We start from the raw sequence: 52,011 nt of genomic DNA on the forward strand, positions 1-52,011 counted from the left end.
GTAACACCCCGGCACCACCACACGCCACACGACAACGCCGCTGCACCCACCCGAACACCGGGCAGGGAGCAGCGGCGTCGCGGCATATCCGGGACAGCCGGTCCTAGGAAACCCGGGCGTCCGGGAGACGGTCGCTCTTCACCAGGCAGTCGCGGAACTCGTACCAGGGCGCGGTGCCCGTCCACCGCAGGAAGCCGGTGGCGCCCGTGCCGCCGGACGCGTTGGCGAACCGGCAGCCGTCGTACAGCAGCTTGCCCGCCGTCGTGGCGGTGGCCGCCGTCACCTGGTGCGCGCCGAGCAGGGCGCAGTCCTGGTAGCGGATCATCGGCCCGCGCGAGGGGTTGACGGCGTCGAAGCGGTACACGTGCGGGACGGCGGTGTCGCCGGAGGCCCAGGACTGGTACGCGTTGGCCGTGTCGTCGCAGGACACGAAGGTGACGGTCCCCTTGTACCAGGCGGAGTCGATCACCTTGTGGCCCGCGCCGCGCACCTCGAAGCGGATGCCCTGTGCGTACAGGCGCATCAGCGAGTCGTTGCGCTGCGGGTTGGCGCCCAGCTTGAAGAAGGTGCCGGTCGACTCGGGGTCGGTGAGGATGTACGACCCGCCGATGAAGTTCATCGAGCCGCCGCGCTCGTTGCGCACGAAGATCCCCGACTGGAACTCCACCTTGCACTCGCGGAACCAGTAGTTGAGGAACTGGTCCTGCTGCTTCTCGGCGGGCTTGCCGCCCATCACCAGGAACGCGTCGGCGTAGGAGCCACTGATCTGGCAGTGGTCCCAGCCCATCTCGCTGTTCAGGTTGGAGGTGGCCGTCGGGCCGTCGAGGACGATGCCGGCCTTCCAGGTGCCGCGCCAGTCGACGTCGGTGTACCAGGTGTCCTGCACGCCGAACGCCCTGGAGGAGTAGGAGTAGTTGAACGTGGCGGTGGCGTCCCGGCTCTCGAAGGTCAGGCCGCTGATCCGGATGTTCTTGTAGCGGTCCATGTTCCGCCAGAACACGGTGTCGCGAACCGTCGGGGCGTACACGATCCGCGAGACCCGCTTGCCGAACCCGCTGATCGAGATGCCGTCGATGACGCTCTGCGTGTGGGTGTCGGTGTTCTGGGTGCCCGGCAGCAGGCTGTCGGGCTGGGTGAGCAGGTAGGTGCCCGGCGGGATCACCAGCACCTTCTTCGGGGTGACCCCGGTCTCGGGGGCGCCCCCGAGCACCTCGGCCACGGCGTCCCGGAACGCGGTGTCGCTCGGCGTCACCCCGGTCGGGTCGGCGCCCTTGGCGACGACGTCGACCACGTACCCGCCGGCGGCCGCAGCCGCCACCGGCGCGGCGACGGCGCTGCGGCCGCCCAGCGCGAGGCCGCCGGCCAGGGCGCCCGCTCCGGTCAGCCCGGCGAGCAGGGTCCGCCGGCCCGGTCGGCGCGTCCCGTCGCCGTCGCCGCCGGGACCGCCCGTCTGCGCGGACGGCGTGGGCCGCGCACCCTGTGTGGAATCCGTGGACATGGCCAACCCCCGTTGTGGAGCACCGCATCTGAGCCGTGGTCGATGACGTGATCACGGCCGAACGGCATGATCATCTGTCATGTCGCCTGCCGGCACAAGAGACCCGGACCCCCGCTCCCCGGACCGGCACGCACCCGCGCCGGGCCGGGGTCGGACCGGGACCGCTAGGGGACCGGCTGCGGCTGGGTGACGCAGTGGATCCCGCCGCCGCCGAGGCCGATGTAGTCGATGTTCAACTGCTCGACGACGCGGCCGGGGAAGAGCGACTGGAGCTTCGCCTTCGCCGCGGCGTCCGCCCGGGAGTCCCCGAACTGGGCGACGATCACCGCGCCGTTGCAGACGTAGTAGTTGGCGTAGGAGCCGACGAACGCGGGGTCGCTCTGCCGGATCCGGTAGTAGTCCGGGCCGCCGAGCTTGGTGGCCTGGATCCGGACGCCGCGGGCGTCGGTCGCCGCGGACAGCACGTTGTACTGGTTGATCTCGTCCTTGGTCCAGACGTCCGACGGGTCGTCCGTGGCGTTCGGCTGCTGGACCAGTCCCTTGCCGGGGGCCAGGAAGCGCGAGGTCGCGTCCACGTGGTCGCCGGTGATGTCCTGGCCCGCGACGCCGGCGAACCAGATGACCCTGGTGGCGCCGTACGCGGCCTTCATCGCGTTCTCGGCCTGCGTCTGCGTCATGCCCGGGTTGCGGTCGGAGACGAGGATGCTGCTCCGGGTGGCCATCAGGGTGCCCGCGCCGTCGGTCTCGATGGCGCCGCCCTCGCCGACCAGGCCGGCCGCCGTGAACGGCACGCCCGCGAGGGCGGCGACCCGGCCGGCCACCTTGCCGTCGTTGGTGAAGACCTGGTTTCCGCCCCAGCCGTTGAAGTTGAGGCCGATCGCGTCCAGCCCGCCCAGCCCGTTGGTGCGGAAGACCGGGCCGGAGTCGCGCATCCAGCAGTCGTTGACGGGTATCGAGGTGACCACCGTGACGTTGGCGCCCGGGCAGGCCTGTCTGGCGGCCGCGGCGGCGGCCGGGTTGGCGCACAGGTATACGGGCTCGTACTTGGCGATGGTGTTGGCGACCAGCGCGATGTTGGCCTGGATCTGCGCCACCGAGGGCGTCGTCCCGCCTCGGCGTCCGCCGCGGCGACCGGTCCAGATGGCGGGGTCGTCCGGCCAGGCCATCCAGGTCCGGGTGTGGGCCACCGTGTCGATCGGGACGGCGAAGGTGCCGGCGGCCGCGGCCCCGGCCGGGACGGCGCCGCGTCCGGCCGCGGACGCCGCGGCGGTGGCGCCGCTCGCCGCCCAGGCGGTGCCCGCCGTGACCAGCCCGGCCGCGACCAGGAAGTTCCTCCGGCCCAGCGCGCCCGGCGTTCTGCCGGACGAGACGTGCGGTTCGTTGTGGCCGTTCATCTCTCGGTCTCCCGTTCTGTCCATCCGTGGTCCTTCCACGTGATGGCCATGACGGTAAAACTGACCAAGCGCTCGGTCAATACATTGCGCAGAACCGCAGAACCCGTTCGATCCGGCCGTGATCGCTGCCGCGCCGTCACCGCCGCCTCGGCACCGGCGCGGGCTCGCTAGAGTTTCCGGATGGCTACGCGCGCTGAGGACCCTCGCCCCATCGACCCGGCGGCCCAGGGGCCCTCAGCCGACACCGGAACCGGCGGCGGATCCGGCAGCGGAGCCGCTGCGGGCGCCAGGCGCCCGCGCGCCTCGGCGAAGGGCGAGCAGACGCGGGCGCGGCTGCTGGCCGCCGCGCGCGAACTGCTCGCCGGGGACGGCTCGGTGCCCTTCACCACCCGCAACGTGGCGGCCCTGGGCGGGGTGACCCACGGGATGTGCCACTACCACTTCCAGAACCGCACCGACCTGATCGTCGCGGTGGTGGAGAACATCCGGCCGGAGTGGATCACCCCCCTGGAGGAGGCGGTCGCCGGGCCTGGGACCTTCGCCGAACGGGCCGAACGGGTCGTCGCGATGCTGGCGCAGCCGGAGGCCGGCGACCTGTCGCGGCTGCACTCCGCCCTGCACTGGTTCGCCGTCGGCGACGAGCGGGTGCGGGAGAGCCTGGAGGCGGAGTACCGGCGGTGGCGGGAGTGCTTCGTCGCGCTGTTCCAGGTCCTGGCGGACGAGCACGGTGGCGGGTTCGACCCCCGACCGCTGGGCGAGGCCGCGGCGGCCGGGACGGACGGGCTCGCCGCGATCCAGTCGCTCGGCGCGCAGGTCGACTCCGCACCGGTGATGCGGGCGCTCGTCCTCGGGCTCGCGGCCGGAGCGGCCGGGGCGGCCCGGGCCTGACCACCTACGTGGCCCCGCCGGCGTGGCCCCGCTCACGGGGTGGACGGGGCGGCGGAGGCACCGGCGACCTCGGGCTGCTGCTGGGTGGAGCAGTGGATGCCGCCGCCGCCCGCGGCGATGGCGTTGATGTCCACGGGTACGACCTCGCGCCCCGGGTGGAGTTCGGCCAGGATGCCCGCCGCCCGGTCGTCGGAGGCCTTGTCCCCGAAGCGGGGCATGATGACGGCCCCGTTGACCACGTAGTAGTTGAGGTAGGTGGCCAGGAAGTCCTTACCCGGATCCGGGACGGCGCTGAGGTCGGGCTCGACGAGGTCCACGACCCGCAGCGGGCGGCCCGCGGCGTCGGTGGCCCCGCGGAGCACCTCCAGCGCCTGGTCGGAGGCGCGGGACCAGATGTCCGGCGGGGTGTCCGGTCCGGGCCGGTGGATGAGGACCACCCCGGGCTCGGCGAACCTGGCCAGCGCGTCGATGTGACAGTCGGTGATGTCCTGCCCGGCCACGCCAGTGAACCAGAGGACCTTCCGGACGCCGAACAGCTCCTTGAAGGCGGCCTCGATCTGGTCGCGGCTCATGCCCGGGTTGCGGTTCTCGTTGACCCAGGAGCTCTCGGTGGCCATCAGGGTGCCCTCGCCGTCGACCTCGATCCCGCCGCCCTCCCCGGTGATCGGCGCCTGGATGCGCCGGATGCCGTACCGGTCGAGGAGTCTGCGGGCGACCTGGCCGTCCTCGGTGTGGGTCTGCTTGTTCCCCCAGCCGTTGAAGTTGAGGTCGACCCCGGCGAGTCCGCCCGGGCCGGTCACGAAGGTCGGGCCGGTGTCGCGGGCCCACAGGTCGTCCACCGGGAGGTCGATGACCTCCACGTCCGCGCCGCACAGCTGCCGGGCCTCGGCGGCCTGCTCCGGGCGGGCCATCAGCACCACCGGCTCGAACCCGGCGACGGCCTGCGCCACGTGCGCGATGTCCGCGCGTACGGCGGGCAGTTGGTCGCCCCACACCGATTCGAGGGCCGGCCAGGCCATGAACGTCCTGGTGTGGGGGCGCCATTCGGCCGGCATCGCGTACGCGGCCGGGGCCGCCGTGGCGGTCCCGGCCGCCGGGCTCGCGGCTGCGCCTGTGCCCGTGCCCGTGCTCGCCGGGGTCGGTTCGGTCCCGTCGGCGGGGGCGGCGTCGGAGCCGCAGCCCTCCAGCAGCGCGAGCGCGGCGGCGGCCGCCCCCGAGCGCAGCACCGCCCGGCGGGACGGGAAGAGGTCTTTCACGACAGTCCCCTCGTTCATGCGGATTCACCCCTGAACGGGCGATATCCGACAGTAGAGGCCGCCGAGGGACGGGTCGGTGACACCGGGCGCCGCCGATCGGGGGAATCGAAGCGGGTCCGGACCGCCGCCGTGGGGGCGTCGACGGTCCGGACCCGGGTACGGGGGCGCCTCGACCGGAAAGGGCCTACAGCGCGCGCCGCGCGGCCGCGATGGACCGCGGGTCCCAGCCCGGCCTGGGCACGGAGTCGAGCAGCAGCCGGGTGTAGGGGTGGCGCGGGCGGGCGAGGACCTCGGCGGTCGGGCCGGACTCCACGATCCGCCCGTGCCGCATCACGATGACGTCGTCGGTGACGGACCGGACCACGCCGAGGTCGTGGGTGATGAACAGGTAGCCGATGCCGGTCTCCTCGCGGATGTCGGCGAGCAGGTTGAGGATCTGCGCCTGGACCGAGACGTCGAGGGCCGCCACCGCCTCGTCGAGGACCAGGACCGACGGTTCGACCGCCAGCGCCCGGGCGATCGCGACGCGTTGGCGCTGGCCGCCGGACAGCTGCCGGGGCAGGGCGCCGGCCTCCCGCTCGCCGAGCCCGACCTGCTCCAGGAGTTCGGCGATCCGCCGGGGGTGGTCAGCCTCGGGGAAGTGCAGTCGGAGGGTCTCGCGCAGCACCGCACCGACGGTGGTGCGCGGGTCCAGGGACAGGTACGGGTCCTGGAAGACCATCTGGACCTCGCGGGCCCGCGCGAGCCGGTGGGCCCGGCCGCGACGGTGCTCGGTGCGGCCCCGCCGGTGCACCAGGACCCGGCCGGAGTCCGCGCGTTCCAGTCCGACGACGATCCGGGCGGTGGTGGTCTTGCCCGAGCCGGACTCGCCGACGATGCCCAGCGAGCGGCCCTCGGCCAGGGTGAAGGAGACGTTGTCGACGGCCTGCACGCCTCCGTAGGCGCGGTGCAGACCGACCGCCTCCAGCACGGTCCTGCGCATCGGCGGCACTCCCTTCGTACGGGCCGTGGCCCCCAGGTCCGGGCTACGCATCGGCGCTCCCCTCCCCCGTGGCACTGCCTTGGTCGCCGAGGCCGGCGTCGTCGCCGTGGTGGCAGGCGGCGCGCCGGGCGGGCTCGCCCTGGACCGGCAGCAGCGCGGGCACCTGTTGGGTGCACAGGAAGGTCGCGAGCGGACAGCGCGGCGCGAACGGGCAGCCCGTCAGCTCGTCGCGCAGGCTCGGCGGCCGGCCCTCGATGGCGGCGAGCCTGCCCCGGGGGGCGTCCAGACGCGGCGTCGAGGCGAGCAGCGCGGCCGTGTACGGGTGGCGCGGCCGTTCGAACAGGGCCTCGGCGGGACCGGTCTCGACGATCCGGCCGGCGTACATCACGTAGACGCGGTCGCTGATGGCGGCGGCGAGGCCCAGGTCGTGGGTGACGAAGAGCAGGCCGGTGCCGAAGCGTTCCTGGAGGTCGCCCAGCAGCGCGACCACCTCGGCCTGCGAGGTGACGTCCAGGGCGGTGGTGGGCTCGTCGGCGAGGATCAGCGCGGGATCGCCCATCAGGGCGGCCGCGATCATGACCCGTTGGAGCATGCCGCCGGACACCTGCCCCGGGTAGCGGTCCAGGACGGACGGGGGCAGCCCGACCGCGTCCAGCATCTCCGCGGCCCGGTCGGCCGCGGCCCCGGCGGGGAGGCCGCCGTTGAACCGCACCCCCTCGGTGAGGAAGTCCCCGATGCGGCGCAGCGGGTTGATGGCGGCCCGGGGGTCCTGGAAGATCATCGCGGCGGTGCCGGTGCGCAGGCGGCGCAGCTGCTCGGGCGACATGGTGAGGACGTCGTCGCCGTTGACCCGCACGGTGCCCTCGGTGGCGGCTCCGGTGGGGAGCAGGCCGAGGACGCTGCGGGAGGTGAGGCTCTTCCCGGAGCCGGACTCCCCGACGAGGGCGACCGTCTCGCGGGCGTCGACGGTGAGGTCGACGCCGGCGAGGACGGGCCGGGCGGTGTTCGGCAGGCGCAGGCGGTAGGCCTGGATGTCGAGGGTGGTCATCGGTCCCTCCTGGCGACCTGGTCGGCCCGGCGTTCGCCGACGACGTTGAAGGCGACGACGGTCAGCACGATCGCGGCGCAGGGCAGGACCGCCGACAGCGGGTAGCCGTGCTGGACGGCGGCCTGGCCGTCGAAGACCATCCGGCCCCAGTCGGGGGTGAGCGCGGGGACGCCGAGCCCGAGGAAGGAGAGGCCGGCCAGGTCGATCAGGGCGTAGCCGAAGTTGATGGTGGACTGCGCCAGGACCACCGGCGCGATGCCGGGGATGACGTGGCGCAGGCAGATCTGCAGGCCGGAGTGGCCCTGGACCTGGTAGGCCTCGACGTAGGGGCGGGCGCGTTCGGCGAGGACGAGCGAGCGGGTGAGGCGGCTGACGTAGGGCAGGTAGGCGATCGCGAGGGCGATCACCGGGGCGAGCAGTCCCTCGCCGTAGACGGAGACGATCAGGATCGCCAGCAGCATGCCGGGGAAGGCGAAGACCAGTTCGGTGCTGCGGGAGAGGACGGAGTCCAGCCAGCCGCCCCGCCAGGCGGCGGTGACGCCGACCGCGACGCCGGCCAGGGTGGAGAACGCGACCACGCCGAGCGGCCCGAGCAGCGACGTCCGGGCGCCGGTGACCAGCCGGGAGAGGGTGTCGCGCCCGGAGGCGTCGACGCCGAGCAGGTGGTCGGCGCAGGGCCCGGCGAGCGCGTTGCCCAGGTCGACGGCGTTCGGGTCCGCGGGCACGATCCACGGGGCGAGGACGGCGGCCAGGACGACCAGGGCGACGAAGCCGAGGCAGAGCGGGTGGAGCGGTGCGCGGACGGTGCGGAGCCGGCCGAGGCCGGGGCGGCGCAGCAGGGTGGCGGTCATCCGGCGGCTTTCCTCGCTCCGAGGGTGACCCTGGGGTCGACCAGTGGGTGGAGCAGGTCGACGACCAGGTTCACCGCCATGAACAGCCCGACCATGATCAGGGAGATCGCCTGCACGGTAGGGAAGTCCTTGGTGGTGGTGGACAGTTCGAGGAGCTGTCCGATGCCGCCGACGCTGAACGCGGTCTCCACCAGGACGGTGCAGACCAGCAGGGTGGAGATGACGAGCCCGCCGGTGGTCAGGACGGTGCCCAGGGCGTTGCGGAAGACGTGCCGGCGGATCACCTGGTGCTCGGTGACGCCCCGGCTGCGGGCGACGGTGACGTGCTCGTGGCCGAGGACGTCGAGCATCGCGGCGCGGGTGACCCGGGCGAGCATGCCGATCAGGTAGAGGGCCAGGGCGACGGCGGGGAGGGTGAGGTGCCAGAGCATCTGGCCGAGGCCGTCGCCGGTGCCGCCGGTGGGGAACCAGCCCAGGTTCACCGCGAACAGGCCCTGCAGCAGGACGGCGGCGACGAAGGAGGGGGTGCCCACGGCGACGGCGGTGGTGACGAGGATGCCGGAGTCGGTGCGTCCTCCGCGGACGGCGCCGATCCAGCCGAGCAGCAGGCCGAGCGCGAGGACGAGGACGAGCGCCATCACGACCAGCAGCAGGGTGGCGGGCAGCCGGTCGGCGAGGAGCCGGGAGACGTCGGTGCGGTAGGTGATCGAGCGGCCGAAGTCGCCGTGCGCGATCTGGCCGGCCCAGCGCAGGTACTGCAGGAGGAACGGGTCGTCCAGGTGGTACTGGGCGTTGACCGCCTTGAGTGCCTCCGGGGAGGCCGAGCGGCCGGCGAGCAGGAAGCCCGCCGGGCTGCCGGGGGCGAGGTACATCGCACCGAAGATCACGAACGAGGCGCCGACCAGGGTGGCGGCCATCTCGGCCAGCCGTCGGGCGGCGAATCTCAGGAAACTCACCGGGCCGCCCCCACATCGGCCGCCCACGGGTAGTAGAGGTAGGAGATGGTGGTCGGGGCGCCGGTGATCCGCTTGTTGAGGAAGACCGCGGTGGGCCACTCGGCGACGGGGATCCAGAGCAGCTGCTCGGAGGCGGTCTTCTGGAGCTGGGCCTCGAGGGTGAACCGCTCGGCGGGGTCGGTGGCGGCGGCGGCCTTCTTGACCAGGTCGTCGTAGGCCGGGTCGCTGTACGAGGCGAAGTTCTGGTAGGCGCCGGTCCGGAAGTTGGCCAGCAGGTCCAGCGGGTCGGTGATGGAGTCGTAGTACGTCTCGGGGAACAGGTCGATGCCCTCGCGTGCCTTCGGGTCGGTGAACAGCGAGGTGAAGGCGTTGGGGGCGATGGTCTTCAGCTGGACGTCGAGGCCGATCTTCGCGCCCGCGGCCTGGACGGCGGTCGCCAGCAGGGAGACGTCCTGGCCGATCGGGCTGGTGGCGACGGTGATGCTCTTCCCGGTGGCGCCGGCCTCCTTGATCAGGGCCTTGGCCCGGTCGAGGTCGGGGCTGGTGGGGGTGAGCCCCTCGAACGCCTCGGTGCGGATGTGCTCGGGGGCGGCGGCCCAGGCGGCGCGGGTGGTCAGCGAGCCGGTGACGGTGCCGGCGCCGCCGAGGCCGGTCCGGACGAAGCCGGAGCGGTCGAGGGCGAGGGAGAGCGCCTTTCGGACCCGGACGTCGCCGAGCACGCCCTCCATGTTGGTGACGTTGACGTTGACGGTGCTGAGGCCCTCGCCGAAGTAGAGGGTGCCCGCGCCGCCGGTCCTCAGCCGCTCGTAGCTCTCGGTGGGGATCAGGTAGCCGCCGTCGGCCTCGCCGCTGAGCAGGGCGTTGACGCGGGCCGAGGGGTCGGTGAGGAAGCGGAAGACGGCCTTGGCCGACTTGGCCTTGGCGCCCCAGTAGTCGTCGAAGCGCTGGAGTTCGATCGACTGGCCCTTGGTCCAGGTGCCGAGTCTGAACGGTCCGGTGCAGTCGAGGCTGCCGCCGGTGCCGTAGTCCTTGCCCGCCGCCTCCACCCCGGCCTTCGAGGCGACCACGCCGGCCGCGGTGGCGAGGTACTGGTTGAACTGCGAGTCGGGCTGGGTGAGTTTGACGGTGACCTGGAGCGGGCCGGTCTTGGTGATGCCGGCGACGTTCTGGAACTGCTGGGCCCAGGCGGCCGCGTTGTCGGGGTTCATCTGCCGGCCGAGGCTGTACACCACGTCGTCGGCGGTCATGACGCCGCCGTCGTGGAAGTGCACGTTCGGGCGCAGGTCGTAGACCCAGGTGGTCGGGTCGGGGTTGGAGGCCTTCTCCGCGAGCCCGGGCGCGAGCGTGAGCTGCGGGGTCCACCGCATCAGGCTCTCGCAGACGTTGGAGAGGATGGTGTTCTGCGGGTAGTCGAACGCCGAGATGTAGTCCAGGGTGGGCGGTTCGGCGTAGACGGCCCAGGTGAAGGACTCCAGGCCGCCCTTGGCGGGCGGGGTGTCGGCGGAGAGCCGGTAGGCCGTCCCGCCACCGCCGCCGTCCTTCGGCGGTCCGGAGCAGGCGGTCGCGAGCGTGAAGGTGGCGAAGGTGGCGGCGGCCAAGGCCGCGGCCTGGAGAGCGGGTCGCCGGTGCGGGGATCTGCGGGCTCTCGACCTGTTCCGCGGGTCTGTCATGAGGGTGGGCTCTCTTCCGTGCGTGACGGGGGTGGCGAGTGGGACCGGACCGGCGGGCCCGTGCGTGGGGTGGGCCCGCCGGTGCGGCCAGGAGGTGCTCGACCTGCGGGTCAGGCGGTGGGGCGGGCCGCCGGCACCTGCTGGGTGATGCAGTGGACTCCGCCGCCGCCGTAGGCGATCACCCGGGAGCGCACGCCCACGACCTTGCGTCCGGGCAGCGCGGCCGCGATCACCGCGAGCGCCCCCTCGTCCTCGGGGATGCCGGCCGTCGGGACGACGACGCCGCCGTTGGCGATGTAGAAGTTGAGGTAGCCGACCTCGGTCTCCTTGCCGTCGACCTGGACGAAGGCGCTCTGCGGCAGGTCAATGATCTCCAGCTTCCGGCCCCGGGCGTCGACCGCGGACTCCAGCACGGCGCGGTTGGCGCGCATCCGGTCGTAGTCCGGGTGGTTCGGGTCGCTCGGGAGCTGGACCACCACCTTTCCGGGGGCCACGAACGCGCAGACGCCGTCGACGTGGCCGTCGGTCTCGGTGTCCAGCAGGCCGCCGTAGGGCAGCCAGACGACCGTGCTGACGCCGAGTCGGGCCACCAGCTCGGCCTCGATCTCCTCCTTGCTCATCCCCGGGTTGCGGTTGGGGTGGAGCAGGCACTGCTCGGTGGTGATCAGCGTGCCCTCGCCGTCGACGGTGATCGCGCCGCCCTCCAGGATCATCCGGGAGTCGATGCGCTCGACGTCCAGCCGCTCCAGCAGCAGCGCGGCGATCCTGTCGTCGGTGTCGTACGGGTGGTGCTTGCGCCCCCAGGCGTTGAAGCGGAAGTCCACTCCGGCGCGCTCGCCCTCCGGGCCGAGCACGAAGATCGGGCCGGAGTCGCGGAACCACGAGTCGTCGATGGGCAGTTCCACCACCTCGACGCCGTCCCCGCACAGCACGCGGGCCTCCTCGCCCTGCCCGGGACAGGCGACCATCGTCACCGGCTCGAACTCGGAGATCGCCCGGGCGACCTGGGCGTACTCCTGCCGCGCCCCGTCGAGCTCCTCGCCCCACAGCTCGGCCCTGGTCGGCCAGGCCATCAGGCAGCCCTCGTGCTCGGTCCACTCGGCCGGCATACGGAAAGTCATGATGCCACTTCTCCTGTTCGAAAATTCGGTCAGTACAGTCGGTACGCGTCAGCACAACGCGGGACGGGCCCGCCGGACCGTCCCGCCGGGAGGCCGGGAGCGGGCTCAGCCCGCGGGGGGTACGGCCGGCTGGGACTGCGTGGCGCAGTGGATGCCGCCGCCACCGCTCGCGACGGCGTCGATGTCGAGCTGGACGATCCTGCGGTCCGGGTACTCGGCCTGGAGGATCGCGTAGGCGACGCCGTCCGCGTAGCGGTCGCCGAACTGCGGTGCGATGACGGCGCCGTTGACGGTGTAGTAGTTGGTGTAGCTGGACAGGAAGTCCTTGCTCCAGCGAACCGCCCTCGCCGACGAAGGAGGCCTGGATCCGGTCGACGCCTTAGCGGTCCAGCAGCTTGGCGGCGGCGGTGGCGTCGTTGCCGAACGGCTGCTGGTAGGACGTGCCCGCCTTACCCCAGCCGTTGAAGTTGGTGTCGACGCCGGCCACCGCACCCGGGGCGACGACGAAGGTGGGCCCGAAGTCGCGGATCCACAGGTCGTCGTTGGCGACCTCCTCGACCTCGATCGGGTGGTAGGCGCCAAACCCGCAGGTGTAGCGGGCGTCGGCGGCCTGCTCGGGGCGGGCCAGCAGGACCACCGGCTCGTACCGCGAGATCTCGTGGGCGAGGTTGGCGATGTCCCGGCGCACCGCCGGGAGCTGGTCCTGCCAGACCGACCGGAGGGCCGGCCAGGCCATGAAGGTCCGCGCGTGCCGGTCGGTCTCCGCCGGCAGGGTCAGGGTGGCGCCGGACGACGCCGTGGCGGCGTGCGCACCCGTGGGGAGGGTGATCGCCGGAAGGGCCGCGCCGAGGGCGGCCAACGGAAGGGCCGAGGCCCCGAACTTGAGCAGGCTGCGCCGGGTGGGAACGGGCGTGTTCATGGGACTCCCTGGAGGGATCGGGAGATGTGGGGTGACCCACATCCTGCTCTGAACTGAAAATTCAGTCAAGATGTGGGGCGACCCAATCCTCACCGGCCCGACCCTGGGCTTCCGCAGCCCTGATATGGCCCGGCAGGACGACCCTGGGATGCCCAAAACCCCGATGAGCAGGGATGTCCTGAATCAGCCCCGCGCGAGGAGGTCCTGAAAATATGATCAGGAAACCACTCCTCGACGCCTCATGTGCGAGTAGAGTGAACACCCGTGTCAGACCGTCGAACAGAGATACTCAGAGCCGCCACACGCGTCATCACCCGGCGCGGCGTGCGGGGGCTGCGCGTGGCCGAACTGGCGGCCGAGGCCGGCGTGTCGACCTCGCTGATCTACTACCACTTCGCCGACCGGGCCGGGATCCTGCGCGAGACCCTCGGGTTCATCAGCGAGCGGGCCGACCGCTACACCGCGCAGTGGAGCCCCGACACCGCGGACGACGCCCGGGCCGAGCTGGCACAGGTCCTGCTGCTGGAGCTGCAGGACACCGCGGAGGTCCGGGAGAACAGCACCGCCTGGGGCGAGTTGAGAGCCAGTGCGGTCTTCGACGCGAACCTGCGCACGGACCTGGCCAAGGCCACCCACACCTGGGTCCACGAGATCGCCGAACTGCTCGGCCGCGCCCACCCCGCCGGGACCGCCCCGGCCCACGCCGCGTCCGCCGAGCGCCTCACGACACTGCTGGAGGGGCTGTCCATCCGCTGGCTCAGCGGATCGCTCCCGCTGGAGCACGCCCGTCGGCTGCTCGCGGAGGCGATGGACGCGGAGCTCGACGGCCTCCGACCGGAGCCCTGCCCTGCGACCGTCGACGGCATTGACTGATATTTCAGCCAATGCGAGACTGCCCATGCTCGGCCGAGCCCCTCCCCCACTGTGAAAGGCCGCCCCGCCCGGCTTTCCGCTGTCCGGTGACGGCGGCTCCGCGCCACCGTCCGGCCGCGGGAATGCCTCCGGGCCCTGGAGGGCTCGGAGGCGGTCGTCGGCGTGCGGTTCGCCGTCCCGTGGGGCCGGCGTCAGCCCGCGTCCGGCTTTCCGGGCTGGTCGTGGGTGGAGCAGTGGATCCCGCCGCCGCCGGAGGCGATGTTGTCGATCTTCACCGGCACGATGTCCCGGCCGGGGAAGTGGTCGCGCAGGATCTGCTGGGCCCGGTCGTCGGCCTTGGCGTCCCCGAAACGCGGCAGGAACAGCGCCTTGTTGGCGACGTAGAAGTTGATGTACGAGGAGACGAACGCGTCGCCGCGCCCGGTGATCCGGTCCGGGTCGGGCTGCGGCAGATCGATCACCTGCAGCGGCTTGCCGTGCGCGTCGGTGGCGCTCCTGAGCACCTCGCGCGCCTGGGCGGCGGAGCGGGACCAGACGTCGGCGGGCGCACCCGGGAACGGCTGGTCCAGCAGGACGACCCCGGGGGCCGCGAACCGCACCAGGCAGTCCACGTGCGCGTCGGTGATGTCCTGGTCGCGCACGCCGGCGAACCAGATCACCTTGGTCACGCCGAGGGCCTTCCTGAGCTCGGCCTCGATCTCGTCCCGGCTCCTTCCCGGGTTGCGGCGCTCGTTGACCACCGAGCTCTCGGTGACCAGCAGCGTCCCCTGGCCGTCGGTCTCGAAGGAGCCTCCCTCCGCGACCACGGGCGTGCGGATCCGCTCGATCCCGTACTTGCCGAGGGCCGCGGCGGCCAGCGCGGTGTCGTTGGCGTGCTCCTTCTGCTTGTTGCCCCAGCCGCTGAAGTTGAAGTCGACGCCCTTGAGCGTGCTGCCGTCCTCCACGAAGACCGGGACGGTGTCCCGGGCCCACAGGTCGTCGACGGGCAGCGGGACGACCTCGACGTCCTTGCCGCACGCGTTCTGCGCCGCGTCCACCTGGGCGGGGCGGGCGAACATCACCACCGGCTCGTAGCCCCCGACGGCCCGCGCCAGCCGGGCGATGTCCGCGCGGACGTCGGGCAGCTGGTCCGCCCAGATCCCGGTGGAGGCCGGCCAGGACATGAAGGTCCGGGTGTGGCTCTCCCACTCGGCGCCGAACCTGCGCCCGGGCGTCGCCCCCGGGGCGGGCGCCCCGCCGGGCGCACCCGTCGCCCCCGGCTCCGGCGGCCGGGAGGAGGTGTCGGGCGGGGCCGCGCCCTCCTCCTCGCCGGGCCCGGCGCAGGCGCCGGCCCCCAGGGCCAGCAGACCGGCGCCGGCCGCGGCGCGCAGCATCGTCCGGCGGGACGGGGAGGGACGGGTGGGGGTGCGGTCTGACACGGGCACTCCGGTGGGAGGGAGGGAGGTGGGTGGATTGGTGCGGGGCGCGGCCCCGGTTCGGCCTGCGCTACGGGCTGCGGCCCGGGGACTGCGCGGACCTCGGGCGCCTACGGCAGCGGTTCCTGCATCGTGGAGCAGTGGATGCCGCCGCCACCGGCCATCAGCCGGTCGACGTCGAGCTGGACCACCTCCCGGCCGGGGAAGGCCGCCGCGAGGGTGCGCCGGGCGGCCTCGTCCTTCGCCCGGTCGCCGAACCGGGTCGCGATCACGGCGCCGTTGACCACGTGGAAGTTGAGGTAGGAGTCGACGAACTTCGGGTCCGTCGACCGGACGGTGTCGGGGCCGTCCACCCGGATCACCTGGAGCCGGCGCCCCCGGGCGTCGGTGGCCCGGGACAGGATGTCGAACTGCTGGCGGGCGTCACGGGCCCAGACGTCGTCGCGGTCCTCGGGCGGCAGCTGCACCATCACCACGCCCGGCCGGACGAACCGGGAGGTGACGTCGATGTGGTCGTCCGTGATGTCCTTGCCCTTGATGCCGGGGACCCAGATCATCCGGTCCGCGCCGTAGACGTGCAGCACCTCCGCCTCGATCTCGTCGCGGCTCATGCCCCGGTTGCGGTTCTTGTTGACCAGGCTGCTCTCGGTGGCCATCACGGTGCCGTCGCCGTCCGTCTCGACCGAGCCGCCCTCCCCGACGAAGTCCGCCCGGCTGAACCGCAGCCCGGAGCGGTCGGCGACGTGCCGCGCGACCTCGGCGTCCCACCGGTGGGTCTGCTTGTTGCCCCAGCCGTTGAAGTTGAGCCCGACGGCGTCGAGGCCGCCCCGGCCGTCGCGGCGGAACACGGGGGCGATGTCGCGCATCCAGAGGTCGTCGGTGCCGATCGAGCCGATCACCTCGACGGCGGGCCCGCAGAGCGGGCGGGCCTCCCGGACGCTGTAGTCGTCCGGGGCGAGCATGACCACCGGCTCGTAGCGGGCGATCGTCCGGGCGATCAGCGCGATGTCCTGCTGGACACCCGCCAGCCGGCGGCCCCAGACGGACTTCCGGGAGGGCCAGGACATCCAGGTCCGGGCGTGCGGCACGTCGTCGCGGTCGACCCACCAGCGCGGGAGCGCGCCGTCGGCCTGGCTCCCGGAGCGGGCGGAGGCGGGCGCCGCACCTGCGACGATCCCCGCCGCCCCCAGTCCTGCGGCGGCACCGAGCACCGACCGTCGGGACGGCTCGGCGCCGAGGAGCCGGTCGAACAGGGAGCGGTCGTCGCGGTACGGGTCACTCATGCGGATCTCCAAGTCAAGTATGCCCACCGGGCGGTGCCGGGCGCGGGGCGGACGCCGGCCCCGCGGGGACGGGCGCCCTCACGGGGCGGGGTGCCCTCACGGGGGCGGGGCGCCCTCACGGGGGCGGTCGTCCGGGGAGGGGCGCTGTCCGCGGAGCGGGCGGCGCGTCACCCGCGGCCCGGTCGGCGTCGGCAGGGCGACGGGCGGAACCCGGTGTCGCCGAGGCGTCGTGCGCTGCCGTGCTCACACTCTCGCACTGACTGAAAATTCAGTCAAGGCGGCCGACAGGGGTGTGGCGGGCGCCCCACAGGCACACACAAGGAGGCGGGCCCCGGGAAACCCCGGGGCCCGCCGCCGTCCGTGCCGCGCGCGCTATCCGCGCAGGTGCTCCAGCTCGCTGTCGATCGCGCCGGCCATCAGCTCGCGCGCGTGGGCCAGCGGCACACTGCCGCTCAGCCACCGCACGCTCAAACCCTCCAGCAGCGCGGTCAGCCGCTCGGCGGAGGCGGCCAGCGCCGCCGCCCCGCTCATCGGCCGGACCCTGCCGAGCAGTTCGGCGACCTCCTGGACCCAGACCAGCGTGGCGCGGGCCAGGTCCTCCCGGAGGTCGGGGTCGAACACCGCGCTCGCCCGCAGTTCCCCCCAGGCCGTGCTGTTCTCCCGCACCTGCGGGGTGTCCTGGAACTCCAGCAGCAGGGTCTGCTCCAGCTCGCCCCTGGCGTCCAGGGGCGGCGCCTCCTCGGCCCGCTCGGTCGTGTACCGCTCGGCCCGGTCGTTGATGAACTCCAGGGTCGCCCGGAGGATCCCGGTGCGGTCCTTGAAGTGGTAGTAGATCAGCGCGGTGGACACGCCCGCCTCGGTCGCGAGCTCCTCCACGCGCAGCCCGCGGACACCGCGCCGGGCGATCACCCGCGCGGCCGCTTCCATGATCAGGGTTCGACGGTCAGCCACAAGCGATCACCCTACCCGCAGGATCGGCCGCCGGGGAGCATGCACCCGATCCTGACTAAAATTACAGTCCGGGGTATGCTCCGGTCCGATTCGGAACACCGGCCACCGTGTCCGCCCGCCGTGCCCGCCCGCCCCACCGTTCACCACGCCCGCTCGACCCGCTGGGAGCCAGCATGACCGCAGAGCCCTTCGGCGCCCCGTCGCCCACGGCGTTCCAGGCGCTGTCCCCGGACGACCCCCGCGAGGTCGGCGGCTACCGCCTCCGGGCCCGGCTGGGCGCGGGCGGCATGGGCCGCGTCTACCTCGCCCACACCCCGGGGGGCCGCCCGGTCGCGCTCAAGGTCGTCCGGCCCGAGCTCGCCGAGGACCCGGAGTTCCAGCACCGCTTCACCCAGGAGGTCGCCAGCGCCCGGCGCATCCACGGCCTCTACACCGCCCAGGTGGTCGATGCGGGCACCGACGCCGCCACCCCCTGGCTGGCCACCGCCTTCGTCCCCGGCCCCTCCCTGCAGCAGGTCGTCCACCGCTACGGCCCGCTGCCCGAGCGGACCGTCCTGCTGCTCCTGGCCGGCATCGCGGAGGCCCTGCAGGCGATCCACGCCGCCGGCGTCGTCCACCGCGACCTCAAGCCCGGCAACGTGCTGATCGCCGCCGACGGCCCCCGGGTCATCGACTTCGGCATCGCCCGCGCCGCCGACGCCAGCCCGCTCACCGGTACCGGTCTGCGCATCGGCTCGCCGGGCTTCATGGCCCCCGAGCAGGTCCTCGGGCTGCCCGCCACCCCGGCCACCGACGTCTTCGCGCTGGGCGTCCTGATCGCCCACGTCGGCTCCGGCACCCCGCCGTTCGGCGACGGGCCCGAACCGGCCTCGCTCTACCGGGCGGTGCACGAGGAGCCCGACCTCACCGGTCTGCCGCCCGGACTGCACGAGCTGGTCCGGCGGTGCCTGGCCAAGGAGCCCGAGCACCGGCCGGACACCGCCCGGCTGATCGAGGCCGCCCGCAGCCACCCGGCCACCGGCGGCGAGCTGCGCTTCTCCGAGGACTGGCTGCCGCAGCGGGTCAGCACCGAGATCCGCCGCCACACCGACCTGCCGACCACGCCTCCGCCGCCCGCCACCGCCCTGGACCACGGCCGGGCCGCGGCCGACGCGCCGACCGCGCTCGTCGCGCCCCTGCTCACCCCGACGGTGCTCGCCCCGGCCGCGCTCGCCCCGGCCCAGCCGTCGACCGCCGACCGGTCGAACACCGGCCCGTCGGAGGGCAGGCCTGAGCGGGCCGCCCCCGGTGGGCGCCGGGCCGCCACCGCGCGGCGCGGCGCCCGTACCGCCCTGCTGACGACCGCCGCGCTCCTCGTCGGCGCCGCCGGGGCGTTCCTACTGCTCGATCCGGACTACCTCGACGACCTCGACGACCAGAACGTCGCCGCGGCCGGCAGCCTCAGCCCGTCCGCCGGTGCCACCGCCACCCCGTCACCCTCCGCGTCCACCACCGCCCCGGCCACGCCCGCCGCCCCGGCCCCCGGCTACACCGCGGTCTACACGGACCTCGAACTCGCCTCGCCCGACCACTCCTACGAGTTCGACCTCAAGGCCGGGAAGGTGGCACCCCAGGACGCCTCCGCCTGGTACCTGGGCCGCCACGCGGGCGAGTTCTACATCCCGGAGGACAGTGACGCCTACGTCTCGCCGGCCGGCGGCCTCACCCTCCCGGACTGCATCAAGGGCGTCGAGACCCGGCCCGCGTCCGCCCTGTCCTTCACCGCCCTGGGCCCCGACCGGAGCTTCTGCGTCCGCGCCCGGGGCGGCCGCGACCTCGCCGTCGTCCGCGCACTCGCCACCGGCCCGGACGACGGCCCGGTCAGGGTCGCCGTCACCTACTACCGCCGCTCGGCCTGAGCACCCCGGACCGCCGTCAGCTGTCTGCTGTCTGCCGTCCGCCGTCCGCCGTCTCAGGCGACGTGCAGCGTGAGTTCCGCGGTGTGCAGCCGCCCGGCGGTCTGGAACTGCAGGAAGAGCCGCCAGTTCCCGGGTCGGCCGAGCAGGGCGTAGAACTCCAGGGCCGGCCCGCCGCCGGCGCCGCCGACCTGGTCCATCGGGTGCAGGTGGGCCAGCGCCTGGTCGCCCTCGTGGAAGGCGGTGAGGTGGGCGTAGCTGTCCAGGTACGGCTGGAGGTCGGTGACCGGTCGGCCGTCCCTGCCGATGGTGGCGGTGAGCCGGAGGGCGCCGGCCTTCGGCTCGCTCCGCAGCACGACGGTGTAGCCGTCCACCGTGGTGGTGCCGGCCGGGGCGGGCAGTGGCACGGCCGCGGCCTCGCCCGGCACCGTCACCTCCCGGCTGACCACGATCTCGCCGCCCTTGCGGGCGCCGCTGTTCGGCACGAAGGAGGTGTACAGCCGCCAGTGCCCCGGGGCGAGCGCCGCCAGGTCGGCGGTCCAGGTGCCGTCGGCGGCCATCGTCGGGTGCAGGTGCCGGAAGCCGGTGAGATCGGCGCGGATCGCGTAGAAGTGCAGCTGCTTCGCCTGGTGGACGGCGAAGTCGGTCACCGGCCGGCCGTCCGGGCCGGTGATGGTGAACGAGTAGCCCACCGCCCGGCCGGCGGGCAGCTCCGCGTCGGCGCCGTCCAGGCGGTAGCCGTCCCGTTCGGCGGCGAGGCCCAGCGAGGTGAGGGGCAGGTCCGGCAGCCCCAGGGCGCCCACGGTGGCCGACCCGGGCAGCGCCGTTCCGCCGGGCTCCCCCGCGGTACCCGGCCATCCGTCGGCCGAGGACGCACCGCCTGCGAAGAGCCCGAGGAGGAGCAGGACGGGAACGCAGGAGGCCAGCGCCCAGGTACGGGAGGTCGAACGACGGGAAGCGAACATCGGCGGTCTTCACCTTGTGAGGGCACCCGGCCGGGTGCGGTGGGGGCCGGCCGGCACCCGGCCCACGGCAGGGAGACCGGAACGGGAGGCCGGGATAACCAAAAGTGGACCCGGCCAGCTGGTCCTGCCCCCGATGGTCCCCTTGCCGCCACGAACGCCCTGTCACCGCACGATCCGCTCCGGCGGCGACGGCGGAGAGCCCCTCGGCGATGCCGGGCACGGACCGTGACGAATCCGGGACGCCAAGGTGCCTGCAACACAGCGGACTTCCCCACTCCGCCACGGTCGAACACGTGGTGTCACCAGCCCGCCTCCCATTCGGGCTCGTTGTCGAAAGCGGTCGGCGAACCCTGGATTGTCACAGCCGGTAGCGGTTTACTGGGAGAGAAGGGCGGGAGAGGGAGGTCCGACCATGGAATGTCCCCACCCATCCGAGTTCCACACCGAGGTCCGCCGGTGCTACGCCGCCGCCGGAGCGGAGGTGGACCGGCTGTTACGAGCCGCTCCCGAGGACGGGTGGGCGGCGTCCACCCCCTGCCGCGACTGGGACGTTCGCGCGCTGGTGAACCACCTTGCCGCCCAGCATCTGTGGGTCTGCCAGGCGGCCGCCGGCTACACCCCGGAGGGAATCGGCCACCGGTTCCAGGGTGACGTACTGGGCCGCAACCCCGTGGGCGTCTGGGAGATGGCCGTCGACAGCGCCGTCCGCGCGCTCAACCAGCCTGGCGCCCTCGACGTCCTGGTGCACGTGCCCTACGGGGTGCGCGATCTCGGCGGGTACGCCCGCGAGTTGACGGCCGAGACCGTCGTGCACGGCTGGGACCTCGCCCGGGCGCTGGGCGAGACGGGCCGGATGCCGCAGAGCTCCGTCCGGTACGCGCTCGCCGAGTTCCGGGGCTACCGCGACCTGGCCGGCACCGGCCTGTTCGACCCGCCGCTGGCCGCGGCGCCGGGCGCCGACGCCCAGGACCTCCTGCTGGCCCTCACCGGCCGCGATCCGCACTGGTCCGCCGAGCGGATCTGACCGGGCCGGACCGCGCCCCGCGCGCGGGCACCACGCGCGGGGCCGTCGCGCGGGGCCGAATCGCCAACGCGCCGTCCGGGGTGGCTCGTTCGCGACCCGCAGCGCGGCGCCGGCCCGGCCGTTGACGAGTGGGCAAGTGCCCATTATGGTGCTCGGGTGACTGGTTTTGCAGGGGTGGTCAAATCTGGCACTCGGCAGGCGGGATCCACCGCTCCGCCGGGCGGCCCGCCCGGCGGTCCCGCGAAGGACCCGTTCCTGGAACAGGCCCGGCGCGCGGACGCGGCCGACCCGCTCGCGGGCTTCCGCGACGAGTTCGTCATCGCCGACCCGGCCGTGGTCTACCTGGACGGCAACTCGCTGGGCCGGCTGCCCCGCACGACCAGGGACCGGCTGCACGAGGCCGTCGACGCATGGGGCGGGGACCTGATCGACGGCTGGCGGCGGTGGCTGCCGCTCAGCCGGGAGATCGGCGACCTGGTGGCCGGGATCGTCGGCGCCGAGCCGGGCGAGGTGGTGCTGTCCGACTCGACCGGCGTCAACCTCTACAAGCTGGCCGTCGCCGCCCTGGACGCCCGGCCCGGCCGCGACGTGATCGTCACCGACGACGACAACTTCCCCACCGACCGCTACATCCTGGACGGCATCGCGGCCGCACGCGGCATGACGGTCCATCAGATCCCGGTCGACCCCGACGAGGGCCTGCGGACGTCCGACGTGGCGGCGGCGCTGGACGAGCGGGTGGCCCTGGTCTGCCTCTCGCACGTCGCGTACCGGTCCGGCACGGTGACCGACCTGGCCGAGGTGACGGCGGCGGCGCACCGGCACGGCGCACTGGTGCTGTGGGACCTCTGCCACTCGGCCGGGGCGGTGCCGGTCGAACTGTCCTCGGCGGGCGTGGACCTGGCCGTCGGATGCACCTACAAGTACCTCAACGGCGGCCCGGGTTCACCCGCCTTCCTGTACGTGCGGCGGGAGTTGCAGGACCGGCTGCGGCAACCGATCTGGGGCTGGTTCGGGCAGTCCGACCAGTTCGCCATGGGCCCGGTCTACCGACCCGCGCCGGCGATCGAGCGCTTCCTGGTCGGCACTCCCCCGGTGCTCGCGGCCTACGCGGCGCAGGAGGGGATCCGGCTGACCGCCGCCGCCGGCATCGGGGCCATCGCGGCCAAGGCCCGGGGTCTGACCGCCTACGCGCAGCAGTTGGCCGACGCGTGGCTCGTCCCGCTCGGCTTCCGGGTGGCGTCGCCGGCCTCGCTGGAGCGGCGCGGAGCGCACCTCGCCCTGCACCACCCCGCCGCCTGGCAGGTGTGCCAGGCCGCGAAGTCCGTCGGGGTGATCCCCGACTTCCGTACGCCGCAACGCCTTCGACTGGGCTTCCCGCCCCTGTACACCCGCTACGTCGACCTCCACACCGGACTGTCGCGGCTGCGCGACGCGGTGGCGGCCGGCCGGCACCTGGAGTTCCCGGAGACCGCGGACGGGCCGACCTGATGACCGCGACGGACGACAGGCGGCTGAAGGACTACCCGCCGGAGCTGGAGAGGCTGACCGCGAGCCCGCCGGAGGCCTACCGGATCGTCCGCTACGGGCCTTCGCCGGAGCAGTTCGGCGAGTACTGGCCGGGCGGCGACGGGGCGGCGGTCGTGCTCCTGCACGGCGGCTACTGGCGCGAGCGCTACCGGCTGGACCTCATGCACCTGCTCGCCGCCGACCTCCAGGCCCGGGGGTACGCGGTGTGGAACGTCGAGTACCGGCGGATGGACATGCCGGGCGGCGGCTGGCCCGGCACCTTCCACGACGTGGCCGCCGCGCTGGACGCCGTCCCCGGCCTCGGCGGCGGGGCGGTCGATCCCGCCCGGGTCGGACTGGTCGGGCACTCGGCCGGAGCGCAGCTGGCGCTGTGGGCGGCCCATCGGCGGGGCGGGACGCCACCGGCCGTGGCGGTGTCGCTGGCCGGTGTCTGCGACCTGGCCCTGGCCGCACGGCTGCGCCTGAGCGACGGCGCGGTGGAGCAGCTGCTGGGCGGCGGCCCGGCCGACCGGCCGGAGGTGTACCGGCTGGCCGATCCCATGGCCCTGGCGCCGCTCGGCGTACCGCAGTTGGTGGTGCACGGCACCGCCGACCCGCACGTGCCGTACGAGCTGAGCCGGCGGTACGCCGCGGCGGCCGGCCCGGCGGCGGCCTTCCTCGGTCTGCCCGGCGCCGATCACTTCGACGTCATCGACCCCGCCAGCGCGGCCTGGGCGCGCATCGCCCGGGAGCTCTCCCGGCTGCTGCCCGCCCGCGGTCCGGCATCGCCGCGGCGCTAGGCCGTGTCCGGCCGTGTCCCGAGGCCCCCGCGCTCGGGGGATCGCCCCGCCCGTCACAGGCTTTGACGAATAATCAGGGTGGGCGATCGCCCATTTCTCCGTAGCATGGACTCATGTCCCAACGATTCGTACGCCTTTTCGCCCCGTTGGTCGCGCTGCTCGGGCTGCTGCTGGTGGGCGCGCCGTTCGCGGCCGCCGCGCCCGCCCGGCCCGTCCCGCGGACCGCCCCCACCGGCCCCGAGCTGCCCGCGCCGACGGGAGGCCACCTGGTCGGCACCAGGACGCTGTACCTGAAGGACACCTCCCGCCCCGATCCGTGGAAGCCGGACACCGGCTTCCGGGAGCTGATGGCCACCCTCTGGTACCCGGCCCTGTTCCCCTCGGGCCGCGAGGCCCCGTTCATGTCCCCGCAGCTGTCCGCGGCGGCCTTCGGCACGGACGCGCTCGGCACCGTGCGCACCCACGCCACCGTCAACGCCGTCCCGCTGCCCGGGCGGCGGCCGCTGGCGGTGCTCTCCCCCGGCTTCGGCATGAGCCGCGTCTCGCTGACGGCGCTGGCCGAGGACCTCGCCTCCAAGGGCTACCTGGTGGCCGCACTGGACCACACCTACGAGGCGGTCGTCGAGTTCCCGGGCGGCCGGCTGGAGCCCTGTCTGAACTGCACCGGCCAGGGTGGTCCCGATGTCGTCCGCAGCCGGGTGAAGGACATCCGCTTCCTCCTCGACCAGCTGACCTCCCCCCGCTCCGGGCTCCAGGTCGACTGCTCCCGGATCGCCGTCATCGGCCACGCCGTCGGCGGGACGAGCGCCGTCGAGACCGCGGGCGAGGACCCGCGCGTCGCCGCCGCCGTCAACCTGGAGGGCACCTTCCTCACGCCGCCGCCCGCGCAGCCGCTGGGCCGGCCGGTGCTCCTGGTCGGCGCCCAGTGGCCGACCGCCGGGGGTACGCCGGCGGCCAACTGGGCCGACCGCTGGGGCGTCCTCGCCGGCTGGAAGCGCTGGCTCAGCGTCCCCACCGCCGGCCACATGTCCTTCAGCGACGCCCACTGGCTGTACGAGCACTTCGACCTGACCCAGGTGATCCCGCCCGTCCTCAAGCCCGCCCTGTTCGGGACCGTCTCGGGTGAGCGCGCGACCGCGATCACCCGCGCCTACGTGGGCGCCTTCCTCGACCAGCAGCTGCGCGGCATCCCGAGCGCGCTGCTCGACGGGCCCTCCGCGGCCTTCCCCGAGGTCGGGTTCGTCCAGCCGTAGCGGCCCGCGGCTCCACGCAAGGAGCCGGCCCGCTTGCACCCCCCTCGGGTGCAAGCGGGCCGGCTCCCGCGTTTCCTACCGTCCGGGCCGCTCGGCGACCACGACGCCGTAGCCGAAGCCGACCGCCTGCAGGCGCAGGACGATGCTGTCGAACTGCTCCACGACCTGGGCGCCGAACCGCAGGGTGAGCGACTCGCGGTCGTCCTCCAGCTTCCGGCGCATGCAGTCCAGGGTCCGGGCGACCGTCCGGTCGCTGACATCGGTGATCTCGACGGGGACCAGGCCGGCCTCGTCGAGCAGCGGCGGATAGTCCTGGAGCGGCATCAGTTTGCCCAGCAGCACGGCGTACTGCGGCGCGGCGCTCCCCGCGGTGCCGGCGGCGGGTGCGGTCCGCTCCAGGAAGTCGGTGAGGGCCAGCCGCCCACCGGGCTTGAGGACGGCCGCCGCCTGCCGGAGCACCGCGAGCCGGTCCGGCATCGCCATGATCGACTCGACCAGCCAGACCGCGTCGAAGGACTCCGCGGGGAAGCCGAGGGCGACCGCGTCCTCGCACCGGAACTCCACCCGGTCGGCGACCCCGGCCTCCTCGGCCTTCTCGGTGGCCAGCCGGGCCTGCACCGGGCTGTTGGTGATGCCGACGACCGCGGCGCCCGTCGACCGCGCGAGCTGGATCGCCGGCGCACCCGTCCCGCAGCCGATGTCGAGGACCCGGTCCCCTGGGCCGATCCTGATCCGCTCCGCCATCAGACCGGTGAGCCTGCGGGACGCCTCGGCCATCGTCGCGCCGTCCGACGGGGACTCCCAGTAGCCCATGTGCAGGCTTCCGCCCGACAGTTCGGCGAGGAACTCGCTCGTGTCGTTGTAGAAGCCGTCCTCCGCCTCACGCTGGGTCAGCCGCCCCGCCGACACCCCTGCACCGCTTGCCATGTGCCCTCCTTCGGGGCCGGCCGCGGCCACCGCCCGGTCGGATGCCGCCGGTGTGCCGCGGCCGGCCCGTTCGTCGTTGGTGGTCCCGCCGTCGTCCGCTCCCGGCGGGAGCGCGGCGGCCTTCAGCCGATCTGGTCGAGGACGCGCTGCTCGACGGCCGGGTCCAGTCCGCGGGCGGTGGCGCCCTGCCACGGCGGCTCGCCCTCGCGCTCCAGCCAGGCCCAGCTGTCGGCCAGGGTGTCCCGGAGCGGGCGGCTGGTGTCGAGCCCGGCGGCGTGGGCCGCCGAGACGTCGACGTCGTTGATACCGCCGCGCATCGCGGCGGGAAGCCACAGGGGGATGTCGACGTAGGGGCGGACGCCGGCGGCCAGGAGCTCGTCGTCACCGACCCAGACCAGCTCCGCGTCGGAGCCGGTCACCTCGCGCATCGTCTCCAGGAGCGCGCCCATCGTGAATCGGCCGCGGGCGGTCACCGTGTTGAACACACCGCCGGTGCCGCGCTCCGCGGCGTCCAGCAGCCAGGGCGCGTGGTCACGGACGTCGACGTACTGGAAGGGGTCGTCCGCGCGGCCGGGCGCCAGGACGCGCCCGCCGCGGTGGATGCGGCGCAGCCACCAGGTCAGCGAGCCGACGTCCTCGTACGGGCCCAGCATCGGACCTGGGCGGGTGATCAACGCGCGGTCGCCGAAGCCGCGCTGGACGGCGAGCTCGCAGCCTCGCTTGGCGACCGGGTAGAAGCCGTCGGCCTCGTCGTCCGGATCGCCGTCGATCGTGGCGGCGCTCTCGTCGGCCCCGATCGGCACCGGCGGCCGGTACACCACCCAACTGGAGACGTACGCGTAGTGCCCGGTCCGGTCGGCCAGCAGGGCGCAGGTGTCGCCGAGGACCTTGGGGGCGCCCGTCCAGGTGTCGATCACCGCGTCCCACTTCCGGTCGCGCAGGACGCGGTCCAGAGCCTGCGGATCGGTCCGGTCGGCGATCAGCGACTCGACGCTCCCGGCGGCGGGGCGACTGCCCCGGTTGAGGGTGGTGACCTCGTCGCCGCGCTCCAGTGCGGCATCGACGATGCTGCGTCCCACGAAGTGCGTTCCGCCCAGCACCAGAACTTTCATGACGCCCTTTCCGAGGAATCCGAGAATCCGATCGAGGCCGAGTGCCCGCGGGGTGCGGGGGTGCGGGGTGCGGGGGTGCCGGATCCCGCGGTGGCGGACCACCGCGGGATCCGGCTCCGCCGCCGGCGTCCCCTCCGGCGACGGACGTACCGGGCGGGTCGCCTCAGGCGCCGGAGCGCACCGCGGTGACCGCCACCGTCGCGTAGTTCATCGTGAAGCTGCCGCCCAGGCCGTCGATCGCGGTCCCGGCGCCCTCCAGCACCTCCGCCATCTTGTCCGGCGGGAGCCGGGTGAAGGCGCCGAGCGTGGGCATCTGGTCCAGCCAGGCCTCACGGCTGTAGACCCACTCCCAGTCGAAGCGCCACTGCTCCGGCTCGCCGAAGCCGCCCACCTCGCGGATCCCGTCGGAGGTCTTGGCGAAGAACGCCTGGTACCCGTCCATGGCGCCCCGGAGCATCGCCCCGAAGTCGAAGGGCGCGTTGGGCATGACCCGCTGGCAGACGTCGGCGATCGCGTCCGCCACCTCGGGCGGGAACTGGAAGACGTTCCAGAATGCCGCCAGGCGGCCGCCGGGGCGCAGGATCTGCGCGGCCTTGGCCGCACCCGCGACCGGGTCGACCCAGTGCCAGGCCTGGGCGGCGACCACCGCGTCGAACTGCCGGCCGGCCGGGTCCCAGTCCTCGAAGGTCGCCACGTCGACCTTCAGGCCGAACTGGCGGGCCAGGTCGGCCAGTCGGACGTCGGGCTCGACCCCGAGCACGTTGCCGCCGATCTTCTGGAACTGCCGGGCCACGATGCCGGTACCGGTACCGACGTCGAGGATGTCGAGGCCGGGGCCGCCGGCGACGATCTGCTCCACCATCGGCTCGGGGTAGCGGGGTCGGGCCCGGTCGTAGCGTTCGGCGTCCGCCCCGAACGACTCCGCCACCTGTCGCTGCTGGTGGACTTCACTGTCTGGGTTAGTGGGCATGTGCCCATTTTAGGTGGGCGCGCGCCCACTCGTCAACTCGACGTGGACGCTGCGGCCTGACCGATCGTCAGCCCTGACTGTCGGCGCCGAAAAGCGGCCCAGGCAGTCGGCCCGCGGGGGCGTCACGGCCGTTCGGGGGCGGCCGCGACCACCACGCCGTAGCCGAAGCCGGCCTTCTCCAGCAGGGGGAGGACGGACTCGTACTGCCGGACGACCTGGATCCCGTACGTGCGCACGAGCTCCTCGTGGTCGTCGGTGAGCCGCTGCCGCAGGCAGTCGAGCGTGCGGGCCACCGTGTGGTCGGTGATGTCGGCCCGCTCGACCGGCACCAGGCCGGCCTGCTCCAGGAGCGCGGAGTAGTCCTCCAGGCGGATCGGCCTGGCCACCAGCGGGGCGTGTCCGTGCTCCCGCGAGTGCTCGGCCAGATCCCCCACCGCCTCCTCCATCGGAGCCGGTGCCGGATCCAGGTCCAGCAGGTCGGTCAGGGCCACCCGGCCGCCCGGCCTGAGCACCCGGGCCACCTCCCGCAGCGCGCCGAGCCGGTCCGGCAGGTGGAAGATCGACTCGATCATCAGGACACCGTCGAACGAATCCGCCTCGAAGTCCAGGACCGTCGCGTCCGCGCAGGTGAAGGTCACCTGGTCGCCCACTCCCGCGTCCTGGGCGTTGCGCCGGGCGGCCTCGATCTGCACGGCGCTGTTGGTGATGCCGACGACCCGCGCACCCGTCGACCGGGCGAGCCGGATGGACGGCGCGCCCGAGCCGCACCCGAGGTCGAGCACCTGGCTCGCCGGGTTGACCGCAAGCTTCTCCGCCAGCAGGTCGGTGAGCTGCTGGGAGGCCTCCGCCATCGTCGCCGGATCGTCCGGGGACTTCCAGTAGCCCTCGTGCAGGCTCCCGCCGAAAAGCTCGGTCAGCAGCCCGCTGAGGTCGTTGTAGAAACCGGCCACCTCCTTGGACGGAGGGGCCTCCCCCGCCGGTGCCGGCCCGTCGGGAGTGGTCGTCTGATCAGTCATCAACTCGTCTTCTTTCGCGATGGGACCGACGGGGGGTATGCGCGCAGTCCGGCGCGGGGTCCGGGCACGGCGCGAAGGGGTGGGCGCGGTGCGCAGGGCGGCCGCGGCGTCACCAGGTGACGGGCAGCGCCTGCATCCCGCTGATCAACCGGCCCTGGGCGTTGGCGAGTTCCTCGGCGGGCACGGCCAACCGCAGCCCGGGGAAGGCGGCGAGCACGCTCGTGAACGCCACCTCCAGCTCCATCCGGGCGAGTTGGGCGCCCAGGCAGCGGTGCGCGCCGTACCCGAAGGTGACGTGGCCGCCGGCGCCCTCGCGGGTGATGTCGAACCGCTCGGGCTCGGGGAACGCCTCCGGGTCGAAGTTGGCGCCCGGCAGGCTGGCGAAGACCACGCTCTGCGCGGGGATCACCACGCCGCCGAGCTCGACGTCACACGTGGTGGCCCGCACCTGGCCCCCGTTCTCACGGGCGCTCAGCGGCGCGTACCTGAGCACCTCCTCCACCGCGGCGGGCACCAGCGAGGGGTCGGCGCGCAGCAGGGCGAGCTGCTCCGGGTTGTCGAGCAGGGCGGCCAGGCCCTTGCCGAGCTCGGTCGCGGTGGACTCGTTGCCGGCCATCAGCAGGCCGCAGCCGAGGTGGACGAGTTCCACCTCGCTCAGCCGGTCCTCCTCGTCGCGGGCCGTGATCAGCTCCTGGAGCAGGCTGTCGTCCGGGTTGCGGCGCTTGGCCGCGACCAGGTCGGCCATGTAGGTGACGACCGACTCGAGCGCCTTCAGCGACTCCCCGGGAGGGTAGGCCGTGGTGGCCATGACGCGGTCGGCCCAGCCGCTGAAGCGCTCCCGGTCCTCCTGCGGGACGCCGAGGACCTCGAAGATGACGGTGAGCGGCAATGGGCGGCACAGGCCGGCGACCAGGTCGCCCTGCGGGCCCGCCTCGAGGAGGTCCGCGATCAGCCCGTCGACGATCTGCTGGATGCGCGGCCGCAGGGCGCGGATCCGGTGGGCGCTGAACGCTCCGGCCACCAGACGGCGCATCCGCACGTGCTCGGGCCCGTCGAGATCGTTGATGCCGGGCTTCGCCAGGACCGCCGACGGGATGACGACCGCGCCGATCCGCCGCGCCTCGGCCCGGCTGAAGCGCGGGTCGGACAGCACCGTCCGGACTTCGGCCATCCCGGTGACCAGCCAGCCCTTCTGACCGGACTCGGTGGTGACCTCCCGTACCGGCGCCTGCCGCCACGCCTCGCGGACCGGCGCCGGCACCGTGTAGGTGTCGCGCCCCGAAGCCGCCGATCGGGGGCATCCCGAAGGCATACCCGTTGATGCGTTTGGGGGTATAGTGGGCATGCGCCCACACTAGTGGGCACGTGCCCACTCGTCAAACACCATCACCCGTTTCGCCGCGGAAAACGAGGCCCGAAAGGAAGGAAGGGAGACCCGATGCCGACCGGGACAGCGATCCGTGACGTCTCCCAGCAGCTGTTCGACGCCGCCGAGCGAGTCCTGCTCCAGGGCGGGCCGAACGCGCTGACCAGCCGCGCCGTCACCACCGAGGCGGGTTGCGCCAAGGGCGTCCTGCACCGGCACTTCGACGACTTCGACGCCTTCCTCGCCGCGCTGGTACTGGACCGCATCGGCAGGATCCAGGCCCAGGGGCACGCCCTGCGCGCCTCGGCCGGGACGAACACCGTCGCCGACAACCTCACCGCGGCGCTGATGGACCTGTTCGGGTCGGTCGCGGTGGCCATCGTCGGCCTCGTCACCGCCCGCGACGAGCTGCGCGCCCGGCTGCACCAGGCCGGCTCCTCGGGCGTTCCGGTCCTGACCGAGGCGACCGCCATGATCGCGTCGTACCTCACCGCCGAGCGCACCCAGGGCCGGATCCCGTCCGGCGCCGATGTCGACATGCTCGCGCTCACCCTGATCGGCACCGGCCATCTGCTGTTCGCCGGCCGACAGGGCGTCGCCCCGGAGGCCGACGAGGTGCGCAAGGTCGTGACGTCGGTCGTCGCCGGCGCCGCACGGTAGCTCCGACCCCTTCCGCCCGTACCGCCCGTCCGCACACCCGCGGCCGGGCGGTACGGGCGTTGCGCGGGCGGGACCCGGCGATCGGACTTCACCAAGTAGCCATCGGCAGAAGGGTCTTGACGAGTGGGCGATCGCCCACTATTGTGCGGCGTGTTCACTTGCGCGCTGACGCCCGCGGGTGTGCCGCCTGGGCCCTGTCCGGCACCAGCCGCCGGGCCCCGGGGCGGTGAGACTCCCCGCCGGGCCAGCTCCCGCCGCACCCGACACCGGGGCCGGATACGCCACCCCGGGCGGCGGCCGAACGCGGAGGACGCCTACGACCCGCAACGGGCCCTCGGCCTCGGGCATCGATCACGCCGCCCCACCGGCCGCCCCATCGCCGGTCCCGCTCCCGGCCTCGGCCCCGCTCCCGGCCCCGGTTCAGCGCGCCCTCCGTCCTGCCCGTCCGACCGAAACGGGGGCCCATGAAAGCCCAGCACATCACGGAACTGCTCGTCGGACTCGCCGCCGTCGTCCTCCTGGCACGACTGCTCGGAGCGCTGGCCCGACGACTGGACCAGCCCGCGGTGATCGGCGAAGTCCTGGCCGGCATCCTGCTGGGGCCGACGCTCGCGGGCGACGCGATCTCCGGCCACCTCTTCCCGGCCGACATCCGGCCGCAGCTCAGCGCACTGGCCACCATCGGGGTGGCCGTCTTCATGTTCACCGTCGGCCTGGAGTGGGACACCGCCCAGGCCCGCGGCTCCGGCGGGTTCGCCGTCACCGTCTCGCTCAGCTCCATCGTGCTCCCCTTCGGCCTCGGATCCGCCCTGGGCCTCTACCTCCTGAGGGGGCACCAGAGTCCGAACCACACCGCTTTCGTCCTCTTCCTCGGCATCGCCATGTCGATCACCGCGTTCCCGGTGCTGGCCCGGATCCTCACCGAACGCGACCTGGCCCGCACCACCCTGGGCGTCCTGGCACTCGCCTGCGCCTCGATCGACGACGTCCTGGCCTGGTCGGTCCTCGCCGCGGTGACCGCGCTCAGCGGTGCGGCCGGCGCCGAGCAGTGGCGCGTCCTGCTCCTGGTGCCCTACCTGCTGGGGATGCTGTTCGTGGTGCGCCCGCTGCTGCGACGCCTCCTGGCCCGTTCCGGCACCCTCGGCCCCGCCGGTTTCGCCGGCATCCTCGCGGGACTGCTGCTCTCCGCGGGGGCGACGGAGTGGGTCGGCCTGCACTTCATCTTCGGGGCCTTCCTGTTCGGCGCCGTCGTCCCGCGCGAGCAGACCGCCCGGCTGCGCACCCAGATCCACGACCAGCTGGGGCAGTTGGGCCAGACCATGCTGCTGCCGGTCTTCTTCCTCACCGCCGGTCTCAACGTCGACCTGTCCGGAATCGGCCTGGGCGGCCTCCGGGACCTCGTCCTGATCCTCCTGGTGGCCATCGGCGGCAAGTTCGCGGGGGCCTACCTGGCAGCCCGGGGGAAGGGGATGCCGGCCCGGCAGTCCGCGGCCCTGGCCACCCTGATGAACACCCGCGGCCTCACCGAACTCATCGCCTTGAGCGTGGGGTTGAGCCTGGGGATCATCGACCGCGAACTGTACTCGCTGATGGTGGTGATGGCCGTGGTCACCACGGCGATGGCCGGTCCCCTGCTGCGGTGGATCCTGCCCAGGCGGCTCGTCGAGGCGGAGGCCTCCAGGGAGTCGGTCTCCGCGGACGCACCCGCCGCCCTCCGGGACAGGGCTTAGGCCCTGGACGAGGGGGCGGCCGCCCGGCTTCAACAGCCGGGCGGCCGCCCCCTCGTGCGATGCGGGTCCGCTCAGGAACGGACCGTCAGAACTGGACGATCCCGGACGCGACCGCCCAGCCGATCAGGCGGGACTTGCTGGCCGCCCCGACCCGCAGCCGGGCGTCCCGCAGGTGCTCGTCGACGGTGTTCTTCGAGATGCCCAGCCGGCGAGCGGTCTCCTTCGCGGTCAGGCCGAGAACTGCGAGCCGGACCACTTCGGTCTGCCTGGGGGTGAGTAGTTGGGTTGCTCCTAGCATGACACTCAACACCTCTCACTTGCGTGCACATGAGATCGGGCCGTCCGTCGGATCCGTCGCCGGGAGGGTCGTCAGTAGGACTCCTTCGCGTTCATCCGGCCGGGCGCGTAGCGCTCCCCCGGCTTGGGCCGGTACTGCTCCCAGCGGGCCTCGTTCCCGGTGGGCGTGTCACCGAGGACGACGACGCGGTAGCCCGTGCGGCGCTCCGCGTAGTCGTCGACGGCGTAGTGCTGGGTGACCCGGTTGTCCCAGATCGCCACATCGCCCGGCCGCCACTGGTAGCGGCAGGTGAACTGCGGCGAGGTGGCGAACTCGGTGAGGTACTGCAGGAGCGCGTCGCTCTCGTTGCGGCTGAGCTGGACGATGTGCGAGGTGTGGGCCCGGTTCACGAACAGGGCCCGGCGTCCGGTCTCCGGGTGGACCCGGACGACGGGGTGCTCCGCCCGGCTCTCCAGCCCCGGGATGCGGATGGCGTGGACGGCGGTCAGCCCGTCCAGCAGCTCCCGCAGCGGCGCGGACAGCGCCTCGTAGGCCAGGTACTGGTTCGACCACATGGTGTCGCCGCCCACGCCGGGGCTGCGGACGATCTGCAGGACGGACCCGATCGGCGGGTTCGGCGAGTAGGTCATGTCGGTGTGCCAGATGGGGATCTTGCCGTCCTGCTCCGAGTCGATGATCTGGATCTCGGGGTGCCCGTCGAGGTGGGGCAGGTAGGGGTGGACCTCCAGCTCCCCGAAGCGCCGTCCGAAGGCGGTGCGCGACTCGGGCGACCACCCCTGCTGGTCCGGGACGAAGAGCACCAGGTGCTCCAGCAGCAGCCGGCGCAGTTCGGCGAACTGCTCGTCCGTGATGTCCTCCAGGCGCAGCCCGTGGATCTCCGCACCCAGAGCCGCGGTCAGCGGACGGACCTCGAAGGCCGCCTTGCGTGTGTCCGACATCGTGTCAACCCTTCCAGTCGTTGCGGCTGTTCCAGCCCCGAACGGTTCCTGCCTGTACGGTTCCTGCCTGAGCGGTTCCTGCCTGAGCGGTTCCTGCCTGCACGGTCTCGTCCCCGTGTGCTGCGGACCGCCGGTCATCTCGTGCCGGGGACGGGCATCGCCGCCCGGCGCTCGGGCAGCACCCCGAACTGGACGAGCCGGTCCAACGGGCCCAGCGGACGCATGCCGAGGCCCGACATGTTGTAGGTCGTCAGATAGCGCAGCCGCCCGCTCCGCGCCGTCCCGCTGAGCAGGCGCCGGCCGAACACCCGCCCGCTGCGCGAGGTGCTGGTCATCATCCGCGCGGCGTTGTGGCTCATGGTGTGGATGCCCTTGATCCGCTCCAGGCGTTCCGTCTCGTAGGCGCGCAGCGCCGCGTCGGCCGCCGCCGGGCTCGCGAGGTCCGCGCCGGCCAGCCGGGAGGCGAGCGCGGCCGCGTCGCCGATGGCCGTGTTCATCCCCTGCGCCGCCAGCGGATGCACGCCGTGCGCGGCCTCCCCGATCAGTGCGATGCCCGGCCGTACCAGGGAGGGTGCGCGGAACTGGAACACCGGCAGCAGCTGCCGGCTGTCCAGACCGTCCTGGAGCGCCCCGGCCAGCGGGCCGAGCGCGGGTACGTCGGCGAGGAGCGCCTCGCACCACTGCCGCAGCCGCGCCCGGTCGGCCTTGCGCAGCTCGTCCGCCGCCACCTGGACGTAGACCCGGATCCGGTCGTCCGGCAGCGGATAGACCATCACCAGCCCCCGGTCGGTGACGTAGGCGGACACCTCATCGGCCACCGGCGGCTTCCCGGAGAGCTCGAAGCAGAGCAGCCGGTGGCCGTACGCCACCGGGTCCGCGGTCATCCCGGACAGCCGGCGCAGGCGCGAGGACCTGCCGTCGGCGGCCAGCACGACCCGGGCGCGGATCTCGCGCCCGCCGCCGGCCCGTACGCCCGTGACGCGGCCGTGCCCGTCCCTCAGCAGGTCCTCGACCAGGACGCCGCCCTCCCGGCGCACGGTGGGGCCCAGGGCCTCGCCCAGGCACTCCAGGATCGTCGCGTAGTCGTGGGCGAGCATCCAGGAGCGCTCGGTGTCGAGCTGGGCGAAGTCCATGGCGAGCAGTTCGGAGCCGTCGTCCCGCCGGGCGACCAGGCGGTTGAGCCGTACCGCCCGCCTGGCCTCCAGCCCCCGGAGCACTCCCCAGTCGTGCAGGAGGTTCAGCGAGCCCGGCTGGAGGACCTCGCCCTTCGCGACCGGGGGCTGGTAGCGCTGCTTCTCCACCAGCAGGACGTCGAGTCCGAGCCGGCCGAGCGCGCAGGCCGCCGCCAGGCCCGCGACGCCGGCGCCGCAGATCACGATGTCCGCGTCCTCCGGGCCGGCCGCCCGCCACCCGGTCGCCTGCTGCCCTGCCGTCATCGTGCCTCCCCTCCTTCGTGGCGGTCGGCCGCAAGGGCGGCCCGGTAGGCGCCCAGCGCCTTCAACGCGAGTCCGTGGACGATCAGGCCGTCCACGTAGTAGGCGAAGTTCCGGATGTGCATGCAGACCTGCCCGGCCTGCCACAGGCCGTCCGGCTGCTGCGCCGCCAGGAGCCAGTCGGCCGCGCCGCGCACCTGCGGGTCGTCGGCCGGCACTCCGGAGGCGAGCAGCGCCCGCAGGGCCCAGGCGGTCTCCTCGACCGTCCCCGGCGAGGGGTCGTCGCCGGGTGTCCCGGTCTCGCCCGGGCCCCAGGAGCCGTCCGCGAGCCGGCTGCGCAGCAGGGCCTCGCGGGCCCGCCGGGCCGCCGGGTGGCCGGCGAGTCCGGCCCGGCCGAAGGCGACCAGTGCCAGGGAGGTCCCCGCGGTGAGGCCCCGGTACCACAGCGCCTCGTAGGCGCCGTCCGGCCGCTGGTGGGTGAGCAGCCAGTCCAGGGCGCGGCGCACCGCGGGGTCGTCCGGCGAGGCCCCGCCGTCCAGCAGGGCCTCGACGGACTGGGCGGTGACGTAGGGGCAGGGGCCGTCGTTCGGCAGTGTGGTGTCGGGGACGAACGTCCCCCACGATCCCTTGCGGTCCTGCCGGGACTCCAGCCAGCGCAGCCCGCGGCGCAGTTCTCCGCCGCCCTCCTCGCCGGCGGGGGCGAGCGCGGACAGCACGTTGGCGCTGTCGAGGAAGTTCGGCCAGCCGCGGGGCCCCTCCCAGCCCCAGCCGCCGGGCGGGGCGTCGTAGACGGGGAACGCCTGGTCCTGCTGGCATCCGCGCAGCCACCGCCGGGCCCGGACCAGGCGTTCGTCGTCGGTGTAGCCGGCGTCCGCCAGGCCGCGGGCCACGTAGGAGCCGCCGATCAGGTCGAGGCCCTGCATGATGTGCCAGGAGCCGTCGGGCTGCACGGTGGAGCGGAGGTAGCCGACGGCCTCGGCAATGGTCGCGGGCGGTGCCCCGGCGCAGCTGAGGCCGATGCAGACCACCGCCACCAGCCAGTTGTCCCCGCCGTATCCGCCGCGCTGGTTCTCGCCCCGTTCCACCTCGGCGAGCGCCCGCAGTCCGGCCTGCCGGGACGCGCGCCACAGGAGGCGTCCGAGCCCGGTCGGCGGGCTGTGGCGGGCCTGGATGAACGCCATCGCGACGAACGGGGCCACCCGGAAGGAGAGCCGGCCGCGCCACAACCGCGGGGGCAGCAGGAGCAGTTCGAGGGGGATGCGGCGGGAGCCGGTGAGGTCCTCCAGGCCCGCGAGGGCGAGGAAGGTCCTGGCCATGTGGGCCATGCCGGGGTCGGTGAGCGCCTCCAGTCCGCCCTGCGCGCGCACCTGGTCCAGGGCGCGGCGCACGGCTTCGCGGTGTCCGTCCGGGTCCAGCAGGTGCAGGGTCGCGGCCGCGACCACGGTGGGGATCAGTTGGGGGGTGGCGCCGGCGACGCCGCCCCACCCTCCGCCCGGGTCCTGGGCGGAGCGCAGCCACCGGGCCCCGCGGTCGATCAGGTCGCGGGAGCGCTCCGGGTCGGCGATGTGCAGGGCGGCCAGCGCGCCGGCCGTGCCCAGGACGGCGGTGGGCCGCCGGTTGGGCCAGGATCCCTCCGGCCGCTGGGCGTCGAACAGGGTCTCGGCGGCGTGCGCGATCGACGCCTCGACACGGGTGTCCACGGCTGAGCTCACGGGAAACGTCTCTCCTTGCTCCCTCGTCAGGGGTCGGCTCGGTTCAGTGGGCGGGTTGCGCGCGGTCCTCCGGAACGAACTCGTGCCCGGAGCGCATCGCGCGCTGGATGGTGATGGTGAGGACGAGCACCGGGAGGAGGATCCCGATCGCCGCGGGCAGTCCGAGGCCGGGGACCAGCAGGGCGTCCGCGAGGACGAGCCGCTCCGCGACCAGCACCTCGTGCGCGCGCAGGGCCGTGTGCTGGGTGAGGGTGCGGCCGGGGGCGAGGACCACCCGGAAGGCGCCGCAGCCGATCAGCGCGGCCAGGAGCACCACGAGGAGGTAGGCCGCACGGTCGCGCGGGACCAGCGCCGCCCCCGCCGCCGCGGTCGCGACGGCCAGGCCGTAGAGGGCGGCGGCCGTCCGCCCGGCCGTGCGAAGCCCTCGGCGCACGGCGAAGGTGGCGTAGCCGCCCTCGCGGTCCCCGGCGACGTCGCGCAGTGTGCCGACGAGGTTCGAGGCGGCGTCGTGCGCCCAGAACACCGCGACGAACGGCAGCAGTTCGGCGGGCGGGAGCGGGACGGCCATCATCGTGCCGAAGGCGAAGGCCGCGCCGGTGAGGGCTCCGCGGACGATGTTGCCCCAGATCCCGCGCGCCTTGAAGAGGCCGTTGTAGGCGAGTGCCCCGCCGATGCCGATCGCCAGCAGCAGGACGGTCCGCCAGTTGACGGCCAGCGCGGCGGCGCAGGCCTCGGCGGCCAGGGCGGCGCCGCAGACGAGCGCCGCCCCGGGCCGCAGCCGGCCCGAGGGGATGGGCCGCTGCGGCTTGCTGATGGCGTCGAGGTCCCGGTCGAGGTAGTCGCCGAGGTAGTGGGCGGCCGTCCAGATCGCGGTGGGCACGAACCAGGCGGCGAGCAGTCGGGCGTCGGCGTGCGGGTCGGCGGCCAGGGTCGCGCCGGCGAGCCCGACCAGGCCGGGGTACCAGATCGTGTAGGGGCGCCAGGTGCGCAGGTGCGCGTCTAGCGTGCGGACGAGCCGGGTGGCGCCCATGTCAGAACGCGCGCCGGGACGCGTAGCCGGCGATCTCCGCGAGCATGTCGGTGCTCTCGCCCGCCGGGAGGTTGGCGAGGCGGCGCTGTGCGTCGGCGATCAGGTCCGTGGCGACCTGGTCGGCCGCCTCCCGGCCGCCGGTGGTCTCGACGATCGTCCGGAGCAGGGCGAAGGACTCGTCCACGGGGAACTCCCCGTGGAACGCCTGCTCCAGCTGCTTGCGCTCGCCGTCGGTGGCCCGCTGGTAGGCCAGCAGGACCGGCAGGGTCGGCCGGCGGTTCTGCAGGTCGCTCTCCCGGGGCTTGCCGATGAAGACGGCGGTGTCGTCGAAGGCGAGCAGGTCGTCCCGGATCTGGAAGGCGGTGCCCAGGTTCATGCCGAACGTGCCCAGGTCGTCGATCCAGTCCTGCCGGTCGGTGCCGAGGATGGCCCCGATCCGGCAGGCCGACTCGAAGAGCACGCCGGTCTTCAGCCGGGCCATCGTCAGGTACTGGTCCGCGGTGCATTCCAGGTCGCCGACGAACTCGGACTCCAGCAGCTGGCCGCGGCACAGGCCCACCCCGGCCGCGGCCATGACCGAGGTCACCGCCACGATGTCGGCGTCCGAGACGCCGGCGGGCCGGGAGCCCGTCAGGGCGGCGAAGGTCTCCAGGATCAGGCCGTCCCCGGCGACGATGGCGGCGGGTATGCCGAAGGCCGCCTTGACGGAGGGGCGACCGCGGCGCACGTCGTCCTCGTCGATGATGTCGTCGTGGATCAGGGTGGCGACGTGCAGGTACTCGATGGCGAGGGCCAATTCGGCCATGCCGTCCGGGTTGCCGCCGACGCACCGGGCCGATTCGAGCACCAGCAGCGGGCGCAGCAGCTTTCCGGCCGGGACCAGCGCGTACTCCGCGATCCTGCCGAGCTGGTCGCGGCGTCCGCCCCAGATGTCGAGCAGGTCGCGCTGCAGCGCGTCACCACCGGCCAGGAACGAGGCGAGGCCCGACAGTTCGGCTTCGCGCGTCACGTTGTTGACGATCGTCATCTCTCGTACTGCCCTTCTTCCGGAATGCCGACGGTCGTGGTGAGGGTGCCGATGTCCTTGATCGCGACCTCGACCCTGCTGCCGACGGGCAGCGGGCCCGAGCCCGCGGGCGTCCCGGTGAGGATCACGTCGCCGGGCAACAGCGTCATGTGCTCGCTGACCGCGGCGATCACCTCGCGTACCGGGGTGAGGAGGCCGCTGGTGCGCGCGCGCTGCACGGTCTCCCCGTCGACGGTGCAGGTGATCTCGGCGTCCTCCGGGTCGAGGTCCGTGGCGAGCCAGGGGCCGAGCGGGGTGAAGCCGTCGAAGTGCTTGGCCCAGACCGGCGGGTGGCCCGTCGGGGCGGGCCCCCCGGAGCCGTCCGCGGCCGGTTTCGCGTACGCCGTGAGGTCGTTGGCGCAGGTGTACCCGGCCACCACCCGGGCGGCGTCGTCCGGTGACACCCGGGTGCAGCGCACGCCGATCACGACGGCCAGCTCGGCCTCGTACTTCAACTCCCAGGCTGTGCCCGGGTGGTGCACCGTCGCACCGTGGGCGGCCAGTGAGGACGGCGGTTTGAGGACGACGGCGCAGGAGGCGGCGCCGGCGGGCGGCCGGCCGGCGGACGGCACATGGCCGTCCGGGGCGCGGTTGAGCGCGACGCAGGCGATCTTGCTCGGCTCGGCCGGGGGCAGGACGGTGACCTCGTCGAGCGGGCGCGCCCGACCGGCGCCGTCCACCCAGCGGCCGGCCGTCCGGTCGTACGTGACGGGGACGACGGTGCGGCCGCCGGGGCCCTGCTCCAGCCGTCCGTATCCGGGGCGGCCGCGATCGGCCGCATGATCGATATATCGACATATGAGCATGCGCAATGAACCTTCCTGGCCGGGTCGACCGGGGTGGTGCGGACCTCATCCGGGGATCGGGCGGTCCTCACCAGGCGACGGGCAGCTCCTGCAGGCCCAGGGTGACGTGGCCGCCGCGCCAGCGCAGGCTCTCGGCCGGCACCGCCAGGCGCAGGTGGGGGAAGCGCCGGAGGATCGCCGAGAACACCGTCGTCAGTTCGAGCCGCGCGAGCGCGGCCCCGAGGCAGTGGTGGGCGCCGTGCCCGAAGGCGAGATGGGGGTTCGGCTGCCGCGCGATGTCGAACCGCGCGGCGTCGGGGAAGACGGCCTCGTCGCGGTTGGCGGCGTTGACGGAGACCTGGACCAGCTCGCCCGCGCGCACCGTCCGCCCGCTCAGCAGGACGTCCTCGGTCGCCACCTGGACCCGGTTGAGGTCGATGACCGGCTGGTGGCGCAGGATCTCCTCGACCGCGCCGTCCAGGAGGGCGGGGTTCTCCCGCAGCGCCGCCAACTGGTCGCCGTGGCGCAGGAGTCGGAGCAGTCCGGCACTGATCGCGGTCTGTGTCGTCTCCAGGCCGCCCGCGAGGATCACGATCGCCAGCGAGACGAGCTCCTGGTAGCCGAGCCGGCCCTCCTCGTCGTGGGCGTGGACCAGGGAGCTCAGCACGTCGGCGTCCGCGCGGCCGCCCTGCCGGAGGGCCGCGCGCTTCTCCTCCACCGTCCGGGTCACATGGGTGCTGAGGTCCCGCCAGGCCGCCTGGTCGAGCCCGCCGGCGCCCACCGTGGTGATCCGGTCACACAGGCGGCCGAGCGTGTCGTGGTCGCCGGTCGGGAATCCCAGCAGCTCGCAGATGAGGACGGCCGGCAGCGGCGCGGCGACGTGGCGCACCAGGTCCGCGGGCGGCCCCTCCTTCTCCAGGTCGTCGAGCAGACTCTCCGTCAACTCCTCGACGCGCCCGCGCATTCCGTCGATCTGCCGGACGGCGAACGCCCGGGAGACCAGGCCACGGAGTTCGAGGTGCGGACGGCCGTCCATGTTCACCGTGCGCATCGGCGCCCCGCCGCCGGCGGCCGGCGCCGCGGCTGAGGCTGAGGCCGAGGCGAGGTCCCGGGTGAACCCCGCGCCGGAGAGCACCGTGCGCACGTCGTCGTGGCGGGTCACCAGCCAGGCGGTCCTGCCGTCCGGCAGGCGGACCCGGGAGACGGGTTCCGCGCCGCGTAACCGGTCGAGTTCGGGCGGGACCTCGCCCGCGTGGTCGGCTGCACTGGGGTAGTCGGCGACGTGATCCACAGGATGAATTCCGATCTGCGCACGCTCGCTGCGGAGCGCGCGCCGAAGCAGCCCGCGGCAGGGTGCGCCGCGCGGCACGGGCAGACAGGGAATATCGATGGATGTCTGTCAGAGGGAAATGGCCGAAAGCCGGTGATGGTTCGGCCCCGGGAACTCCACGGGGGCACCGGTCACGACCACGGAAATACAGGCAAAGGCCTGTAAGCTGATGTCAAACGCCATTTCAGACCCCCGTGGCTAGAGCTCGTCGATCGCGACACCGCGTCCCGGAACCGGAAGATCCGGTCGGCCCGGATTTCTTTCGCTTGTATCGCTTGCGTATCAATGGCAACACTGCCCCGCGACCCCTGCCGCAACAACCCTCATTTTCGGGGATATGCGACCGTCGAGAAATACGCTACAATCCGCCCGCGGCTCGTCCGGATACGCACGCATCGGCGACTCGCCCCTTTCGCCCATTCCGTCCGGATACCTGGGGCGGGCCGGCCCGAGCGGGCCCGCACATTAACAGACGGCCCCTCGGACGGGTACCCCAGCAAAGTGGGGGTTGTTGGCCCCGGACCGGCCCCGGCAGTGTGCCTGTTGCTGATCACAGACACGAAAGCCGAGACAGGGGAGGTCCGCCGATGTCCTGGATGGCTCTGCTTCTGGAGCGAGGCCGGCAGCGCCACGGCGAGCGGATCGCCGTCCGCGACGGCGACCGGCACGTCACCTACGCGGAGCTGGACCGCCGGACCGACCACCTGGCCGGGGCCCTCCTGGCGCTGGGCGTCGAACGCGGCCACCGGGTCGCGGTGGTCTCGCACAACCGCCTGGAGGTGTTCGAGACCTACTTCGCCCTGGGCAAGATCGGTGCGGCCGCCGTCCCCCTCCACTACACCGCCGTGGCCGAGGAGGTGGCCGCCGCCGTCCTGCGGTACGAGGTCTCGGCGGTCGTCGGCGAGGTGGGCCTGCCGGGAACCGACCCCGCCCCCGGCCTCCCCGTCCTGTACTACGACACCGAGGAGTACCGGCGGGCCGTCACCAGCGCGCCCGCCCGGCCGCCGGGCGGCGACGTCCCCGACGACGAGCTTGCGTTCATCCTGCAGACCTCCGCCACGACCGGCGACCCCAAGGGCGTCTGCATCGACCACCGCTCCCTGCGGTCCGTGGCCCTGGGCTACCAGGCCGACGTCCGGCCCGACCCGGACCAGGTCTTCCTGCACTGCGGGCCGCTGTCCCACGGGGCGATGGTGATCCCCCTCGTCTACCTGGCCGCCGGCGCGACCGTCTCGCTCCTGCGGATGTTCAGCCCGCAGGAGTGTCTCGCCACGATCCGGCGCCACCAGGTGACCCACCTGTTCGTGGTGCCGGACATGCTCCGCTACCTGCTGAAGGCCCGCGGGCCCGCGTCGGCCGGACCGTCCGCCCTCCGGGAGATCGTCTACGGCGCGGCGCCGATGCCGCGCCCGCTGCTCCTGGAGGCGCACGCGGCGTTCGGCTGCGGGTTCCGCCAGCTGTACGGCCTGACCGAGGCGGGCGGCCCGGTGGTGACCCTTCCGCCCGCCGACCACGACTACACGCCGGGGGAGGCCCGCGGCCGCGCCGCCTCCATCGGCCGGGCGACCATGGGCACGGTGTTCCGCAGCCTCGACGACGAGGAACACCCCTCCCCCACCGGGCGGATCGGCGAGCTGTGGGTGCGCAGCCCCGCCGTCATGCGCGCGTACTGGAAGGACCCCGAGGCCACCGCAGAGGTCCTGCGCGACGGCTGGGTGCGCACCGGGGACCTCGGCACGGTCGACGAACAGGGCTATATCCACCTCACCGGGCGGGTGAAGGACGTCATCATCCGGGGCGGCCAGAAGGTGTACCCCGCCGAGGTCGAACAGGTGATTCTCCGCCACCCGGACGTCAACGAAGTATGTGTGGTCGCCATACCCGATGCCGAATGGGGGGAATCCCCCGTCGCCTATGTGGTGACACCCCGGCAGGACGCCGAACTTCCGGACTCCCTAAGGGACCTGGCCCGCCGGCAGCTGAGCCGGTACAAGCGCCCGGCGGAATTCCGGACCGTTTCGGCGCTGCCGCGCAATGCCGCCGGAAAGGTCGACCGGCGCGCACTGCGTGCCACGGCGGCCGGGACAGCGGCCGGAACGACGGCCGGGACCGCCCGGCCCGGACATAAGGACTGAGAAATGGGAAACGCCGGCTCGGAGCGCGTCCTCGCCCGTCTCGAGGAACTCCTGGCGGATGTCTGGGACGACCACGTGGAGGGCGAGCCGATCGACCGCGGGGCCTCGCTCCTGGCACTCGGCGTCGACTCGCTGACGCTGACGATCCTGCTCGACCGGATGGAGGGCGAGTTCCGCGTCGAATGGGACCCGGAGCATCCTCCCTCCGCCTTCAGTTCGCTGCGGTCCCTCGCCGGATCCGTGACCGCGGAACAGCCGGACGGCGCCGCACGGACATGACGTCCGGGTGGTCCGGGCCGGGCGCGGCACAGCGGCCGGCGGCCGCCGCCCCGACAGGCCCGACACCCGCCAGACACCAGCAGAGGATCTCCCGTGGAAGCCACTCGCACCGCTGCCGCCCGTCCCGGACCACTGCACGACGAGCACCACCCGGTCGGCGCGGACGCGTTCCGGTCGCTGATGAGCTCCTTCCCCACCGGGGTGGCGGTCGTGACGGGCACCGGCCGGGACGGCTCGCCCCGCGGCGTCACCTGTTCCTCGCTCAGCAGCGTCGCCCTCGACCCGCCGACCCTGCTCGTCTGCCTGAAGACGGGCGGCAGCACCCTGGAGGTGATCCGGACGCGGAGGTGGTTCGCGGTCAACCTGCTGAACGCGCGGGCCCGCACCGCCGCCGAGGTGTTCTCCTCCCCCGTGGCGGACCGCTTCGCGCAGGTCCGCTGGCGGCCGACCGGGACGGCGGGGCTGCCGTGGCTGTACGAGGACGCCCTCGCCGTCGCGGAGTGCGCCGTCACCGGGCTGCACCCCGTCGGCGACCACACCGTCGTGCTCGGCGAGGTGGCGGGCCTGGAGCTCCGACCGGACGTACCGCTGCTCTACGGGATGAGACGGTTCTCGGCCTGGCCGGCCGGACCCGCCGAGCCGCCCGGGCCCTGACCCGGGCGTGACCCCGGCCCGATGTGACCCTGACCGGGCGTGACCCCGGCCCGACGTGACCCCGGCCCGACCCTGACCCGAGTGCCGACCGACCTGACCGACCCGAGGGGGACCCCGCGATGACCGCAACCGAGCCCGGCCTCGGACTGGCCGACCAGTCCGGCGATGCCGAGGCGACCCTGGCCTGGTTCCGACGGATGAGGGCGCAGGAGCCCGTCAGCCACGACGAGCAGGCCGGCGTCTGGCACGTCTTCCGCTACGCCGAGGCCGAGCAGATCCTGGCCGACTCGACCGTCTTCTCCTCCGACTTCAGCGACATCACCCCCTCCCAGGAGGACGTCGACCTCTTCTCCCGGGGCAACCTCATCCGCAAGGACCCGCCCGACCACCGCAAGCTGCGCACCCTGGTGAGCAAGGCGTTCACCCCGCGGGTGGTGGCCCGGCTCCAGCCCCGCATCACCGCCATCACCGGGGAGCTGCTGGACGCGGTCAAGGGCGCGGACCGGATCGAGGTGGTCTCGGACCTCGCCTACCCGCTGCCGGTCATCGTCATCACCGAGCTGCTGGGCATCCCCGCCGAGGACCGCGAGACCTTCCGGCGGTGGGCCGAGGAGCTGGTGTCACCGAAGGGGCAGACCGGCGGCCTCATCCCCAACGAGGCCCGGATCCAGTCCATGGCGACGGTCATGCGCGAGATGAACCCGTACTGCCTGGAGCACATCCGCTCCCGGCGGGCCAAGCCGAAGGACGACCTGATCAGCGCGCTCGCGGCCGCGGAGGTGGACGGACAGCGCCTGGCGGACGAGGAGATGGTCGGCTTCGTCAGCCTGCTCCTGCTCGCCGGCCACATCACCACGACCGTCCTGCTCGGCAACTCCGTGCTCTGCCTGAGCGAGCACCCCGAGGCCGTCGCGGCCCTGCGCGCCGACCGCGGCCTCCTGCCCACCGCGATCGAGGAGGTGCTCCGCTACCGGGCACCGCTGGCCCCGATGACGCGCCGCACCACCCGGGAGGTCGAGATCGGCGGCCGCACCATCGCGGCGGGCGAGATCATCGTCACCTGGCTGTCCTCGGCCAACCGCGACGAGCAGGTGTTCCCCGACCCGGACCGCTTCGACTTCCGCCGCAAGCCCAACCCCCACCTGAGCTTCGGACACGGGATCCACTTCTGCATCGGGGCGCCGCTGGCCCGGCTGGAGACCCGCATCGCCCTGGAGCTGATGCTCGACCGCTGGAGCGGGTTCTCGGCCGCGCCCGGCGTGGAGTTCCACGACGCCCGGGGGATCTTCGGCCCCAAACACCTGCCGCTCGACCTGACCTGGACCTGAGCCGGGCCCGGGCCGGGCCTGAGCCGGGCCCGGCCACCGGCCCTCCACCGCGCGGCACGGCCGTGCGAACCGATCGAAAGGACGAACCGGACATGGCGACGACCACCGACCCGACCAGCCACCTGCTGGACCTGCCGGGCGCGCGGCTGTGCTACGAGACCAGCGGAACGGGCCCGCTGCTCCTGCTGGTCGGCGCCCCCATGGGCAGCCGGGGCTTCGCGACCATCACCCCGCTGCTCGCCGAGCACTTCACCGTCGTCACCTACGACCCGCGCGGCATCCTGCGCAGCACCGTCGACGACCAGGACGCGGAGGTGACGCTCGACCTGCTGACGGACGACGTCGGCCACCTGCTGGCCGCGCTCGGCGACGAGCCGGCGTACGTCTTCGGCAGCAGCGGCGGGGCCTCCATCGCGCTCGCGCTGCTCACCCGGTACCCCCGGCGGGTCCGGGCGGTGGTCGCCCACGAAGCGCCGCTGGTCGAACTGCTCCCGGACGGCGAGCAGTTGCGCGCCGCGCTGGAGGAGGTGTGCGACACCTACGCCGGTACGGGCCGCAACGAGGCGCTGAAGAAGTACGCCGCCCTGACCGGGGTCGAGCGCTTCTCCCGGCCTCCCGGCGGCGGGCGGCACGAGGTGACCGACCTGGAGTCGTTCACCCCGCCGGACGACGTCCGGGCCATCCTCGACCGGTTCTTCCTGCACATCCTGCGCCCCACCGCCTGCTACCGCCCCGACCTGGCCGCGCTGCGGGCCGCGACCGCCCCCGTCGTGGTGGCGGGCGGCACCGACTCCAAGGGGCAGCTGTCCCACCGGGCCGCGGCCGCCCTCGCCGGGGAGCTCGGCACCGCGCTCGTCGACTTCCCCGGGGACCACACGGGCTTCCAGGGCGAGCCCGAGCCCTTCGTCCGCCTGCTGCGCCAGGTACTCACCGGCACCGCCTGAGCCGACGCAGTGTCATCGACCGAGTACCGCACCTGGAGTGACTCATGACCGATCTGACCTATGCGGACTACCTGCAGGTGAACACCCTGCTCTCGCTCCAGCAGCCCCGGACCTCGGGCACGGCCGACCGCGCGGTGGTACTGGCCGAGCACTTCTTCATCGTGGCGCACCAGTCCTGCGAGCTGTGGCTGAAGCAGCTGATCGCCGACCTCGACGCGGTGGTCGACACGCTCGCCTCCGGGTCGGGCTCCGGGTCCGATGCAGCGGACCTCGAACTGGGCGCGGAGCTGCTGCGGCGGGCCGGCGACCTGCTCCGGGTGCTGCACGAGCAGGTCCTGGTGCTGGAACGCCTGCCGCTGCGGCACTTCGTCGAGTTCCGGCCCTTCCTCGGCACCGCGAGCGGGGCCCAGTCCGAGCAGTTCGCCGGGCTCGGCCGGCTGGTCGGCACCGACCGGCGGGCCGGAGCGCTGTACGAGGCGTTCACGGCCGCCGCGGAACGCTCCGGCCTCTCGGTGGCGCAGGTGTGCCGGCTGGGGCCCGAGGCCGGCGGACTGCACCGGGTCGCCGAGGCGCTGCTCGACGTCGGCGACGGGCTGTGGCGCTGGAAGGTCGCGCACCTCGGCCTGATGTCGAGGATGGTCGGCGGCGAGCAGGGCACCGGCGGCACCAGCGGCATCGACTACCTGATCCGCCGCATCGTCCTTCCGTTCCCCGAACTGCGCAGCCACCGGGGGCAGGTGCACGCCGCCGAGTTCGCGGGCAGCACGGGCTGAACCGTCCCACCGTCCGCAGGAAGCCAGATCGTCCACAGAAAGCCAGGGTGAGGACCAATGATCTCCAGTGTGGTAATCGTCGGTGGCGGTACCGCGGGGTGGATGACCGCCACGTACCTCAAGGCGGCGCTCGGCGACCGGATCGACGTGACGCTCGTCGAGTCGAAGAACGTCTCGACGATCGGCGTGGGCGAGGCCACCTTCAGCACCGTCCGGCACTTCTTCCAGTTCCTGGGGCTGGCCGAGCACGAGTGGATGCCGCAGTGCCACGCCTCCTACAAGCTCGCCATCCGCTTCGAGGACTGGCGGGCCAAGGGGCACTACTTCTACCATCCGTTCGAGCGGCCGCGGGTCGTGGAGGGCTACTCGCTCGCCGACTGGTGGCTGCACCTGCGCCCGAGCGAGCGCTTCGACCACGACGCCTCCGTGCTGGCCGCGCTGTGCGACGCCAAGAGCTCCCCCCGCCACCTCGACGGAACGATGTTCGAGCAGGACCTCACGGCGGGCCAGGCCGACCCCCGCCGCGCGGCGCCGCCCGGACAGGCCACCCAGTTCCCGTACGCCTACCACTTCGACGCCACCCTGCTGGCCCGGTTCCTGAGCGAGTTCGGTGCGAAGCGCGGGGTCCGGCACGTCCGCGACGACGTGCTCGACGTACGCCTCGACGAGGACGGCAGCATCCGCGACGTCCTCACCAAGGAGCACGGCGAGCTGGCCGGCGACCTGTTCGTCGACTGCACCGGGTTCCGCGGCCTGCTGCTGAACCAGGCGCTGGGCGTGCCGTTCGTCTCGTACCAGGACACCCTTCCGAACGACAGCGCGGTGGCCCTGCGGGTACCGGTGGACGTGGCGGCCCGGGGCATGCGCCCGTGCACCACGGCCACCGCCCAGGACGCCGGATGGATCTGGACGATCCCGCTGCTCGACCGCCTGGGCACCGGGTACGTCTACGCCAGCGACTACTGCTCGCCGGAGGAGGCCGAACGCACCCTGCGGGAGTTCGTCGGCCCGGCGGCGGAGGACCTCACCGCCAACCACATCCGGATGAGGATCGGGCGCAGCGCCCAGTCCTGGGCGAAGAACTGCGTGGCGATCGGCCTCTCCAGCGGGTTCGTCGAGCCGCTGGAGTCGACCGGCATCTTCTTCATCCAGAACGGCATCGAGCAGCTGGTCCGCCACCTCCCCGGCGGCCGGGACGACGAACGGCTCCGCGACGCCTACAACCGGCAGGTCGGCCGGGTGATGGACGGCGTCCGCGAGTTCCTCGTCCTCCACTACTACGCCGCGGCCCGCAACGACAACCAGTACTGGCGGGACGCCAAGAGCCGCCCGCTGCCCGACGGCCTGGCCGAGCGCATCGAGCAGTGGCGCACCCGGCTGCCCGACCAGGACTCGGTCTACCCCTACTTCCACGGCTTCGAGCCCTACTCGTACTCCGCCATGCTCCTCGGGCTCGGCGGGCTGTCGACCCGGTCGCTGCCGGTGCTCTCCAGGCTCGACGAGACCGCGGCGGTCAGGGAGTTCCAGCTGGTGCGCCGGCAGGCGGAGTCCCTGACCGACCGGATGCCGAGCCAGTACGCCTACCTGGCGCACCAGCACGCCGCCACCCCCGGGCGGTTCGCCTCCTGATGGATCGTCACGAAGGCCGCTGGCCGATCAGATTCATGAGGTGGCTGCAACCGGGGCTGGTGACCTTCGGCGCGTTCTGGGGCCTCAACCCGCCGTACGAGTGGCTGACGGCGGGGGAGCCGTACCCGCCGGGTCGCGGCCCCCGCCCCCGGCCCCTCCCGGGGCCCGGCCACCCGGAGCGCCTCATCCCCCATCTGCCGCTCTCGCCCGCCGAGATGGCGCTGTGGAGCCAGCTCTCCTCCGGCGCCCCCGGGATCCCGGGAGCCGGCCGCGCCGACCGGCTGCCCTGACCACCCGCTCCCCCGGCAACGGGTGCCCGACGGCGGACATGTTCCCTGCGTGAAAAGGACTCTGATGGTACGTCAATTACGCTCGGCGGCCTCGGCCGGAGCCGAGACCGAAGGACGGGTCGTGCTGGCCCAGCCGCGAGGCTTCTGCGCCGGGGTGCGCCGCGCCATCGGCATCGTGGAGCGGGCCCTGGACCTGCACGGTGCACCGGTCTACGTCCGCAAGGAGATCGTCCACAACCACTACATCGTCTCCGAGCTGGAGCAGCGGGGCGCGGTCTTCGTCGACAGCGAGGACGAGGTGCCCGAGGGGGCGATCTGCGTGTTCTCCGCGCACGGGGTCTCGCCCGCGGTGCGGACCGGCGCCGCGCGGCGCAGCCTGGAGGTCATCGACGCCACCTGCCCGCTGGTCGCCAAGGTGCACCAGGAGGCGCTCCGGTTCGTCCGCGACGGCCGGATCATCCTGCTGGTCGGCCACGCGGGCCACGAGGAGGTCGAAGGGGTCCTCGGCGAGGCCCCCGAACGGACCCTGGTGGTCGAGACGGCCGAGGACGTGCAGCGGCTGGACCTGGCCGACGACACGCCGGTGGCCTACCTCACCCAGACCACCCTGTCGTTCGACGAGACCGCCCGGGTGATCGAGGCGCTGCGCGACCGGTTCACCGACCTGGTCGGTCCGCACGACGACGACATCTGCTACGCCAGCCAGAACCGGCAGACCGCGGTCAAGGAGCTGGCCGCCCGGCAGGACCTGGTCCTGGTCGTCGGGTCCCACAACTCCAGCAACTCGGTGCGGATGGTGGAGGTGGCCCGGGAGCGGGGCTGCGCCGCGCACCTGGTGCCGGACCTCACCCACCTGGACGAGCGGTGGCTGGAGGGCGTGTCGACCGTCGGGGTCAGCTCGGGGGCCAGCGCCCCGGAGATCCTGGTCCGCGAGCTGGTCGACCGGTTGGCCGAGCTCGGCTACGGCGGGGTCGAGGTCCAGCAGGGCGCCGTGGAGGACGTCGTCTTCTCCATCCCGGCGCGCCTGGCGGATCCGGTCACCGGCCGGGTACCGCGCACTCCGCTGGCAGACGAGGTGCTCTGATGCCGACCGTCGCACACGCCCACCCGGCCGGCTCGCGGCCGGCGGCCGAGGAGCACGCCGTACCGCCCCTGGAGAACCTCGGGGGACCGGTCGGCGTCCGGGCCCTCTCCCCCGACCAGGCCTGCCGGCTGGCGGCGGACATCCGGACGTTCATGGTGGAGGCGGTCACCCGGACCGGTGGGCACCTCGGGCCCAATCTGGGGGTGGTCGAGCTGTCGATCGCGCTGCACCGGGTCTTCGACTCCCCCAACGACCGGATCCTCTGGGACACCGGGCACCAGGCCTACGTGCACAAGATCCTCACCGGCCGGGCCGGCGGCTTCGCCACCCTCCGGCAGGCGGGCGGCCTCTCCGGCTATCCGTCGCGGCAGGAGTCCGCGCACGACGTCATCGAGAACTCGCATGCCTCGACCGTGCTCTCCTGGGCGGACGGGCTGGCCCGGGCGCACCGCCTGAACGGCGCCGCGGACCGCGTCGTGGCGGTGATCGGCGACGGCGCGATGACCGGCGGGATGGCCTGGGAGGCCCTCAACAACATCGCGGCGGCGCCGGACCGGCCGGTGATCGTGGTGCTCAACGACAACGCCCGGTCCTACGCCCCCACCACCGGTGCGCTGGCCGGCCACCTCGCGGCCCTGCGCGGCCCCGAGGCCCCGCAGGCCCTGTTCGAGCAGCTCGGGCTGGCCTACCTGGGGCCGGTCGACGGGCACGACATCGCGGCGACCGAAGCGGCCCTGCGCCGCGCGGCCGCCCTCGGCCGGCCCGTCCTGGTCCACTGCGTCACCGAGAAGGGCCGCGGCCACGCCCCGGCCGAGCAGGACGAGGCGGACCGCTTCCACGCCGTCCGGGCCAAGGCGAAGCCCGGCCCGGACGGGGACGGCTCACCCTCGTGGACATCGGTCTTCGGCGGCGAACTGGCCGAACTCGGCGCGACCCGGACGGACCTCGTGGCCGTCACGGCGGCCATGCTCGAACCGACCGGGCTGGGCGAGTTCGCCCGCCGCCACCCGGACCGCACCATCGACGTCGGCATCGCCGAGCAGCATGCGGCGACGGCGGCAGCGGGCCTGGCCTTCGGCGGCCTGCACCCGGTGGTCGCGGTGTACGCGACCTTCCTCAACCGGGCCTTCGACCAGCTCCTGCTCGACACCGCCCTGCACCGGGCGCCGGTGACCTTCGTCCTCGACCGCGCGGGCGTGACCGGCGACGACGGCCCCTCCCACCACGGGATGTGGGACCTGTCGCTGCTCCAGCTGGTGCCCGGCCTGCGGGTGGCCGCGCCGCGGGACGCCACCGCCCTGCGGCGGGCCCTGCGCGAGGCGGTCGACGTGCACGACGGGCCCACCGCCCTGCGCTTCCCCAAGGGCCGCACCGGCCCGGACGTCCCGGCCGTCGAGACCGTCGGCGGCGTGGACGTCCTGCGCCGCGGCGCTGCACCGGACGTCCTGCTCGTCTCGGTGGGCGCGATGGCCGGGGCGTGCCTGGACGCGGCCGACCGGCTGGCCCGGGACGGCGTCGGCGTCACCGTCGTCGACCCCCGCTGGGTCAAGCCCGTCCCGCCCGCCCTGGTCGAGCTCGGTCTGCGCCACACCCTGGTCGCCACCGTCGAGGACGGCGGCCGCGCCGGTGGCGCCGGACAGGCGATCGCCCAGGCGATGGGCGACGCCGGAGCGGCGGCACCCGTGCGCACCCTCGGGCTGCCGCAGGACTTCCTGGAGCACGGCGCGCGGGACGACATCCTGGCGCGCTGCGGGCTCTCGGGGCAGGGCATCGCCCGCACCCTCGGCGAGCTGCTCCACCCCGGCCGAGCGCGGCCGGGAACCGCCCCCGACCAGTCGACGACAACGAAGTGAGGAGCCCGGTCCCATGCCGGTAGCGCTCGGTATTCCGTCCCTGCCGCTCAAGCCGCTCGCCAAGCGCCGTTACTCCCGGCAGATCATGGTCGGCAACGTGCCGGTCGGCGGCGACGCG

The 52,011-nt window shown here is 73.5% G+C and carries 47 protein-coding genes; 19 read left to right on the forward strand and 28 right to left on the reverse strand.

Going from position 1 to position 52,011, the window contains the following annotated elements; genetic code table 11:
- Nucleotides 1-103: 103 nt before the first annotated feature.
- Nucleotides 104-1,498: a hypothetical protein gene (locus ACIGZJ_RS35370; protein ID WP_396461129.1), complete on the reverse strand. Its 1,395-nt coding sequence runs from the start codon at nucleotides 1,496-1,498 to the stop codon at nucleotides 104-106.
- A 164-nt stretch (nucleotides 1,499-1,662) separates the two neighbouring features.
- Nucleotides 1,663-2,892, reverse strand: coding sequence for an agmatine/peptidylarginine deiminase (locus ACIGZJ_RS35375; RefSeq protein ID WP_396461130.1), 1,230 nt, complete (start codon nucleotides 2,890-2,892; stop codon nucleotides 1,663-1,665).
- 180 nt (nucleotides 2,893-3,072) lie between these two features.
- Between ACIGZJ_RS35375 and ACIGZJ_RS35380 the strand changes: the two genes are divergently transcribed.
- Nucleotides 3,073-3,780, forward strand: coding sequence for a TetR/AcrR family transcriptional regulator (locus ACIGZJ_RS35380; RefSeq protein ID WP_396461131.1), 708 nt, complete (start codon nucleotides 3,073-3,075; stop codon nucleotides 3,778-3,780).
- A 32-nt stretch (nucleotides 3,781-3,812) separates the two neighbouring features.
- Here the strand turns inward: ACIGZJ_RS35380 and ACIGZJ_RS35385 are convergent, their stop codons facing one another.
- The 9 genes from ACIGZJ_RS35385 to ACIGZJ_RS35425 form a co-directional block, all read right to left on the reverse strand.
- Entirely contained in the window at nucleotides 3,813-5,054 is a 1,242-nt protein-coding gene (locus tag ACIGZJ_RS35385; RefSeq protein WP_396461132.1) for an agmatine deiminase family protein, read from the reverse strand.
- A 166-nt stretch (nucleotides 5,055-5,220) separates the two neighbouring features.
- Entirely contained in the window at nucleotides 5,221-6,018 is a 798-nt protein-coding gene (locus ACIGZJ_RS35390; protein WP_396461133.1) for an ABC transporter ATP-binding protein, read from the reverse strand.
- A 43-nt stretch (nucleotides 6,019-6,061) separates the two neighbouring features.
- Complete coding sequence (locus ACIGZJ_RS35395) at nucleotides 6,062-7,066, reverse strand: ABC transporter ATP-binding protein (protein ID WP_396461134.1); 1,005 nt, start codon at nucleotides 7,064-7,066, stop codon at nucleotides 6,062-6,064.
- Nucleotides 7,063-7,917, reverse strand: a complete 855-nt coding sequence (locus tag ACIGZJ_RS35400; RefSeq protein ID WP_396461135.1) for an ABC transporter permease — start codon at nucleotides 7,915-7,917, stop codon at nucleotides 7,063-7,065. The genes ACIGZJ_RS35395 and ACIGZJ_RS35400 overlap by 4 nt, the downstream gene beginning before the upstream one ends.
- The gene (locus ACIGZJ_RS35405; RefSeq protein WP_396461136.1) at nucleotides 7,914-8,873 is read right to left on the reverse strand and encodes an ABC transporter permease; all 960 of its coding nucleotides are present in this window, start codon (nucleotides 8,871-8,873) and stop codon (nucleotides 7,914-7,916) included. Before ACIGZJ_RS35405 ends, ACIGZJ_RS35400 begins: the two co-directional genes overlap by 4 nt.
- Nucleotides 8,870-10,471: an ABC transporter substrate-binding protein gene (locus ACIGZJ_RS35410; RefSeq protein WP_396461137.1), complete on the reverse strand. Its 1,602-nt coding sequence runs from the start codon at nucleotides 10,469-10,471 to the stop codon at nucleotides 8,870-8,872. Before ACIGZJ_RS35410 ends, ACIGZJ_RS35405 begins: the two co-directional genes overlap by 4 nt.
- Before the next feature lie 182 nt (nucleotides 10,472-10,653).
- The gene (locus ACIGZJ_RS35415; protein ID WP_396461138.1) at nucleotides 10,654-11,664 is read right to left on the reverse strand and encodes an agmatine/peptidylarginine deiminase; all 1,011 of its coding nucleotides are present in this window, start codon (nucleotides 11,662-11,664) and stop codon (nucleotides 10,654-10,656) included.
- 105 nt (nucleotides 11,665-11,769) lie between these two features.
- Nucleotides 11,770-12,156, reverse strand: coding sequence for an agmatine deiminase family protein (locus ACIGZJ_RS35420; protein WP_396461139.1), 387 nt, complete (start codon nucleotides 12,154-12,156; stop codon nucleotides 11,770-11,772).
- Entirely contained in the window at nucleotides 12,044-12,583 is a 540-nt protein-coding gene (locus ACIGZJ_RS35425) for an agmatine deiminase family protein (RefSeq protein ID WP_396461140.1), read from the reverse strand. The genes ACIGZJ_RS35420 and ACIGZJ_RS35425 overlap by 113 nt, the downstream gene beginning before the upstream one ends.
- A 264-nt stretch (nucleotides 12,584-12,847) precedes the next feature.
- On the opposite strand from ACIGZJ_RS35425, the gene ACIGZJ_RS35430 reads away from it, so the two are divergent.
- Complete coding sequence (locus tag ACIGZJ_RS35430; RefSeq protein ID WP_396461141.1) at nucleotides 12,848-13,456, forward strand: TetR/AcrR family transcriptional regulator; 609 nt, start codon at nucleotides 12,848-12,850, stop codon at nucleotides 13,454-13,456.
- 191 nt (nucleotides 13,457-13,647) lie between these two features.
- On the opposite strand, the gene ACIGZJ_RS35435 is transcribed toward ACIGZJ_RS35430, so the two are convergent.
- From ACIGZJ_RS35435 to ACIGZJ_RS35445, 3 genes are all read right to left on the reverse strand, one after another.
- Entirely contained in the window at nucleotides 13,648-14,829 is a 1,182-nt protein-coding gene (locus ACIGZJ_RS35435; protein WP_396461173.1) for an agmatine/peptidylarginine deiminase, read from the reverse strand.
- A 152-nt stretch (nucleotides 14,830-14,981) separates the two neighbouring features.
- Nucleotides 14,982-16,154: an agmatine/peptidylarginine deiminase gene (locus ACIGZJ_RS35440; protein WP_396461142.1), complete on the reverse strand. Its 1,173-nt coding sequence runs from the start codon at nucleotides 16,152-16,154 to the stop codon at nucleotides 14,982-14,984.
- A gap of 372 nt (nucleotides 16,155-16,526) precedes the next feature.
- Complete coding sequence (locus ACIGZJ_RS35445) at nucleotides 16,527-17,105, reverse strand: TetR/AcrR family transcriptional regulator (protein WP_392941638.1); 579 nt, start codon at nucleotides 17,103-17,105, stop codon at nucleotides 16,527-16,529.
- Nucleotides 17,106-17,278: 173 nt separating this feature from the next.
- Between ACIGZJ_RS35445 and ACIGZJ_RS35450 the strand changes: the two genes are divergently transcribed.
- Nucleotides 17,279-19,003, forward strand: a complete 1,725-nt coding sequence (locus ACIGZJ_RS35450; RefSeq protein WP_396461143.1) for a serine/threonine-protein kinase — start codon at nucleotides 17,279-17,281, stop codon at nucleotides 19,001-19,003.
- 53 nt (nucleotides 19,004-19,056) lie between these two features.
- On the opposite strand, the gene ACIGZJ_RS35455 is transcribed toward ACIGZJ_RS35450, so the two are convergent.
- Nucleotides 19,057-19,965 (reverse strand): hypothetical protein, encoded by a 909-nt coding sequence (locus tag ACIGZJ_RS35455; protein WP_396461144.1) that lies wholly within the window; start codon nucleotides 19,963-19,965, stop codon nucleotides 19,057-19,059.
- A gap of 412 nt (nucleotides 19,966-20,377) precedes the next feature.
- Here ACIGZJ_RS35455 and ACIGZJ_RS35460 point away from each other — a divergent pair, with 412 nt between their 5' ends.
- The 4 genes from ACIGZJ_RS35460 to ACIGZJ_RS35475 all read left to right on the forward strand — a co-directional run bounded on the left by ACIGZJ_RS35460 (nucleotide 20,378) and on the right by ACIGZJ_RS35475 (nucleotide 24,551).
- Nucleotides 20,378-20,989, forward strand: coding sequence for a TIGR03086 family metal-binding protein (locus ACIGZJ_RS35460; RefSeq protein WP_396461145.1), 612 nt, complete (start codon nucleotides 20,378-20,380; stop codon nucleotides 20,987-20,989).
- A 156-nt stretch (nucleotides 20,990-21,145) separates the two neighbouring features.
- Nucleotides 21,146-22,480 (forward strand): kynureninase, encoded by a 1,335-nt coding sequence (gene kynU / locus ACIGZJ_RS35465; protein ID WP_396461146.1) that lies wholly within the window; start codon nucleotides 21,146-21,148, stop codon nucleotides 22,478-22,480.
- The gene (locus ACIGZJ_RS35470) at nucleotides 22,480-23,298 is read left to right on the forward strand and encodes an alpha/beta hydrolase family protein (protein ID WP_396461147.1); all 819 of its coding nucleotides are present in this window, start codon (nucleotides 22,480-22,482) and stop codon (nucleotides 23,296-23,298) included. The genes kynU and ACIGZJ_RS35470 overlap by 1 nt, the downstream gene beginning before the upstream one ends.
- A 113-nt stretch (nucleotides 23,299-23,411) precedes the next feature.
- Nucleotides 23,412-24,551, forward strand: a complete 1,140-nt coding sequence (locus tag ACIGZJ_RS35475; protein WP_396461148.1) for an alpha/beta hydrolase family protein — start codon at nucleotides 23,412-23,414, stop codon at nucleotides 24,549-24,551.
- A gap of 75 nt (nucleotides 24,552-24,626) precedes the next feature.
- On the opposite strand, the gene ACIGZJ_RS35480 is transcribed toward ACIGZJ_RS35475, so the two are convergent.
- From ACIGZJ_RS35480 to ACIGZJ_RS35500, 5 genes are all read right to left on the reverse strand, one after another.
- Entirely contained in the window at nucleotides 24,627-25,478 is an 852-nt protein-coding gene (locus ACIGZJ_RS35480; protein WP_396461149.1) for an SAM-dependent methyltransferase, read from the reverse strand.
- Nucleotides 25,479-25,600: 122 nt separating this feature from the next.
- Nucleotides 25,601-26,590, reverse strand: coding sequence for an NAD-dependent epimerase/dehydratase family protein (locus ACIGZJ_RS35485; protein ID WP_396461150.1), 990 nt, complete (start codon nucleotides 26,588-26,590; stop codon nucleotides 25,601-25,603).
- A 163-nt stretch (nucleotides 26,591-26,753) separates the two neighbouring features.
- Complete coding sequence (locus tag ACIGZJ_RS35490; RefSeq protein ID WP_396461151.1) at nucleotides 26,754-27,560, reverse strand: class I SAM-dependent methyltransferase; 807 nt, start codon at nucleotides 27,558-27,560, stop codon at nucleotides 26,754-26,756.
- A gap of 122 nt (nucleotides 27,561-27,682) precedes the next feature.
- Nucleotides 27,683-28,576, reverse strand: coding sequence for an SAM-dependent methyltransferase (locus tag ACIGZJ_RS35495; protein ID WP_396461152.1), 894 nt, complete (start codon nucleotides 28,574-28,576; stop codon nucleotides 27,683-27,685).
- 109 nt (nucleotides 28,577-28,685) lie between these two features.
- Nucleotides 28,686-29,837 carry a cytochrome P450 gene (locus ACIGZJ_RS35500; RefSeq protein WP_396461153.1) on the reverse strand — a complete coding sequence of 384 codons (1,152 nt, stop codon included), beginning with the start codon at nucleotides 29,835-29,837 and terminating at the stop codon, nucleotides 28,686-28,688.
- Between the two features lie 177 nt (nucleotides 29,838-30,014).
- Between ACIGZJ_RS35500 and ACIGZJ_RS35505 the strand changes: the two genes are divergently transcribed.
- On the forward strand, nucleotides 30,015-30,602 hold the full coding sequence (locus tag ACIGZJ_RS35505) for a TetR/AcrR family transcriptional regulator (RefSeq protein ID WP_396461154.1): 588 nt from the start codon (nucleotides 30,015-30,017) through the stop codon (nucleotides 30,600-30,602).
- A 464-nt stretch (nucleotides 30,603-31,066) separates the two neighbouring features.
- Nucleotides 31,067-32,332, forward strand: a complete 1,266-nt coding sequence (locus tag ACIGZJ_RS35510; RefSeq protein WP_396461155.1) for a cation:proton antiporter — start codon at nucleotides 31,067-31,069, stop codon at nucleotides 32,330-32,332.
- Between the two features lie 85 nt (nucleotides 32,333-32,417).
- On the opposite strand, the gene ACIGZJ_RS35515 is transcribed toward ACIGZJ_RS35510, so the two are convergent.
- The 8 genes from ACIGZJ_RS35515 to ACIGZJ_RS35550 all read right to left on the reverse strand — a co-directional run bounded on the left by ACIGZJ_RS35515 (nucleotide 32,418) and on the right by ACIGZJ_RS35550 (nucleotide 40,885).
- Nucleotides 32,418-32,630 (reverse strand): LuxR C-terminal-related transcriptional regulator, encoded by a 213-nt coding sequence (locus ACIGZJ_RS35515; RefSeq protein WP_387952578.1) that lies wholly within the window; start codon nucleotides 32,628-32,630, stop codon nucleotides 32,418-32,420.
- Nucleotides 32,631-32,701: 71 nt separating this feature from the next.
- Nucleotides 32,702-33,568, reverse strand: a complete 867-nt coding sequence (locus tag ACIGZJ_RS35520; RefSeq protein WP_396461156.1) for a TauD/TfdA dioxygenase family protein — start codon at nucleotides 33,566-33,568, stop codon at nucleotides 32,702-32,704.
- Nucleotides 33,569-33,702: 134 nt separating this feature from the next.
- The gene (locus ACIGZJ_RS35525) at nucleotides 33,703-35,004 is read right to left on the reverse strand and encodes an FAD-dependent oxidoreductase (protein WP_396461157.1); all 1,302 of its coding nucleotides are present in this window, start codon (nucleotides 35,002-35,004) and stop codon (nucleotides 33,703-33,705) included.
- Nucleotides 35,001-36,713 (reverse strand): prenyltransferase/squalene oxidase repeat-containing protein, encoded by a 1,713-nt coding sequence (locus tag ACIGZJ_RS35530; RefSeq protein WP_396461158.1) that lies wholly within the window; start codon nucleotides 36,711-36,713, stop codon nucleotides 35,001-35,003. Before ACIGZJ_RS35530 ends, ACIGZJ_RS35525 begins: the two co-directional genes overlap by 4 nt.
- A 43-nt stretch (nucleotides 36,714-36,756) precedes the next feature.
- Entirely contained in the window at nucleotides 36,757-37,743 is a 987-nt protein-coding gene (locus ACIGZJ_RS35535; protein WP_396461159.1) for a UbiA family prenyltransferase, read from the reverse strand.
- Nucleotide 37,744: 1 nt separating this feature from the next.
- On the reverse strand, nucleotides 37,745-38,770 hold the full coding sequence (locus tag ACIGZJ_RS35540; RefSeq protein WP_396461160.1) for a polyprenyl synthetase family protein: 1,026 nt from the start codon (nucleotides 38,768-38,770) through the stop codon (nucleotides 37,745-37,747).
- Nucleotides 38,767-39,615: a fumarylacetoacetate hydrolase family protein gene (locus ACIGZJ_RS35545; protein WP_396461161.1), complete on the reverse strand. Its 849-nt coding sequence runs from the start codon at nucleotides 39,613-39,615 to the stop codon at nucleotides 38,767-38,769. Before ACIGZJ_RS35545 ends, ACIGZJ_RS35540 begins: the two co-directional genes overlap by 4 nt.
- 67 nt (nucleotides 39,616-39,682) lie before the next feature.
- The gene (locus ACIGZJ_RS35550; protein WP_396461162.1) at nucleotides 39,683-40,885 is read right to left on the reverse strand and encodes a cytochrome P450; all 1,203 of its coding nucleotides are present in this window, start codon (nucleotides 40,883-40,885) and stop codon (nucleotides 39,683-39,685) included.
- Between the two features lie 635 nt (nucleotides 40,886-41,520).
- On the opposite strand from ACIGZJ_RS35550, the gene ACIGZJ_RS35555 reads away from it, so the two are divergent.
- The 10 genes from ACIGZJ_RS35555 (at nucleotide 41,521) to ACIGZJ_RS35600 (ending at nucleotide 51,893) form a co-directional block, all read left to right on the forward strand.
- Complete coding sequence (locus tag ACIGZJ_RS35555; protein ID WP_396461163.1) at nucleotides 41,521-43,059, forward strand: class I adenylate-forming enzyme family protein; 1,539 nt, start codon at nucleotides 41,521-41,523, stop codon at nucleotides 43,057-43,059.
- Nucleotides 43,060-43,062: 3 nt separating this feature from the next.
- Nucleotides 43,063-43,338: an acyl carrier protein gene (locus ACIGZJ_RS35560; RefSeq protein ID WP_396461164.1), complete on the forward strand. Its 276-nt coding sequence runs from the start codon at nucleotides 43,063-43,065 to the stop codon at nucleotides 43,336-43,338.
- Between the two features lie 93 nt (nucleotides 43,339-43,431).
- The gene (locus tag ACIGZJ_RS35565; protein WP_396461165.1) at nucleotides 43,432-43,992 is read left to right on the forward strand and encodes a flavin reductase family protein; all 561 of its coding nucleotides are present in this window, start codon (nucleotides 43,432-43,434) and stop codon (nucleotides 43,990-43,992) included.
- Nucleotides 43,993-44,111: 119 nt separating this feature from the next.
- Complete coding sequence (locus ACIGZJ_RS35570; RefSeq protein WP_396461166.1) at nucleotides 44,112-45,320, forward strand: cytochrome P450; 1,209 nt, start codon at nucleotides 44,112-44,114, stop codon at nucleotides 45,318-45,320.
- Between the two features lie 92 nt (nucleotides 45,321-45,412).
- Nucleotides 45,413-46,264 (forward strand): alpha/beta fold hydrolase, encoded by an 852-nt coding sequence (locus ACIGZJ_RS35575; RefSeq protein WP_396461167.1) that lies wholly within the window; start codon nucleotides 45,413-45,415, stop codon nucleotides 46,262-46,264.
- 44 nt (nucleotides 46,265-46,308) lie between these two features.
- Nucleotides 46,309-47,037, forward strand: a complete 729-nt coding sequence (locus ACIGZJ_RS35580; RefSeq protein ID WP_396461168.1) for a tryptophan 2,3-dioxygenase family protein — start codon at nucleotides 46,309-46,311, stop codon at nucleotides 47,035-47,037.
- 57 nt (nucleotides 47,038-47,094) lie between these two features.
- Entirely contained in the window at nucleotides 47,095-48,666 is a 1,572-nt protein-coding gene (locus ACIGZJ_RS35585; protein ID WP_396461169.1) for a tryptophan halogenase family protein, read from the forward strand.
- Nucleotides 48,667-48,701: 35 nt separating this feature from the next.
- Nucleotides 48,702-48,956, forward strand: a complete 255-nt coding sequence (locus ACIGZJ_RS35590) for a DUF6059 family protein (RefSeq protein ID WP_396461170.1) — start codon at nucleotides 48,702-48,704, stop codon at nucleotides 48,954-48,956.
- A gap of 64 nt (nucleotides 48,957-49,020) precedes the next feature.
- Nucleotides 49,021-50,040 (forward strand): 4-hydroxy-3-methylbut-2-enyl diphosphate reductase, encoded by a 1,020-nt coding sequence (locus ACIGZJ_RS35595; protein ID WP_396461171.1) that lies wholly within the window; start codon nucleotides 49,021-49,023, stop codon nucleotides 50,038-50,040.
- Nucleotides 50,040-51,893, forward strand: a complete 1,854-nt coding sequence (locus tag ACIGZJ_RS35600; protein WP_396461172.1) for a 1-deoxy-D-xylulose-5-phosphate synthase — start codon at nucleotides 50,040-50,042, stop codon at nucleotides 51,891-51,893. The genes ACIGZJ_RS35595 and ACIGZJ_RS35600 overlap by 1 nt, the downstream gene beginning before the upstream one ends.
- Nucleotides 51,894-52,011 lie beyond the last annotated feature (118 nt).

The organism is Kitasatospora sp. NPDC052868 (assembly GCF_044547105.1).
Lineage (GTDB): Bacteria > Actinomycetota > Actinomycetes > Streptomycetales > Streptomycetaceae > Kitasatospora.

Bases quoted from the DNA above. Each gene is read 5' to 3' on its own strand.
- ACIGZJ_RS35370 (WP_396461129.1), bottom strand. From the start codon at position 1,498: ATGTCCACGGATTCCACACAGGGTGCGCGGCCCACGCCGTCCGCGCAG.
- ACIGZJ_RS35375 (WP_396461130.1), bottom strand. From the start codon at position 2,892: ATGAACGGCCACAACGAACCGCACGTCTCGTCCGGCAGAACGCCGGGC.
- ACIGZJ_RS35380 (WP_396461131.1), top strand. From the start codon at position 3,073: ATGGCTACGCGCGCTGAGGACCCTCGCCCCATCGACCCGGCGGCCCAG.
- ACIGZJ_RS35385 (WP_396461132.1), bottom strand. From the start codon at position 5,054: ATGAACGAGGGGACTGTCGTGAAAGACCTCTTCCCGTCCCGCCGGGCG.
- ACIGZJ_RS35390 (WP_396461133.1), bottom strand. From the start codon at position 6,018: ATGCGCAGGACCGTGCTGGAGGCGGTCGGTCTGCACCGCGCCTACGGA.
- ACIGZJ_RS35395 (WP_396461134.1), bottom strand. From the start codon at position 7,066: ATGACCACCCTCGACATCCAGGCCTACCGCCTGCGCCTGCCGAACACC.
- ACIGZJ_RS35400 (WP_396461135.1), bottom strand. From the start codon at position 7,917: ATGACCGCCACCCTGCTGCGCCGCCCCGGCCTCGGCCGGCTCCGCACC.
- ACIGZJ_RS35415 (WP_396461138.1), bottom strand. From the start codon at position 11,664: ATGACTTTCCGTATGCCGGCCGAGTGGACCGAGCACGAGGGCTGCCTG.
- ACIGZJ_RS35425 (WP_396461140.1), bottom strand. From the start codon at position 12,583: ATGAACACGCCCGTTCCCACCCGGCGCAGCCTGCTCAAGTTCGGGGCC.
- ACIGZJ_RS35435 (WP_396461173.1), bottom strand. From the start codon at position 14,829: ATGCTGCGCGCCGCGGCCGGCGCCGGTCTGCTGGCCCTGGGGGCCGGC.
- ACIGZJ_RS35440 (WP_396461142.1), bottom strand. From the start codon at position 16,154: ATGAGTGACCCGTACCGCGACGACCGCTCCCTGTTCGACCGGCTCCTC.
- ACIGZJ_RS35450 (WP_396461143.1), top strand. From the start codon at position 17,279: ATGACCGCAGAGCCCTTCGGCGCCCCGTCGCCCACGGCGTTCCAGGCG.
- ACIGZJ_RS35455 (WP_396461144.1), bottom strand. From the start codon at position 19,965: ATGTTCGCTTCCCGTCGTTCGACCTCCCGTACCTGGGCGCTGGCCTCC.
- ACIGZJ_RS35460 (WP_396461145.1), top strand. From the start codon at position 20,378: ATGGAATGTCCCCACCCATCCGAGTTCCACACCGAGGTCCGCCGGTGC.
- ACIGZJ_RS35470 (WP_396461147.1), top strand. From the start codon at position 22,480: ATGACCGCGACGGACGACAGGCGGCTGAAGGACTACCCGCCGGAGCTG.
- ACIGZJ_RS35475 (WP_396461148.1), top strand. From the start codon at position 23,412: ATGTCCCAACGATTCGTACGCCTTTTCGCCCCGTTGGTCGCGCTGCTC.
- ACIGZJ_RS35480 (WP_396461149.1), bottom strand. From the start codon at position 25,478: ATGGCAAGCGGTGCAGGGGTGTCGGCGGGGCGGCTGACCCAGCGTGAG.
- ACIGZJ_RS35485 (WP_396461150.1), bottom strand. From the start codon at position 26,590: ATGAAAGTTCTGGTGCTGGGCGGAACGCACTTCGTGGGACGCAGCATC.
- ACIGZJ_RS35490 (WP_396461151.1), bottom strand. From the start codon at position 27,560: ATGCCCACTAACCCAGACAGTGAAGTCCACCAGCAGCGACAGGTGGCG.
- ACIGZJ_RS35495 (WP_396461152.1), bottom strand. From the start codon at position 28,576: ATGACTGATCAGACGACCACTCCCGACGGGCCGGCACCGGCGGGGGAG.
- ACIGZJ_RS35505 (WP_396461154.1), top strand. From the start codon at position 30,015: ATGCCGACCGGGACAGCGATCCGTGACGTCTCCCAGCAGCTGTTCGAC.
- ACIGZJ_RS35510 (WP_396461155.1), top strand. From the start codon at position 31,067: ATGAAAGCCCAGCACATCACGGAACTGCTCGTCGGACTCGCCGCCGTC.
- ACIGZJ_RS35515 (WP_387952578.1), bottom strand. From the start codon at position 32,630: ATGCTAGGAGCAACCCAACTACTCACCCCCAGGCAGACCGAAGTGGTC.
- ACIGZJ_RS35520 (WP_396461156.1), bottom strand. From the start codon at position 33,568: ATGTCGGACACACGCAAGGCGGCCTTCGAGGTCCGTCCGCTGACCGCG.
- ACIGZJ_RS35525 (WP_396461157.1), bottom strand. From the start codon at position 35,004: ATGACGGCAGGGCAGCAGGCGACCGGGTGGCGGGCGGCCGGCCCGGAG.
- ACIGZJ_RS35535 (WP_396461159.1), bottom strand. From the start codon at position 37,743: ATGGGCGCCACCCGGCTCGTCCGCACGCTAGACGCGCACCTGCGCACC.
- ACIGZJ_RS35540 (WP_396461160.1), bottom strand. From the start codon at position 38,770: ATGACGATCGTCAACAACGTGACGCGCGAAGCCGAACTGTCGGGCCTC.
- ACIGZJ_RS35545 (WP_396461161.1), bottom strand. From the start codon at position 39,615: ATGCTCATATGTCGATATATCGATCATGCGGCCGATCGCGGCCGCCCC.
- ACIGZJ_RS35555 (WP_396461163.1), top strand. From the start codon at position 41,521: ATGGCTCTGCTTCTGGAGCGAGGCCGGCAGCGCCACGGCGAGCGGATC.
- ACIGZJ_RS35560 (WP_396461164.1), top strand. From the start codon at position 43,063: ATGGGAAACGCCGGCTCGGAGCGCGTCCTCGCCCGTCTCGAGGAACTC.
- ACIGZJ_RS35570 (WP_396461166.1), top strand. From the start codon at position 44,112: ATGACCGCAACCGAGCCCGGCCTCGGACTGGCCGACCAGTCCGGCGAT.
- ACIGZJ_RS35575 (WP_396461167.1), top strand. From the start codon at position 45,413: ATGGCGACGACCACCGACCCGACCAGCCACCTGCTGGACCTGCCGGGC.
- ACIGZJ_RS35580 (WP_396461168.1), top strand. From the start codon at position 46,309: ATGACCGATCTGACCTATGCGGACTACCTGCAGGTGAACACCCTGCTC.
- ACIGZJ_RS35585 (WP_396461169.1), top strand. From the start codon at position 47,095: ATGATCTCCAGTGTGGTAATCGTCGGTGGCGGTACCGCGGGGTGGATG.
- ACIGZJ_RS35590 (WP_396461170.1), top strand. From the start codon at position 48,702: ATGAGGTGGCTGCAACCGGGGCTGGTGACCTTCGGCGCGTTCTGGGGC.
- ACIGZJ_RS35595 (WP_396461171.1), top strand. From the start codon at position 49,021: ATGGTACGTCAATTACGCTCGGCGGCCTCGGCCGGAGCCGAGACCGAA.
- ACIGZJ_RS35600 (WP_396461172.1), top strand. From the start codon at position 50,040: ATGCCGACCGTCGCACACGCCCACCCGGCCGGCTCGCGGCCGGCGGCC.